This is a genomic window from Mucilaginibacter sp. (genome assembly GCF_028288225.1).
Taxonomy (GTDB): domain Bacteria; phylum Bacteroidota; class Bacteroidia; order Sphingobacteriales; family Sphingobacteriaceae; genus Mucilaginibacter.
Genome location: NZ_JAQBOC010000017.1, coordinates 57,672 through 115,342 on the forward strand (window position 1 = coordinate 57,672; position 57,671 = coordinate 115,342).

A 57,671-nucleotide genomic window follows, 5' to 3' on the forward strand; every position below is an offset into this window, starting at 1 on the left:
CCTAATGCGTGTAGGACTGTCTGCCGGTACGTTTTGGGGTTACAAAGTATTAGGGACATGGGGAACCGCAGAAGCTACTGAAGCTGCTAAATATGGGCTTTTACCCGGAGATTTGAAGATATGGGATAAAAACGGCGATGGTAAAGTTACCGCCGATGATAAGACCGTGTTAGGTAAATCGATACCTAATGGCTATGGTACATTTTTAAACACATTCCGTTATAAAGCCTTTGATTTTGCTGTTGAGCTCCAGTTTAATTATGGTAACCAGGTAATGAACTTAACAAGACACTCAGGGCAGGACAGGACCGGGCAGGCTAACAGTTACGCTACCGTACTTAATGCATGGACACCCACTAATCAAAACACAGATATAGCTGAAGACAGGCCTGCTTTTGTGCGCTACCAAACTGAGATCTATTCAACAAAGGTTGAAAATGGCTCATTTATCCGTGGTAAAACAGTAACCCTTGGTTATAATTTCCCAACTTCAATTGTTTCAAAAATAAAGATGAGCCGTTTGAGGGTCTATGCACAGGCGCAAAATTTATTCCTGATAACCAAATATACCGGTTATGATCCTGAAACATCAACTTACAATACCTCAAGTAACTTTACACAGGGAATACTGTTTTATGATTATCCAAAACCAAGAACATTTCTGCTTGGGTTAAATGCTAGTTTTTAATTAAATATTAAAGTAGAAACATCATGAAATTTAATATAAAAAAATACAGGATCTGGTTTATGTTACTGGTCCTTACGTTTACAATAAGCAGTTGTAAAAAATACCTGGACGAAAAGGATAATAGCAACTTTGTAAAAACCAGCTATTTTAAAACTGCATCGCAGGCGCAAACCTTTGTTAATGGTATTTATACACAGCTTCACCTTTTTCAAAACGGCGATGCTTATGGTGAAGCTCCGTTTATAACTATTGAATTATTTGCCGGCCATGCAACATCATTAGGTCAAAGTGTTAACAATGGCAATGTAATACACCAGCGTACAGATCCTGTTAACCCCGGTTTTGAGGATGTTTGGCAAAATAGCTATAACGCTATTGCCAATGCAAACCTGGCGCTTGAACAAATTCCTCCAATTGGCATGGATGACGCCACTAAAAAGAAGTTATTAGGCGAAGTTTACTTTTTAAGAGCCTTTTTTTATTATCATTTGGTTAGGTTATACGGCAATGTTCCGCTGCTTGTGCATTCCATAACACTTGATAGTCCCGATCTTTATCCGGAGCGTACAGATTACAAAAAGGTGTATGATCAGATCATAAGCGATCTGCAAGCCGCAGAAGCGTCGGGCATGCCGGAAACAGATCAAACAGGTCGTGTATCACTTGGTGCAGTTAGAACTTTACTGGCAAGCGTTTATCTCACAACTGCAGGTTATCCTATGCAAAACAAAGCCAATTATGCGCTGGCTGCTGCCGAAGCCAAAAAGGTACTTTCTACTCCTGCTTATACCCTATTTGATAATTATGCATATCTGCACGATAATGCTCATAAAAACCAGGGAGAACTTATTTTCCAGGGGCAATACCTGGTTGGTGTCGCTACAAATGCTATTACGCAGCTAACTGTTCCATTTAACTTACCTGTAGGCGCTTATGGAGACCATTTAGGCGCAATGATACCTACTAACCAGTTTTTTGCCAGCTATGAAACAGGTGATCTGCGTACCCAGGAGCGCCAGTTTTATTTTTCAAGCTATCCGCAATTTGGCGATGCGAGTAAAACGGTAGTTTTTGGCGAGCACTGTCTTTATAAATTCTTCCATGTGGAAAGCGCTTTAGGCAACGGGATCTGTGATGAAAACTGGACCTTTTTACGTTTACCTGAAGCTATGCTTATATATGCAGAAGCCACTAATGAAGTAAGTGGCCCAACTGCTGATGCGCTTGCCCAGGTAAATGCGATTAGAGCCCGTGCTAAACTTGCTCCGTTGGGAGCATTATCAAAAGATGCGTTTCGCCAGGCTATCTGGAAAGAACGGTATCATGAACTGGCTTATGAGAATAAAGCTTACTTTGATATCCAGCGCACCCATATGGTATATGACGTAATTCATAATACATTTGCCGATGCATTAAGCACCCCGAACGAGCAGGGAGTTACAATGAAAGAACAATACCTTTTATGGCCGGTTCCGCAGCGGGAAATGGACACCAATAAAAAGCTCACTCAAAACACAGGTTGGTAAAAATTTTAATATAAAAGGCCGGTTATCCAACCGGTCTTTTATATTTACGGCATATATTATTTATTAAACACTTTAATGAAAAAACTATTTGTTGTTTTAGCGCTTCTCTTCCCACTATTAACATTAGCACAACCAGGTAACAAAACCTCACTTGTAGATTATATTAACCCATTAATGGGTACAGACTCTAAATATGATCTTTCTAACGGAAATACCTACCCTGCTATAGCCTTACCCTGGGGTATGAACTTTTGGACACCACAAACCGGTAAAATGGGCGATGGCTGGCAATACACCTACGACGCTCATAAAATAAATGGCTTTAAGCAAACCCACCAGCCATCACCCTGGATGAATGATTATGGGCAATTTGCAATAATGCCGGTAACCGGGCACTTAAAAGTATCGCAAAATGGTCGTGCCAGTTGGTTTTCGCACAAGGCAGAAACGTCTAAACCCTACTATTACAGTGTTTACCTTGCTGATCATGATGTATTTGCAGAAGTTACACCTACAGAACGCACAGCACAATTTCAATTTACTTATCCAAAAAATGATAGCTCATATGTAGTGATCGATGCTTTCGACAAGGGTTCATACATTAAAGTTATTCCTGGCGAAAATAAGATTATTGGATACTCAACCAAATATGCACGCGGTCCGTTAAAAAATTTTAAAAACTATTTTGTTATTTATGTAGACAAGCCGATTACCATTGCCCAAACTTATAGCGACAGTACTTTAACTGATTCATTATCGCTGCATGCAAAACATGTTATGGCAGTTATCGGCTTTAAAACAAAGCATGGTGAAAAAGTACACTTAAGGGTATCATCTTCATTTGTAAGCATTGAGCAGGCCGAGATCAGCCTAAAAAGAGAACAGGGCAGCGACAGTTTTAACGTTACCGAGCAAAAAGCAAAAGATGTTTGGAACAAAACATTAAACCGGTTAACTGTTGAAGGCGGCACTGTGGATCAAACCCGTACTTTTTATTCATGCCTTTACCGCATGCTGTTTTTCCCCAATAAATTATATGAGCTTGATGCCAATAACCAGGTAATACACTACAGCCCTTACACCGGCAAAACAATGCCGGGCTATATGTTTGCAGGTACAGGCTTTTGGGACACCTTCAGGGCGCTGTACCCGTTCCTGAATCTTGTTTATCCTTCTATAAATAAAGAGATGCAGCAGGGGCTTGTTAATGATTATAAAGAAGGTGGCTGGCTGCCTGAGTGGTCAAGTCCCGGCTATTCAAACGTTATGATCGGCAATAACTCAGCTTCTGTTGTGGCTGATGCTTATTTAAAAGGAGGCAAAGGTTATGATATCAATACTTTGTATGACGCTTTGGTGCATGGCGCCAATAACGCAGGCCCTGCCGGAACAGGTCGTACAGGTGTTGAATATTATAATAAATTGGGTTATGTTCCTTACGATGTTAAAATAGATGAGAACGCTGCCCGTACACTTGAATATGCTTATGACGATTTCTCTATTTATCAACTGGGTAAAGCGTTAAACAAGCCTGCTTCTGAAATTGAGATCTTTAAAAAACGCAGCATGAACTATAAGAACCTGTTTGATCCTTCTACCGGTTTAATGCGCGGTAAAAACAAAGATGGATCATTTGAAACCCCTTTTAGTCCTTTTAAATGGGGCGATGCATTTACAGAAGGCAATAGCTGGCATTACAGCTGGAGTGTTTTTCATGATATACAGGGTTTAATAAACCTGATGGGTGGCAAAAAGCAATTTATTGCCAAGCTTGATTCCGTATTTATACTCCCTCCTATTTTTGATGATAGCTATTATGGCGAGGTGATCCATGAGATCCGCGAGATGCAGATTGTAAACATGGGGCAATATGCACATGGCAACCAACCCATACAGCACATGCTTTATTTATACAATTATGCCGGTGAACCATGGAAAACCCAATACCATGTGCGCGACGTAATGAATAAGCTTTACAAGGCAACTCCTGACGGTTATTGTGGTGATGAAGATAACGGACAAACATCGGCATGGTATGTATTTTCGGCTATGGGTTTTTATCCCGTATGCCCTGCTGTTGATCAGTATGTGCTAGGCGCCCCGCTGTTTAAAAAACTAACCTTAAACCTTGAAAACGGTAAAAAAGTAATAATAAACGCGCCAAACAACAGCGATGATAATTTATACATCAATAGCATGAATTTGAATGGCAAGCCTTATGACCTGACCTGGTTAAGCCATACAACGTTAAACCAGGGGGCCGTAATAAATTATAACATGTCATCAAAGCCAAATAAGCTGCGTGGTACTAAAGCGAGTGATGTTCCTTATTCTTTATCCAATCAAAAATAATCTGTGTATGAAAAGTCTGAAAAATTATAGTCTGAAAATAATTGTGCTGATTGCTGTACTGTTTGTTTGTATAACCAATGCAAATGCACAAAGTAAATTCAGGGTTGGCGTAGCTGGTTTAAATCACGATCATATTTACAATATTTTGAATGATTACAGGAAAGGCAGGGTAAATATTGTCGGCATAGCCGAACCCAATAAACATTTGTGGGAGAAATACGGCAAACAGTTCCATATCCCCGATACTTTATTTTTTACTGACCTTAAAACTATGATAGCCAAATGCAAACCAGCTATTGTATTAGGTTATAATGCCGTTGGCAACCATGTTGATGTGGTTGAGGTATGTGCTCCATTGGGCATCCCGGTAATGGTAGAAAAGCCTTTGGCTGCTACTTTGATACAGGCTAAACGGATTGAAACACTTGCAAATAAATATCATATAACCGTGCTGACTAATTACGAAACTACATGGTATCCGTCTTTCCAGGGCATTTATGATATTGTAAATAAAGACAGCATTGGTGCCATTCGTAAAATGGTAGCGCACGATGGGCACCAGGGCCCGCGTGAGATTGGCTGCAGTGAGGAGTTTTTAGCCTGGCTTACCGATCCTGTTTTAAACGGAGCAGGCGCCCTTAACGATTTTGGCTGTTATGGCGCTGATTTAATGACGTGGCTGATGCATGGCCAAAGGCCAATTGCAGTATATGCAGTTGCAAAACATTACAAGCCAAATGTTTATCCTAAAGTTGAAGATGATGCCACCATAACAGTTGAATATCCTACAGCTACCGGATTAATCGAAGGATCATGGGCGTGGCCGTTTAGCATCAAAGATCTTGAAGTTTTTGGCGAAAAAGGCTATTTGCATGCAACAGATATGAAAAACCTGAGCATGCGGATGCGTGAAAATAAAAAAAGCGTAATAGACTTAAAACCGTTAACTGAACCAAATGATGATCCGGTTACGTATTTTAACGCCTTTTTGCAAAAGAAGATTAAAGGTGATGATGACCGTACCTCATTAAAATACAATATGATAGTGATGGAGATTCTGGATGCCGCCAAAAGATCAATTAAGGAGGGGAAGCGGATAGTGTTATAACTTGAATAGGGTGATTGGGGTGACTAAGTTGGATTGAGTTGATTTGGTTTGTTACCATTGTTTTTTTTAACCAAATCAACTCAATCAACTCAATCTAACCAATCCAACTTAATCCAACATAAACAATTAACCAGAAGAAAAAAATATTACTTTTGCCGCAGTTATTGATATTTTAATACCTCGAGAATCTATATATGATAAAACAACTTCTAACTGCGGCGAGCCTGTGCTTTTTAAGCTTGGCGGCTTCTGCGCAAGGTAATAATGCAGCCATAATGGCCCGTAAACAAGTTCCGGTTATTTGCTACCACCAAATTCGGGACTGGCGACCAAAAGATTCAAAAAATGCAAAGGATTATATTATTCCTGTTCAATCTTTTAAGGATCATATTAAAATGCTGGCAGATAGCGGATACCATTCCATATTGCCCGATCAGTTGTATGATTACCTTACCAAAGGTACTGCACTTCCAAGCAAACCGGTTATGTTAACATTTGACGATACCGACCTTGACCAGTTTGAAGTGGCGCGCCCGACATTGAAAAAATACGGGTTTAAAGCTGTTTATTTTATCATGACGGTTTCACTAGGAAGGCCTCATTACATGAGCAAGGAGCAAGTTAAACAATTATCTGACGAAGGAAATATAATAGGCAGCCATACCTGGGACCACCACCGCGTAGATAAATATAAACACGATGCCAATCCTAAAAAAGATGATTGGATAGTACAAATTGACAAGCCAACCAAAAAACTGGAAGAAATTACCGGCAAAAAAATAAATTATTTCGCTTTTCCTTTCGGCGTATGGAAAAAACCTGTTTTACCTGAATTAAAAAAGTATCATTTTAAACTGGCCTTCCAGTTGGCTGATAAACGTGATGAGAATGATCCGTTATTGACCGTTCGCCGGATATTAGACAGTGGCTATTGGACAACAAAAACATTCAGCAGCAGCGTAAGGCATAGCTTTTAAGCCCCCTACCCCCTAAAAGGGGAATTAAAAAAGTTTAAGTCCCTGTTTGCCTTGCAAACGGGGACTCTGTTTTACAGGTTCTCGCCCGAAGGGCCTTGCCCTTTGTTTGATGAGTTCTCCGTGGCAGGTTCAAGCTCATCATTATCTGTAGGTACAGCAGTTGTTTTTTTTGAATGATCTTTGTCATCCCCATCTTTTTCACTTACCCATTTAATTGCAGCATCCAATTCGGCCAATGGATAACCTCTTGATTTACCGGGAATAAACAGACGGAACGCATCGCTAAACCATTCTACAGCTTTCTGGTCAGTTACAACGGCAATTTTATTCCATTGTGTAAAATGTTTTAAGCCCAGTTTAAAATCATCCCACCAGGCCCCTGCCGTAAAATTCCCGATATCAGTTTCAAGTATTAGTAAATAATTGATTTCACCCTGGCGCTCAACAAGCTCATCCAAATGGGGAATGAATACTTTTTCATAATCATCTTTACTAACTTCGCCAACCGCATGGATTCCTATTACATGAGATGGCAGATCTTTGATATATCGTAACATAACTTTAGTTTTTTTATAACAACACAGACCTAAACGGTGTGTTTTTATTGTTTAAAAATCAAGCTTATTTTACAATCACCCACCTTATTGCTTTGTCAAGCTGATCTAATGGAAAGAACCGGAACTTACCGGGGATTATATATTTAAAAAGATCGCTATAGCCCATTGCACCTTTTTGATCTGTTACGAGAGCTACCCTTCCCCATTTAAAAAAATATTTGAACCCGATTTTTATATTGCCGCACCATGCTCCGCTTGCAAAATTCTTTATATCTGTTTCAAGCACCAACACAAAATTGATCTTACTGTTCCTTTTAAGCAGATCATCAATTATCGGGATAAGCGCGTTTTCATATTCTGTTTCAGTAACCGCAGCAAACGCATGTAAACCTGCTATATGAGAGGGCATATTATTGATCAACTGAAGCATATATTAACATTGGTGTTGTAAAACTTCTCTATAAACTCACAATAATTAAGCCACACTATAAAAACATTGCCATTATAAACTATCTATCACAATAGTTAATGTGTACTATATCAAACCGGATGGTTAAATTTCATTTTATACTATCTTTGCAATTAATGAAGCAAAGCCGGGCAGCATACAGTCATCTTATTAAAACTGAGGCCAAAAACCTGGGCTTTTTGTTTTGCGGTATTTCCAAAGCTGATTTTTTGGAGGAAGAAGCACCAAGACTCGAAACATGGTTAAGAAAAGACATGCATGGCGAAATGCAATACATGGAAAACCATTTTGATAAGCGTCTTGATCCGCGTTTACTGGTTGACGGGGCCAGGTCTGTAATCTCATTAGGTTTAAATTACTATACAGATCAGGTGCATTCCGATCCTTTAAGTCCTAAGATATCAAAGTATGCTTACGGCTCTGATTATCATAATGTTATAAAGGAAAAATTAAAGCAGCTACTTGAATTTATAAATGATAAAATAGGGAAAGTTGGCGGTCGGGCTTTTGTCGACTCTGCACCGGTACTTGATAAAGCCTGGGCGAAAAAAGCTGGGTTGGGCTGGATAGGAAAAAACACAAATCTCATCAATCAAAAAACCGGCTCGTTCTTTTTTTTGGCAGAGTTAATTGTGGATATTGACCTTGAATATGATATTACCCCCACTGCCGACCATTGCGGAACCTGCACCCGTTGTATTGATGCCTGCCCTACTGAAGCTATTGTTGCCCCCTATGTTGTTGATGGAAGCCGCTGTATCTCCTATTTAACCATTGAGCTTAAAAACGAGATCCCGCAGGAGTTTAAAAATAAAATGGATAATTGGATGTTCGGCTGCGACGTTTGCCAGGATGTGTGCCCATGGAACAAATTTTCTGTACTTAATACTGAACCCGCTTTTATCCCGCATGCTGATCTGCTTAATTTAAACAAGCAGGATTGGGATGAAATAACCGAAGATGTGTTTCAAAAAGTATTTAAAAACTCCGCAGTAAAAAGAACAAAGTTTAGCGGGCTTAAAAGAAATATATCGTTTTTGGGGAATAGTTAATTAGAGACCGGTTAATCAGAGATTAGGGGGAATTTACGTAAAATACAAAGTCCGGAAATCCCTCTTTCGGACTTCCGGACTTTACTGACTTTCGGACTGACCTGCTCTCTAACCTCACCCCTTCTTAAACTTATCAGCAAGCAGCTTCAGCATATCATCATTTACAGGTAGTGCCGGGCCGTCATCCTTCTTTTTAAAAGGTTTATTTTCAGGCCGTGGATAGTTGCTCGTTTTTAAGTGATCAGGTTTATGGAACTCCCTTTTCACCTGATTTTCCACAGGCTGAGCTTCTGCCGGAGCTTCTTGTGATTTTTGGTTTACCTGCTGCTGCAGTTGTTGTTTAGCATAACGTTCAGCAGATTTTTTTGCATTCCAGCGGGTATAGATCTCTTCTAACTTACGTTTTGTATATAATGGAAAATCCCCCTGCATCATCCATGAATAGTAGCTGGGCTCAATTTTCAGTACGTCTTCAACTGTTTTGCCTTTATGTTTTCCAAAATTAAAGGTCTCTTCGCCATTTTCGTTGTAAACCATGCGTCCGGCAAAATCAACAGGTTTATTAAGGTTAGTAAAATGATGCAATGCTTCAATATCATTTACAACAGGTATTGACCGGTTCCCTTTTTTATCTTCCCATTCTATATTTTCATATTTGGCTATCTGAGCAAGTAAAACTTCCATGGTAGCGCGTGTGTCAGCTTCGGCCGAGTGAGCATTTATTATCTGTTTATCACAATAAAACTGGTATGCCGCCTTTAATGTACGCTGCTCCATCTGGTGAAATATATTCTGCACATCTACAAAATGGCGGTTATCCAGATCAAATAAAACATTGGCCCTTAAAAATTCCTCCATCAGCATTGGAATATCAAACTTGTTGGAGTTATAGCCGGCAAGATCACTTATACCAATAAACTCGGCTATCATCAGAGCTATTTCTTTAAAAAGAGGTTCATCTTTTATATGCTCATCATAAATACCATGTACCAGCGATGATTCCAACGGAATTGGCATGCCGGGATTTACCCGCCAGGTTTTCACCTCTTCGCTGCCATCAGGATGTAGTTTGATAACAGATAATTCAACAATACGATCAACACCCAGATTTGTTCCTGTTGATTCAATGTCGAAAAAAGCCAGGGGCCGTTTTAAGTTTAATTTCATTTTAAAGCTATATTTTTATTCTACTCGAAATGTACGTAATAGTCCTTACCTTTTATAGGAGAACTTTTATTTCAGTTTGCAAGCCTGTTAGCAAAGGTCGCAAAAGTCCTAAAAAGAATCAGAACTATAAATTTTTTAATTTAATTAATTTTAAAGATAAAAGGTTTATTTTGTAGCCGCCTAATTAAACTAAACTAAAGCGCATGAAAAAACCTTTACTTATCCTCTTTTTCTCATTTTTTATTGCGATGCAGGTATCAGCTCAGGATTTCTCTTATGGAACTGTTACCACCGAAGAAATGAACATGAAAAGTTATGCCAAAGACACATCAGTACACGCTGTTGTGTTACAGGAATTTGGCAAATCGAGCATTAATATCGGCAGCGATGATAACATTAAACAGATCTATGAGTACCACGTTAAAATAAAAATATTCGATGCCAAAGCCTTTGAAAAAGGAACGGTAAAAATACTTTTATACAGAAACGATAAAACCGATGCTTACGAAGACGTGTCAAATATAAAGGGAGTTACCTATTATAAAGATGATAACGGCTTTACCCAAAAAATTGATCTCGAAGATAAAAAGGTTTATCCTGTAAAAGAAAACCAGTATTGGGCAAATTATAAATTTGCAATGCCTGGCTTGCGTAATGGGTGTATAATTGAATATAAATATCGCGTCGAATCGTTCCGCTGGTACAAACTCCGTTCGTGGGAGTTCCAGGATGATATCCCCAAAGTTTATTCAGAATATGAAGTACATATCCCTGGTTTCTTCAATTTTAATGCATCAATAAAAGGTTTTTTAAAACTAACTAAAAACACTTCATCTGTTGAGTCGCAATGCTTTGAAACACACGGAGCAAAAGCTGATTGTTCATTAATTAATTATGGAATGGCCGATATTCCTGCATTTAAGGAAGATGACTATATGACTTCGCCAAAAAACTTTTTATCAATTATAAATTTTGAGCTGGTCGATTTCCAAAGCCCTTATGATGGCCTAAAACACAAAGAAACAAAGGAGTGGAAAGATATTGATTATGCGCTTAAAACCAATGCATCATTTGGCGGACAGTTAAAAAGAAAAAGTTTATTAAAAGATAAAATTACGCCAATAATAGCCGGTAAAGCTGATGATTTGGCAAAGGCAAAGGCAATTTACCAGTACTGGCAAAAATGGTTTAAATGGGATGGTTTTTGGTCAATTTACAGCGACAATATCAGCAAATCAATAGATAAACATAGCGGCGATGTAGCTGATATCAACCTCTCGTTGGTTACGGCTTTAAGTTCAGCCGGTTTAAATGCGGAAACAGTTCTGCTGTCTACCCGTGATAACGGCGCGCTGAATACCTTATACCCTGTAATAAACGATTTTAATTATTTGGTCGCAAAAGTTAATATCGGCGACCAGGTTTATTTGCTCGATGCAACCGACCCACTACTTCCTTTCGGCGTGCTACCTTTTAAATGCTTAAACGACAAGGGCCGGGTTTTCAGCCTTGATAAACCATCCTACTTTATGGATATGAGCCTGCCGCAACGCGAAAAAAGCAGCTACCTGCTTGATGTTACGTTACAGAATGATGGTAAATTAAAGGGCACCTTAACAAATTATTCAACAGGCTACGAGGCCTATAAAAGAAGGGCAGCCATTAAAAAGTTCAACAGCATTGATGAATATGTTGAGAACCTCAACAGTAAGCTGCCAAAATGGAAAATACTAAAATCGGAAATAAGGTACCTCGACAGCCTGGATATGCCTGTTGCCGAAATATATGATGTTGAAATTAAAGTTTATGATAAGCTTGGTGAAAGTAACCGGGTAACGTTCAGTCCGTATTACATAAATAAGATAACAACTAACCCATTTAAATTAAACGAGCGTTCGTATCCAATTGATATGGGGATGGCATCAGAAGACCGTTATGTAATAACCGTGCATTTGCCTGCAGATTATATGGTTGACACTCCCCCACCGGCTATGGCTGTAGCAATGCCTAATAGTGGCGGCAAATATATAAGCAGCTACGAGCCTGGTGATAACTCCTTTAGTTTTACTTACTTCACCCAATTTACTAAATCGGTGTACGGGGCCGAAGAATATCCCTATATCAAAGAGTTTTATAATAAAATTATACAGTCGCAAAAAACCGAAATGGTTTTTAAAAAGAAATAATGAGAGGATTTATAATTGTTTGCTGCTTAGCTGTATTATCGGTTGGGGCAAAGGCCCAGCAAAATTACGATGCCAGCCTTATCTCGAAAGACCTTTTACCCTATGCCAGTTCAGTGATTCGGAATGAAGAGGTGACCATTGAAGTTAAGGATTTGGATAATGTTGTGTACCACGTAAAAAAAGCCATTACTGTGTTAAATAAAAATGGTGACGATGATGCGCATATTGTCATCTATCATGATAAAAATGATGTAATTAAAAGTGTAAAAGGCGTTGTATATAATGGATTTGGAAAACAGATAGACAAGTTTGGCGAAAACAAGTTTGAAGATGTAAACATTGGCAGCAGCAGTAGTTTATTCGAGGGCATGCGAGCCGAGCACTATCTTCCTTCAGTCACTGAATACCCTTATACGATAGCTTATGAATATGAAGAAAAATCAAAGCAAACCTTAAATTTTGCCCCATGGATCCCAAACGGAGATATAGGCATTGCAGTTGAAAAAAGCTCCTTTAATTTTATATGCAGTCCTGATTTTAACATAAAGTTTAAAGAAAGCAATTTACAGACCAGGGCAACCATTGGCAGGAACGCGCAGGGGTTAAAAACGTATTCGTGGCAGATAAGTAATTTAAAGGCAATTAAATATGAACCTTTTAGCCCTTATGTTAAAAACTACGCCAGCGGTGTACAAATAGCGCCCGAAAAATTTGAGTATTATGGCTTAAAAGGTTCTTATAACAACTGGAAAGAATTGGGAAAATGGATAAGCGACAAATTAATGGTTAACCGGCAGGACTTGCCCTATCAAACCATTGAACATGTTAAGGAAATTACCAAAGACATTAACGACCCTAAGTTAAAGGCAAAAAAAATATATGAGTATATGCAGGCCAAAACGCATTATATAAGTGTACAGGTTGGAATAGGCGGCTTTCAGCCCTTTTTAGCATCAGAAGTTGATCAGCAAAATTATGGGGATTGCAAGGCGCTTGTCAATTATACACAGGCATTACTCAAAGCAGTTAATATAGAATCCTACTATTGTATTGTTAAATCGGGCCGCAACCATAATGTGAGCCTGCTCAGTGATTTTGCCAGCATGAGCCAGGCAGATCATATTATTTTATGTGTACCTTTTAAAAATGATACTACCTGGGCCGACTGCACCAGCCAGACCATACCTTTTGGTTATCTTGGCGATTTCACGGATAACCGCACTGTACTTGCGCTAACACCCGAAGGCGGCAAGCTGATGCATACGCCTAAATATCCGGCACCTGTCAATTTGGAGAGCCGCAAAGCTAATTTTACAATTACTAACACCGGCGAATTATCAGGAACAATGACAACAACTTTTAAGGGGGTTGAATACGAAAACCGGGATGATTTATTAAAAGAGTCACGTACTGAACAATATAAAATGATTCAAAAAAAATATCCGATAAACAATATGGATATTGATAACCTTGATATTAAACAGGACAAGAGCTTTGATCCGGTTACCACGGAAACCATAAAGCTGAACGCAAGAGATTACGCTACGTTTGATAACGGCAAGTTTTATTTTTTGCTTAACCCTGCCAACCGGGAAACTTATGTACCAAAACAGGTGCGTAACCGGTTAAACAGCATTTATATAACCCGCGGTTATACCGAGGAGGACGATGTTATCTATACCATACCTGCCGGCTATCGTTTGGAAAAAAAAGTTTTAAACGAAAAGCTTGATAAGCCTTTTGGAAATTTTTCTGCGAATATGGAACTAAAGGGCGATAAACTAATTTACAAACGCAAGTTTCAATTAGTTGAGGGCACGTATGATAAGGATGTGTACCAGGACGTACTTGATTTTTTCCAGGCGGTAGTTGATGCTGATGAGTATAATGTAGTACTGATAAAAACTAACTGAAAATTATAATTCCGAGTACAATTCCCACAATCATAATAATATACAGTAAAAGCTCATTACCTGCGTAGCGTTTGTATTTTGTCCAGAAAGAATAGTTTTCTTTGGGTGCTGACATAATGGTGCAAAATTATCAATTATGTTTTAATTTATGTGCAATGAATAAAAATGATGAAAAGGAGATAAAAAAAGGAGTTTCAGCTCAATGATCCCGCTGGCTATATATGGCTTTACCACGGCAATGCTTAACAAAAAATACTATCCAGAAGAACATAACAGCCCGGCAATTTTCAGGCTTTTTTGATGCCATCAAGAAAAGAAGATCAAACAAAAAAGGCCGCAAAGAACTGGCTGCAAATGATTAATATTTATTTACTGCCGCCCTGGTTAGGTTGCAAATAGGCAGTATCAGTTATTATTGAGCCGCACCTTGAGAAATATTTATAGGTATAAGGATCATGTAATTTTGTGATAATCACCCCCTTTGATGAGCTTGCATGTACATAGTAGCCGTTTTGGAGATATACAGCAACATGACTGAATTTTTTGCCATCATAATCGAAAAACAACAGATCTCCCTCAATAAGCTCTTCTTCGTATTTACGTTTAATAATATTTATTTGCTGACTGGTTGAGCGTGGGATATTGATACCATAAACCTGCTGTTCCAATAACTGAGATAGTCCTGAACAATCCACACCATCCTTGTCTTCGCCGCCAAACTTATAAGGCGTTCCCATCCAATTTTCAATAAAGGCATACAAACGGCCGTTTTGAATATCGCTTCTGTTAACGCCCAAAATGGCAGAATATTTATCAGCAATATCAGCCTGCGGTTTTACAACCTCCCCCGGCTGGCCTTTCATTGCAGCGCGCCGACTGTGGCATGAAGACAATATAATTGTAAAAGCCAGTAAACAATACAGGTAATGTATTTTGTTCATGCCCGCAAAGATAAGAGCAATGGCAACCTAACTATTTACGGATGTTTTTAACATATTAACATCTGGAATAGTCCGAAAGTCGGAAAAGTCAGTAAAGTCCGAAAGACGGACCGGGATTAACAGATTTAAACGATTACTGTAGGATATCCATCACCTAATCCTTAAAATCTTTTAATCCCGGTCAAAATCCGAAATCGAACGTCCGAACGGCGAAGCCCCTCTTGAAGGCCTTTAAAAAATCAAACAAAAACTGAAAAATTCCGAAAGCCTCTAGCCCTTTATCACCCTTTGGATCTCATCGAGCTTCATAAGTGCTTCAACCGGGGTAAGCGTATTTACATCAAGGTTATTAAGGGTATCACGGATCTTTACCAGCACAGGGTCATCTATGCTGAACATCTGCATTTGTACTGCCTGTTTTTGCACTTTGCGGATACTTTCTTTTATGTGCTCCCCTCCTGTCCGTTCGTTTTCCAGCTTCTTTAGTATCTCGTTGGCACGGGAAAGTACTTTTTGCGGCATTCCAGCAAGTTTAGCCACATGGATCCCGAAGCTATGCTCGCTGCCGCCAGGAACCAGCTTACGTAAAAATATGATTTGGTGCCCAACCTCTTTTACCGATACATTAAAGTTTTTAATGCGGTTAAAAGTGTTGCTCAGCTCGTTCAACTCATGGTAATGGGTAGCAAACAATGTTTTAGCCCTTGCAAGCGGCTGATTATGTAAAAACTCGGCGATTGACCAGGCAATGGAGATCCCGTCGTAGGTTGAAGTACCACGGCCTATCTCATCTAATAATATCAGGCTTCTGTCCGAAAGATTATTGAGGATGCTTGCAGTTTCGTTCATCTCCACCATAAAGGTTGATTCGCCCGATGAAAGATTATCTGATGCGCCAACCCTGGTAAAAATCTTATCCACCAAACCTATTGAGGCAGCCTTAGCCGGCACAAAACAGCCCATCTGCGCCATTAGCACTATCAACCCAGTTTGCCTTAACAGGGCCGATTTACCTGCCATGTTCGGCCCGGTAATAATTATGATCTGTTGTGTTTCTGAATCAAGAAAAACATCATTGGTGATATACTCTTCACCCAAAGGAAGGTTTTTCTCTATCACCGGATGGCGGCCACCTTTAATATCAATAACCCGGCTGTCGTTTATCTCGGGCTTTACATAGTAATTTTTTATAGATATAGTAGCAAAGTTCAGCAGCACATCCAAACGGGCTACCAGCTGTGCATTTAACTGGATAGGTTTAATATATTCAGCAAGTGAATACAGCAAATCGTTATATAATCGCGTTTCAAGTGCCAGGATCTTTTCTTCGGCACCCAAGATCTGCTCTTCATATTCTTTTAGTTCAGGGGTGATGTAACGCTCTGCATTTACCAATGTTTGCTTACGGATCCACTCGGCAGGTACTTTATCCCGGTGACTATGGGTAACCTCCAGGTAATAACCAAATACATTGTTAAACGATACTTTAAGCGACGGAATTCCCGTTAGCTCAGCCTCGCGTTTTTGGATCTCCAGTAAATAGCCTTTACCGCCGAATGCTATTTTACGCAAGTGGTCAAGCTCTTCGTTAATACCATCATTCATTACGCTGCCTTTAACAAGCATTACAGGCGGCTCGGCACTTAACTCTTTTTCTATCTTTTCGCAGATAAGCGTACATGGATTCAACTGTGCAGCTATGGCCTGTAATGGCAGGCTTACAGATGTTTCTCCAATTTTCTTTATCGTATTAATGGCAATAAGAGCCTTTTTTAACTGGCAAACCTCGCGCGGGTTAGCCTTTTGCAGGCCTATTTTTGATATTAACCTTTCCAGGTCACCTATCAGGCGGATGTTTTGTTTAAGGTTTTCCCGCAGTTCTTCCTGCTCAATCAGGTATTCCACAACGCCCAGGCGGTCATTAATTGGCTTAAGCTCTTTTAACGGCATTACTATCCAGCGCCGTAACAGACGTGCCCCCATTGGCGAGCAAGTATGATCGAGCACATCAACAAGCGTCAATGCATTTTCATTGGCCGAGCCCACCAGTTCAAGGTTGCGCACACTGTAACGATCAAGCCACAGGTAGCGGTCTTCTTCTATTCTGCTGATAGCCGAAATATGCTGCAGGTTACGATGTTCGGTTTCGTTAAGATAGTGCAGCGCTACGCCTGCGGCAACTATTCCCAAGTTCAGTTTATCAACCCCAAAACCCTTTAATGACTTTACGCCAAAATGTTTCAGCAATACCTCGTTTGCATAATCGCCGCTGTAAGGCCATTCATCAAGCGTGTAAGTATAAAAGCGGTCGCCATAATTATCTTTAAAATCCTTCTGGCGGCTTTTGGGGTATATGATCTCTGATGGAGAAAAACTTTGCAGCAGTTTATCAATATACTCGCTGCTGCCTTGTGCTGTTAAAAACTCGCCGGTTGAAATATCAATTAGGGCTATACCAATGCTATTCTTTTCAAAATACAGTGATGCCAGGTAATTATTACTTTTTTGATGCAGGATGTTATCATTAATAGCCACACCGGGTGTAACTAATTCGGTAACTCCGCGCTTTACAATAGTTTTAGTGGTCTTTGGGTCTTCCAGCTGATCGCAAATGGCCACCCGCTGACCAGCGCGCACCAATTTTGGCAGATAAGTATCCAGCGAATGATGAGGAAAGCCTGCCAACTCGATATGCGTGGCAGCTCCATTTGCACGCCTTGTAAGCACAATGCCTAAAATTCCTGCTGCCTTAATCGCATCTTCACCAAATGTTTCATAAAAATCGCCAACACGAAAAAGCAGCAAGGCACCAGGGTACTTGATCTTTATCTGGTTGTACTGCTGCATTAGCGGCGTTTCCTTCGTAGCGTCTTTTGCCAAATGGTTTACTCCTTTTATAATTTGGCAAAGTTAACTGACTGCTTTGCTTTTAAGCCTTTTGTGGAAAAAAGTTTGTTTGTGGAATAATGCAAAATGTAGTACAGCTTGCATTCGCCTTCTTAGCATAACTTTTACCTATATTTACTTTTAGTGTAAATTGATTAATGATAATAGATTTGGTAATAAATTAGGCAGAGTTGACCAATTTGTTTATAGACACACTAAATTTTTAGTCATTTAAAAAACAGTATTTCATGTCTGAAAGAATTGATGTAAAAATCTTTATAGCCTCATCTAGTGAATTGAATTCCGAAAGAACAAAAAGTTCGAATGTTATTGTAGAGATTAATAAAACCTTTCCACATTTACATTTAGAACCAATACTTTTTGAATTAGATACAGCGTCTGGTAGTAACCCCGGATACAACAGAATTCAAGATAAAATAAATCCGTTGATTGATAAATGTGATGTCATCGTAGTATTATTTTATTCAAGGATTGGAGAATTTACAAAAGAAGAATTTGATAGAGCAAAAAAACAAGACAAGAAAATTTTCCTTTATTTAAAAGAAGGGTATCAGCCAAAAAATGTTGAAGAGTCAAATAAACACAATAAAGTACTGTTACTCAAGGAAGATGTTGAAAAAGAAAGTAGAATAAGATACCAGGCATTTAAAGAAGCTGAGTATCATGGACTTTTTTATATAGATCTAAATAAATATTTAACTGAAACGTATCCTTCTCTTCAAAGTGTCAACATTGAAGAGATTTCAATTTCGTTTAAAGATTCCGAAAACAAATTAAAACAATACCCTTTACCAAAGCCTTATTTTATCGGGAGAGAAAAGGAAATTGAAGAATTCCAAAAAGCGATTATTGCAGGGAATAATTTTATTGCGATTGACGGTCCTGGAGGAATCGGCAAAACACAATTTGTAAGTAAATGTATCGAGAAGCATATTCCTAAGGATAAGATAATATTGTATAAATGTAATACAGCCTCACAATTAGATACTCTTATAAGTGAAGCCGGTTATCCTGAACTACTAAAAGGCAGTAGTAAAACTGATAAAGAGAAGTTTAGTGCATTTAAAGACAAAATCCAAGAAGGTAGTCTTTATCTTTTTCTTGATAATTTCCAAGAAACCAATAACAATCCAGCATTTAAAGAATTTGTGAGTTTTTCTCAAGAGTATTTACAAAAAGGTAGCATAATAGTAATTGATCGCGATAATATTCAAAGTTTAAGTCTTACTCCTAAACGAATTCATATTCTAGGTTTAAAAGAAAGAAAATTAGATTATGCCAAAGCTCTAATTCAACATAGTTATAAAGATATTTTATTGATTGATGATGTTGAACTCGAAAGGCTATGTGATGAACTTAAAGGTTATCCTTTAGCGATTGATTTTGCAATTCTTTTACTAAGTGATGGTGTTAGTTCGTCTGACATTATTAAAAAGATGGTTGAAGATGATAGTGCTGAACTTATAAGTGAACGATTGCTTAATGAAATTTTCAGTCGCCCCGATGCTACAGATGATGAAAAGAATTTCATTAAACAATTTTCTGTTTTTACAGAAAGTGTTTCATTCGAAACCGTTAAGGGAATAATTTCGGATAAATTATTTCAAACTGCACCCAAATTATTGCAAAAGAAAAATCTCCTTTCTTATGTAAATGGATTTTATGAAATACATCCGTTGGTTAGAGAATTTTGTTACAAAGCTTTAGTAGAAAAAGAAGTTGTTCACGCAAAAGCAGCTGAATATTATACAAGCCAACGAAAAACAGAATTAAGTCCAGTTTTGGAAGAGCAAATCTTTTATCATTTAGCACAAAGTAAACAATGGGGCCGAATTGAAGTCGAAATTGAAGAAAAAGGCAGACATTTAATTTGGTTTGGTCAATTAGGCCTAGTAATAACCTTATTGGACAAACTTAAAGACATTGATTTCAACAGACCAATATTTAATATTTTTTATGGTGATATAGCAGAAATACAGGGGAGATGGGACGATGCTTTGATATATTTTGACAATGCCCAATGGAATAATCAGGATAAAAAAGTACAGACAGAAGGAATAATAAAATATGGTGAAATGATGTATAGGAAAGGAAATATCAAAGAAGCTCTTCCCTATTACGAAAAAGCCTTTCAATTATCTAGGGAAAATCAATTTCTAAAAGAAGAAGCGAGAGCTTTAAATGACATAGGACTAGTCTATCTCTGGTTAGGAGAGATGGAAAGTTCACTTAAGAATTTTAATGAGGCCTACCAAATCAGACTAAAAATCAATGATAAAGAAGGAATTGCTTCTTCCTTGCTAAATATTGCTTCAATATATGCGAAACAAGGTAAATTGAATGATGCTTTAATAACTCATCGAGAAAGTTTAAAAAAATATGAGGAAATCAGTGACAAATCTGGAATTGCAAATTCATTAAGTCACATAGGAAGCATTTTTAAACACAAGGAAGAATTAAACGAGGCTTTATTATGCTATAAAAAAAGTCTTTCAGTTGCACGAATTATTGGTAATAAGGCTATTATTTCAGGTACTTTAAATCTCATCGGAAATATTTATAGTAAAAAAAACAGATTGACCGAGGCGTTAAAAATGCATAATGATAGTTTAAATATTTCACAAATCTTGGGATATAAATCGGCTATGGCAAGTGCAGCGGGAAGTATGGGTACCATTTTACAAACTATGAATAATTTGACGGAAGCCGAAAAAATGAGTAAGAAAGGGTTAGAGTTATTTTTGGAAATAGGAGATAAAAAGGAAACCGCTACGTCACTTAATAATATAGGAAATATTTGAATTAGTCTTGGGAGGTTAGATGAGGCTTTAGAAAAAATCAACCAAAGTTTAACTATTTATGAAGAGATTGGAAGTGAATTAGAATGTGCCATTCCGTATCATAATTTAGGGGCTATTTATATGAAAAAGCCTAAAGAGAATTATCCACTTGCACTAGGATACTTATTTAAATCGTATTCTTTGAAAAGTCAAATAGGCGACAGCCATGACTTAGCTATGACATTAGTACACATATTAAATATCAGGGATAAAGTCTTAGGCTTAGCAGAGTTTAAAGGAGTTGCAAGTTTAGTTTATTCCCAATTGCCTCCAAAAACTCAAAATCAAATTCCATTTAAAGAATTCCTTAAGGAACCAACTTATAGAGTCGAACCAAAAACGGGAAGAAATGCCTCTTGCGTTTGTGGGAGTGGCAAAAAATTTAAAAACTGTCATGGTATGGAATGAATGTTTATTAACGTTTCAAATACACCATCAATCTCATCTGCCAGTAACCTGTCTTTGTCCGTAACAGTGTCACCAGCATCATGGGTTGACAGCCAGATCTCTACCTTGTTATAGGTATTTGTCCAGGTTGGATGATGGTTGTTTTTCTCGGCAAGCAAGGCTACCCTTGTCATAAATGAAAATGCAGCCGAAAAATCTTTAAACTTAAAAGCTTTATAAAGCTTATTATTGGTTTCGTTCCACATGGTGTTTTAATTAGTTTTATAATAAACAACCATTAAACACTAAAGTTTGAATAGTCATGCACTCCCCCTTTAATTATGGCTGCACAGGCGTAGCCGGGCGAACGGACATGATACTATCAACAACAAACACACTAACACCCCGCCATGGTAGTGTATGCAGGTATTCTTTATAATGCAGTTCAAGATAAGCCCCTGCACTTTTATTTAGCTGGTCAGCAACATGTTGATTGGTTACCGAAAACATAAATTCGTTAGATTGTATATTACCTTGTGTTTGTGTGCGGATGCCCGATTGGATGAGCCTGCCTTCATAGGTCTTAAACAAGTACCCTTTGTGCACAAAATAGTTCATGGCGCCAGCCTTGGTTCCATCACCAAAAACAAAATAGTAGCGATAATAAAATATCCCTGCCAATATTAAAAGAACTATTAAACCTATTATTAATCCTATACGCTTCATGAATGTAATGTTTTGCTTAAAATTAATAACAATAAAGGGAAATTGTAAGGGTAGCTGGATATTTATATATATAGCCGGTTAATTAAGCTTAGACATTCAGATCCTGTTGTATTTAATGTTGACAGGACAATGGTTTTCAAAGCAGGTCTTTCCCCAAAAGCTATCGATTATTATGGCTATTATTCATCCTGTTTCGAAGATAAGCTACTGGTGCACAAGTGATCCTAAAATTCCACTTTTTCCATCAATGGTAAAACAGCTTCTCATATAAACCAATGAGTTTTTCATATTTATTTTAGTTGAATGAAGATTTAAGCGGCGCCAAATCATAAGCATTTATGATTGTGGCTTGTTTTATAGTCAAATACTTTTATGCCAACCATTTAATCTATAAAACATGAAAAAACTAGTTTACTTATGTATTTGTCATTGAACAAAGCAGTCCGGTTCGGTCCCGCTGGTTAACAGTTAAATCCCATTCACTACTGCGTATAAAACATCTGGCCATCAACATATTATTGTTAATCGTCAATGAGTAAAAATACTTAACACCCCTGGTAATAATACGCAAATAAATTCGGGTGTTATTACTTGGAATATCAGGTAATTACCCTTCTCATTCACAATGTTATCTTATTCAATTTTGGGGTGCATGACAGCATCTATTTATTAAGCTAGCGCTATACAAAATCATAACAAACAAAATTAACCAACACTTAAACATATGAAAAAAATCAACAATTTATTTTTGCTACTGGCAGTCGTTGCAATATTTGCCTCATCATGCGGCAAAAACGGCGCTGTAGGTCCCCAGGGTTCAGCGGGTAGCACCGGCGCCACCGGCCCTCAAGGTGCGGTAGGTCCTGCCGGGCCATCTGGTTCCAATGGTAAGAATGGGAGTATTATTTATAGTGGGACTACTGCTCCGCTGGCCTCAACCGGTGTAAACGGCGATTTTTACCTGAACAAAAGCAATGGCTTGCTATACGGCCCAAAAACAACAACCGGCTGGGGAACCGGTTTTTCACTTATGGGAGCAACAGGAGCAGCCGGAACCCCTGGAAATAAGATCCTGAACGGGATTGGTATCCCAGCAATCTCATCGGGTAACATTGGCGATTATTATCTTGATAAAAGCAATTATTTATTGTACGGTCCCAAAACCACAACAGGATGGGGTGCAGCGGTATCGTTCAAAGGGGCTACTGGTGCTACGGGAGCTACAGGATCTGTTGGCGCTACGGGAGCTGTTGGCGCTACTGGAGCTACTGGTGCTGTTGGCGCTACTGGAGCTACTGGTGCTACTGGATCTGTTGGTGCTACGGGAGCTACTGGTGCCACGGGAGCAGATGGAAATGCCAATGTTATGTATACAGATTGGATTACCCCCGCCACCTATCTAAATGATATTGTTTTTGGGTCAACCCACTTTTATCACGATATAGCTGTACCAGCTGTCACACAAGCCATCCTTGACAAAGGGACTGTAATTACTTTTGCAAAACTAAATGGTTATAATCCTGCCATCTGGCCCACTGACCAGGTAGCCCAATTACCTATAGCTATTACCTATATACAAGGAACAGCTAATACAGATACATGGTCTGCTTTAGTATCTCCGGGCAATGTCAGAATCCAGTTGATAAGCAGTTTAAACCTTTATAGCTCTATTTCTAATGCACACCAGTTTCGTTTTGTGATTATCCCGGCCAATGTTAATATACCGGCTATAGGCTATGCAGGATTAAAGCGCTATTTAAGAATAACCGATAAGCCTTAATGCAAACCTATGATTTACAATACCAGTATATTATAATTCCGGGCGGAGTTAACGTGGCAGCAATAAAAAACAATCATTTAAATCTTAATGATTATGATGCAGTTAAAAAATACTTCAGGATCCAGGATTAAAACTCAATGATCACTTAATCCATAATCGAGGGTGCAGCTATAGGCTGCATCCTTTTTATATTAATTTACTTTAAATACAAATGTTTGAACAAATTTTCCCACCGGGTGTTAGCTTTATAAATACCAGGATATGAAAACGAACAAGATCCTATTAGCTTTCTTGTTGATATCAGCATTATTGATGGCTTGCGGAAATAATAATGCAGCAAAAAGCAATTCAACAGATTCAGCGAGGAAAGGCACAAAAGCGGATACAGCTATTACCCCGGGAAATCAAAAAAAAATTAAAAATGATTCGGTCTCCGGAGACCCAAGTGCTAAAGGCTCTGCTGACCCAAATGCTAATCTGCCGAAAAAATAATTAAAAATGCAGATGGACGTGTGGTTTACATCGTATTTATAGGGACTTTGCGACGGAAGCAATATCTATTCCTTCAATAAACATTAGCCCATGTAAACTGGCAAGAGCAGCAGTATTTGCAGACGTTACAGTTGGCTGCAACCAACCTGCTTTTGCTTTTAATGGCAAAACATGGCGGGATATAATTTCTGAATGCTCCTCCTCCGGTCGAAAGATGTTTACAATATCAATTTCTCCTTGTAACTCATCGAGGTTTTTGAAAACAAACTTTTCTTTACCCTCATAGTTAGTTTCAAATGATGCCATTGAATAACTGTCCGGAGCATAGCTGACTATTGTAAAACCTGCTTTTAATAGTGACAACGGAACATCGGCGCCGGGCCAGTCAACCAAAAGTATGGTGCGTGCATTTTTAAGGATCTGTGTATAATTCTCAGTCATCCGTTTTTAATTATTTAGATGCTAGTATCTTACTTAGTTTTTCCCTGGTTTTGGGATCATCCTTTAGCTTTAAAGCCTTATTATAAAGCTCAACAGCTTTTTCTTTATCCTTTTTTACCGTATAATAATCACCCATGGCAACATACACCCCGGCATTACCCGGATAGTATTTGGTATTAAGCGTAAATAAAGCAAGTGCCCTGTCATTTAAATTCACCTCCAGATAATCGTGTCCCATGGCATCAAGAATGGTTTCGGGAGGTAATAACTTATAACCCATATGTTTGGATACATCTGCATAATGCACCTCAATAACCGCCGCTACGTCCAATTTAGCGGAGGCATCATACAATGCTGCATCAGTTTCCTTAGGTAATTTATAGTAGCTGAACAAAAACCGGAAGGCATCATATTCAGCTATTAATGGCGATGAATTATGGTTATCATCGTTATAATATTTATAGCTAAAGGTTAAGCCATTATTGGGGTTATGTTTAAATTCGTCAGCAAGATTTAGGATGGAGCGGATATGATTGGTTTTTGCAGAAGTATCGCGGTGTGCATGTGCAGTATCTTCACTTGCAGGCATAGTATTGGCAATTCCCATAAACACATATTTGCCGGCAAAGCTTTTTTGACTTAAAACATCGTGAGCTTGTTTTAATAATTTATTATTATCCCACCACATACTGGGGTCAATAATAGTATAGGCATTGAAAAGATTGGTATGATTTATTAAAATATTAACCGCAGTAAGTCCGCCGAATGAATGCCCTATGAGCATCCGGAAAGGCGCTGCCGGATATTTTGATTCGATATAAGGCACTAACTCCCTTTCAATAAATGCTGTAAATTTTTGGCCGCCACCAGATGTTTTGAACGAATTGGTTGGCTTATTTTCATAGTCCAGGTGACTGTTTGTTGGGGTTAGATCATGTGTTCTGTCAGTATTATTTATACCAACCACTATCATATCCGGGCAAATCATGTTGCCATTAGCTTCGCTCAGATACTGGATAATTCCTGATACAGAAGCAAAATGCTCGGAGCCGTCCAATACATAAACTACCGGATAGCGTAAACCAGCGTTGTTTGGATTATTGGCTCCGGCAGGCAAATGCACCCATATCGTTCTTTTTTCATTCAGTATTTTTGATTGGATACTGTCTGTATGGCCCAAAACAATGGCATTGCCAGTAATATCCTGGGCATTAGCTACACTATTTATTAAACAAAATAAAAAAAGGAAAAACCGTTTCATGTACATGAGTTAAAAACACTAATCTACATAATTACACAGGTAGTTCTATTATTCAGATTTTTTATAATTATCGGGAGGTGTTGAAACTATTTCGCCAAACTCATTAACATAAGCCATCATATCATCAAGATTTCCGCTGGTAGGGTTTTGCTGACGATCAAGCTTACGTTGCTCTTTATCTTCTTTCTTCTTCTGCCTGTTTTTTTCGAGTTGCTTCTTCATGAAGGTCGCCTGTGATTTCGCCATAATATTTAAAAATTTAGAATAGAAATTGCCCGATGCTTCACCATATAGTAATGGTCAGTAGCCGAAAGTGTATATCAAAACGGGCTGGGATTTCTGCAAAGATAGCAAAAAAGACATCATTTTTCCGGAAAAAATGGTTTGATAGATCTGTCGCTGCAATTAAAATCACCCCTTCGCTATTGTAAATCTAAATAAAATTCATTTACTTTGTAATTCAAAGTACTTTATAAAACATCAATGTTTGGCTTTAATAAATCTTATTTCATATTTACCTTATTCCTCCTTATCATTGAATTTATAATAGGCGCCGACATACATGATGCTGTTATCCGTCCATACGGGGGCGATTTGCTGGTGGTTATCCTGATATATTGTTTAATAAAAAGTTTTATAAATGCCCCGGCTTTTAAAACAGCTTGTCGCGTTTTGTTATTTTCTTATATAATTGAAGTTTCACAATACTTCCATTTAGTGAAACTATTGGGTTTGCAACATTCCAAAATCGCAAAGATTTTATTAGGCACATCTTTTTATTTTACAGACCTGTTGGCGTACACACTCGGCATAGTATTGGTGATAATTGTTGAAAATGTGAAACATAGCATGAAAAACTTTTAATTAAATGGAAAGCTTGTTTGTTAATAAAAATTCGATAGTAAGAGCGATATGGGGTAAGGCCGATACCGTATTATTCATATTTGCAGGCGCTGCTGCTGAATTTGCTCTGAATAAGGCAGTTGATTGGCTGTATTATACCGGCCGGCTACCCAAAGATCCGCTCGGACGATTATTTTCAACGGTTGAGTATTCACACCAGATCATTTTTTCTGAAAAGGAGGCCGCACTGCAAGCGATAGATAAGATCACGGCCATACATAAGGGGGTTGAAAAAAAACGTGGTGCAGAAATACCCGATTGGGCTTATCTCGATGTATTATTTTTGCTCATAGATTATTCCATCCGCTCCTTTGAACTATTAGAGCGCAAACTTACCGAGACAGAAAAGGTTGAAATATTCCATGTTTTCAACAGGGTTGGTAAACGAATGCAGCTGGCAGGATTACCTTCATCCTACCAGGAATATTGTGCAACGCGCAAAGAACACTTGCGGCAAAATCTTATCAGCAGCGAATTTACGATTGATCTTTACCGGCAGTATAAACATCATTTAGGAACAACAAGATATATTATTTTAAAACAAGTGCAATTGATATTGGTACCGCACTATGTAAAAAAGCTGCTCCCGGTTGGAAATATGGCGTGGATAAAACCATTTCTGCAATTGTATAAAATGCTGCGCCTATTTAAAATAGAAGGTTTTTTTAAAAATGCTTTATTGCCCGATACCTATAAAGAACAAATAAGAGGGCTGGAGGCTAAAAGGTGAGCGCAAAAATGAGTATAAAAAATAATACCTGGCATAAGTAACTATGTACAAAACACGGATAAACTTAAGCCAGGTATGATTGTGTCATTAACCTCTATAAGGCAATGAATTAATAGACTACCAGCCAGAACCTTTTTTAGCGTTACCGTTTTTTATGTGTTCTTCGGCAGTGGCTTTGCCCATAATAGCGGCCATTTTGTTGCCGGCACTGTCTTTTCCTGTCGCTATGTACCTTCCTGATTTAATGTCAATAACCGGATCAATCATTGGTACATTTTTAGTCTTTGTTTTTACTGAATACGCAGTAATGCCATTTGTTGTTGCCATGATAAGTTTTGTTTTTTTTTTAGATTAAACCCTTGTTAGGGCATTTTGTTTTTAAATAGGTTTTATAAGCGATATTAAGTATATCAGGATGCCAAGTTATATAATTATGCTTAACAAACAAATTTAACTTAGGTTGAGTTGATCAATAGTTATTAACAATATATAAACCCATTATTAAAGATGGTTATATTTAATCAGCTAAATTTGTATAACAAATGCCAGAAAGTATCCTGAATTTCTTAATATTGAACAGATTTTTTAGAAAACCTTAGTCGAGATTATGAAAAATAGAGATTCAAGCATCCTGTATTTAGTATTGGGTGTGTATGCATTAATGGTAAACTGGTACTATAATCACAACCTTATATTACTGCTAATCAGCTACATATTCTGGCCGTTGTACTTAATTTATGAATTACTTACAGGTAACCTGTCACATGGTATGTGGAAAGAGATCCCACTATCCTATTTCAAGTAAAAAACCTGCTCGTTTACAGGTAAAAATAAAACCCGGGAATGTTAATAAACATAGCTTAAAATGCGCCAATTGTTAAAAAATGTAAAAAACGAAATACTTTATATTAAATTTAGCTAAAAATCGTTCCTTTGCTAAATAATCATATATGAAGAAAATTTCACTTATTGCTATTTTGTTATCGGGCATTTTATTTTTGGAAAACTGTAAAAAAGACACAGTTGTAGCTACTTCCGTTTCAACCTCCTTAATGATCGCTAATATAAAAGACAGTACCTGGTATTCCGATACTGTTAGTTCATCGTTAACGTTTAACTCAGCAGCCAAAACCAAAACTTTCATCTGCGAAGGGACAGCCTTCAACAAAAAAGTTACCATATCACTTACCAAAAGCACACCTGTCAATTCAAGCGGGTTCCCTTTGGGCACTTATACTGTTGATGCCACACCCAACCTAAAGCTCGCATTTTTAACGCCTCAAAAAAATTCTCAGGGCAATGTTGTATATACCCCAAATGGAATAGTTGCACCCGGCTCGGGCACGGTGATAGTTACGGCTGTTGACTCTGTAAAGAACCAGATAACCGGAACATTTAACTTTACAACACTTGTAAATAATTATGATAATAACGGCAACGTTATCTCAGTTACAGTGGCAGTTGTTTCGGGCGGCGGATTTAACAGTGTACCTTATACCTTTACCAGTAACTAATAATTAGCGATAAAACCTTTTACTCAAATTAAAATATATAAGGGCATGATAGTTTTGACTATTATGCCTTTTTTGTTTTCATAGACCTTTATGGCATCTCAAAAAGCACTTGTTTTAAGAATTATTACATTTGCAAAAATTTAATTGAATGCCTCAAAAAAATAAAGCTGTTTTTTTAGATCGTGACGGTGTGCTGAACCGCGAAATGGGCGACTATGTGCGCCGGCTTGAAGATTTCCATATTCTTGATAATTTCGATGCCTTAAAAACGCTGCAGGATAAGGGTTATTTATTACTGGTGGCTACCAATCAGGGCGGCCTGGCAAAAGGATGGTATAACGAAGATGAACTGGCTAAAATGCATAACAGCTTAAAAGAAACTTATCATAAGCATGGTGTTGAGCTAACCGACTTCTTTTACTGCCCGCATCATCCTGATTTTACAGGCGATTGTGATTGCCGTAAACCAAAACCGGGATTATTGTTACAAGGTATAGAAAAATATGATCTTGACCCGGCAAAATCATACTTCATTGGCGACAGGGAACGTGACGTAATTGCAGGAACCGCCGCAGGTGTAAAAGGCATTTTAATTAATAGCGACCAGCCTATTAGCGAAATACTTGATTTGATCGATTGAGGTTGTAGTGAGTTGGGGTTGTTGTAAGGGTTTAAAATCAATCATACAATAAAGTTTAAAATATTTACAACTTTGCTACATTTAACCTTTACAACACTTATAACCCTTACAACATTTACAACTTTACTCCATGTCCCCCAAACGCTATTTAAATAACCTTGATTCATTAATAGCTGCCATTATTGGTTTTTATGTTATTTACCTGTTTACGGCATATAGCGGTGTAGGTATCTCGCCCGATTCCATAATGTATGCCAGTACGGCAACCAATATACAGGCGCATGGATCACTACTAACGTTCAACAAAGGCCCGCTGGTATTTTTCCCGTTGTTTTATCCTTGTTTCCTGGCTGTAATCCAGTTTATATCGCGGGTTGATCCTATTGAAGGCGGAGCAATGATCAATGCTTCTTTATTCGCTGCGGTAATTTTTACCAGCGGCTGGATAATGGAAAAATTTATTTCGCATTCCCGAATTTATAAATGGCTCATACTTATTGCAATTATTTTAAGTCCTGGATTATTAGAGATCTACACGTATTTGTGGTCTGAAACCTTATTTATTTTTGAGATCCTGCTTTTCATTATTGCTTACTGGAAATACCTGCAAACACATGGCACTAAAGCTTTAATATGGGTTGCGGTTATTACCGCGGTTAGCTGCATTACCCGTTATGCTGGCGTAACCGTTGTAGGTGCGGGCGGGTTGATGTTATTGCTGGATAATAAACTGACCCTTAAAAAGAAGATAAGCCATATTTTAATATTTGGTTCTGTTTCCGTTTCACTTCTTGTTGGCAATTTGATTTTAAACAGGATAAATTCGGGCTTAAGTACCGGTACGCGGTATCCTTCAGTCACTCCTTTTATTGATAATTTATACTATTTTGGTACCGTAATTTGCGACTGGGCCAGCTTAAGCAAAACAGCATATCCCTTTGCATCTGTTATTACGTCGGTAGTTTTGTTGGCTTTAGTTGGTATTTTGCTTTGGAAGGCTTTTAAAGGGCGCATAAATAGTTATGAAAATATTGTAATTGCATTTGCTGTAGTTTACGGACTTTTTATAGTGATCTCGGCAAGTATTTCCCGCTATGAGCGCATCAATAGCCGCCTGCTCTCGCCGATGTTTATTCCATTGCTTATATCGTGTACCAGTTGGGTTCCTGACGTTTTAATACTGATAAAATCAAAAGCTAAATATGTGTTGGCTGGGGTTGCCATTATTTTAATGCTGGCCTTTGAATATTCAACCGTTTTAACTGATTACCAGCGATATGATGACGAATGTGACTACGGAGTGCCGGGCTATAGTGATGACGACTGGAATAAATCGGAATTTATAGTGTACTTAAGACATCATAAAAACATCTTTAAGGCCGGCATCCCGATATATACAGACGCCGATGAAGCTGTTTACTTATTTACCAGAATGTCATCTACCATAATCCCGCATAAGGATTCTAAAGCTGATGTTCAAAAATTTTATGCGCAAAAGCGGTTCTACCTTATCTGGTTTACTAACTTGTACAATACCGAACTGATTAGCCTGCCTGATATTATGAAGAATAAGAAACTGGTAAAAATTGGCGCGGCTAAAGAAGGTGATATTTATTATTGTGACGACAAGTAAACCAAACCCATGAAGAGAAGAAAGTTTTTGCAGAATGCCGGAGTACTTGGTGTAGCACCGCTGCTAACCTCCCCACTTTCTGTAAATTCTGAATCAATGGGCCTGCCGGCAATTAATACCCGGAAATTATGGTTTAAGTATCTAGAAAACCTGGCAGATCCGGTATTAACCGCACTGGCAGCAGATGGGCTTAAACAAAAAATGCCCGTTGAAGCAAAAGACCCGTCAATGGTTAATGACAGGGCAAAATACACTCACCTTGAAGCCTTTGGGCGCTTGCTGGCCGGTATTGCCCCCTGGCTGCAAGCGGAAGAATTAAACGCAACTGAAACACAGCTACAAAGCAAATATTTCGGGCTTGCCTTAAAAGGGATAGAAAATGCAACAAACCCCGATGCAAAGGATTACATGAATTGGGGCGATGAAGGCGGCCAGCCGCTAGTTGATGCTTCATTTTTTGCTTATGCCCTTATCCGCTGCCCCAAATTATGGAAGAGTTTAGATAGCAGGGTAAAGAAAAACGTAATTACGTGTCTGCTAAAAACCCATAAAATCAAACCACCTGAAAGTAATTGGTTATTATTTTCAGCTATGATTGAAGTGTTTTTTATTACTATAAATGAACCCTTTGATTTAACAAAGATAGATTACGCTATAAAACAGCATCAGGAATGGTATAAGGGCGATGGTATGTATGGCGATGGCGCCGAATTTCATTGGGACTATTATAACAGCTATGTGATCCATCCCTATTTGTATGATATTTTAAAGATAGTATCTATTAAAAATACTGCATTTGAACCCATAAGGCAACTGGTGTTAAAACGTAATTTGCGGTATACCATAATCCTGGAACGCCTAATTGCTGCCGATGGCAGTTATCCGCCAATTGGCCGGTCAATAACTTATCGTACCGGTGCTTTTCATCATTTGGCAAACATGGCCTATCAGCAGCAATTGCCAGAACAGCTTAACCCGGCCCAGGTAAGGTGTGCACTAACTGCTGTAATTAAAAAGGCAACTGATGCTAAAAATTTGTTTGATGATAATGGCTGGCTGCAGATTGGCTTGCATGGCCATCAGCCGTCTTTAGCTGAAAGATATATCTCAACAGGCAGTTTATACTTATGCTCCGCCATATTATTGCCTTTAGGATTACCCGAATCAAATCCCTTCTGGAGTGCTCCGGATGAAGACTGGACAGCAAAAAAAATGTGGGACGGGGTTAATTTGCCGGCTGATCACAGTTTATGATTCTAAGGCTGATAAGCCGGAATTAAATTCTGCATGGATAACTAATCAATAAGCAAATCGAAATTTAATTTTGATTTAACAAATCGTTCCCTATATTTGCACCGCTCATCTATAGTCTTACTATACAAAAAATGAACGGTTATACATTATATCATTTGCATCTGCACCATCACCACCATGTGGTGATTAGATAAATGTATGTTTCTACGCGAAATAACAACCCTCCGTTTATGTTTTTATTATAGTTCCTTAAAATCATTCAGTGAAAACACTTAAAATAGCGATCCAAAAATCGGGTCGGCTCAACGAAAAATCCGTTGAATTATTAAAAAATTGCGGCCTTAGTTTCGAAAATTATAAAAGCTCGCTTATCTCTCCTGTTTCAAACTTTCCGCTCGAAATCCTTTTTCTTCGCGATGACGATATTCCAGAATATGTACAGGACGGCATAGCCGATCTGGGCATAGTTGGCGAAAATGTGATCCAGGAAACCGAAGTTAAGGTAAGCTACCTTCAACGTCTTGGCTTTGGCAAATGTTCGCTTAAAATTGCCGTCCCAAACACTGACGACATTCAAAGCCTTGCGGAACTAAACGGTAAATCCATAGCTACCACCTACCCTGTTATATTGGGTAAATTTTTAAAGGAAAAGGGAATAACATCAGATATCCGCACCATATCCGGCTCGGTTGAGATCTCGCCGGGTTTAGGATTAAGTGATGCCATTTGCGACCTGGTATCCACCGGCGGCACACTTAAAAGTAACGGGCTAAAACCATTTGCAGATGTGATGTCGTCAGAAGCTATGCTTATAGGAAGAGCAGGAAGTGAAAACGAAGACCTGGTGCAGGAATTAATTCAACGTATTCAGTCAGTATTAAGAGCAAAGGAAACCAAATACGTGGTTTTGAACGTTCATAAAGATAGTTTACCAGCTATTATTGCTTTATTACCAGGTGTTAAAAGCCCTTCGGTGATTTCATTGGCCGAAGAAAACTGGGTGGCTGTGCATACTGTTATTCCTGAACGTGATTTTTGGGACAGGATAAGTCAACTAAAACAAGCCGGCGCACAAGGGATTGTGGTAATGCCGATTGAGAAGATTATTTTATAGTTGGCAGTTAGCAGTACGCAGTTGGCAGTATTAGCCAGCGGCAGAAACTACAAACTGTCCACCACAAACTGGAAACTGAAATGAAGCAATATAATTACTCAGATCTGACTAAGGGGCAAATCCAAAAGCTGGTTCAACGCAATGTTGATCCGGCTAATGAGATCCGGGCGATAGTTGAAGATGTTATTGCCCATGTTCAGCAAAATGGTGATAGTGCTTTGTTTGATTATGCTTTAAAGTTTGATAAAGTTGAACTTGATAAACTGGATCTGGACAAAGACGAATTAATAGAAATTGCTTCGGCTGTTACAACTGAACAGAAAGCCGCGCTTGAAGTTGCATATAATAACATTTATAAATTTCACCAAACACAGCTTAAAACAGAAGATAGGGTTGAAACCATGCCGGGTGTAACCTGCTGGCGCGAATTAAGACCTATTGAAAAAGTTGGCCTGTATATTCCTGGCGGATCGGCAGTTTTGCCGAGCACTTTTTTAATGCTGGGAATTCCTGCTCAAATAGCTGGATGCAATGAAATTGTGGTTTGCTCGCCTCCGCAAAAAAATGGAAAAGTAAATGCATTTATAGCCTATGTTGCATTATTGCTGGGAATTGATAAGATCTATCTTGCGGGTGGTTCGCAGGCGATAGCGGCAATGGCTTACGGAACGCAAACTATTACTAAGGTTGATAAGATTTTCGGGCCGGGAAACCAGTTTGTTACCAAGGCTAAAACCATCATCCAGTCAACAACTACAACAGCAATTGATATGCCTGCGGGCCCTTCTGAAGTGTTAGTAATTGCAGACGAAACTGCTAACCCTCTTTATGTAGCCGCCGACTTGCTTGCACAGGCGGAACATGGAATGGATAGCCAGTCGATACTGGTTTGTACATCAAACAAAATTGCAGAAGATGTTTTGGCCGAGCTCGACAAGCAATTGTGTGTACTGCCGCGCGCCGAAATAGCAAAAGTAGCATTGGAAAACTCCTATATCGTGGTAACAAATAACCTGGATGAGGCAATGGATTTTAGTAACGTTTACGCACCCGAACACCTGATATTAGCTACCACAAACTGGCAACAGCAAACAAAAAACATAATTAATGCAGGCTCCGTTTTCCTTGGCAACTTAACACCTGAAAGCGCTGGTGACTATGCATCCGGAACAAATCATACTTTGCCAACGAGTTCTTATGCAAGAGCTTATTCGGGCGTTTCTGTTGATTCATTTGTGAAGAAGATCACTTTTCAGCACATAACACCCGAAGGAATCCAGAATATAGGCCCCTCTGTTGAGATACTGGCTGAACTGGAAGGATTGCATGCGCATAAGAATGCGGTAGCGGTGAGAAGAGGCCCCCAAACCCCCTAAAGGGGAGTTACATTATAAAGAATATTAAAATGAGTGAAGATATAAATAAACAATACTATAGCGGCGCTGACGGTAATTCCCCCTTTAGGGGGTTAGGGGGCCTGCTTAGAGAAAACATAAAAAACCTCACCCCCTACTCCTCTGCCCGGGATGAGTACCAGGGAGAGGCGAGCGTATTTTTAGATGCCAATGAGAATGCTTTTGGCTCACCATTGGAACAACAGTATAACCGCTACCCCGATCCACTGCAATTCGAGGTTAAAAAGCGGTTAAGCGGGATTAAAGGCGTCCCACCCCGTAATATATTTTTGGGCAACGGAAGCGATGAGGCTATTGATATTCTTTTTCGCAGCTTTTGTAACCCCGGAGTGGATAATGTGATACTGGTGCCACCTACTTATGGCATGTACCAGGTGTCGGCCAATATAAATGATATTGCCGTAAAGAATGTACCACTTACCGGGGAATTTCAACTTAATTTGGATGGAATTGCAGAAGCTATAGATAACCATACCAAGCTGATATTTATTTGTTCACCCAATAACCCAACAGGCAATTCGATCAATCGTTCAGATGTTGAAACTTTGCTGGCCAATTTTAGCGGTATTGTGGTTGTTGATGAGGCGTATATTAATTTTAGTCGTCAAAAAACTTTTATCCAGGAGCTAACTGAATATGCTAACCTCGTAGTTTTGCAAACACTCTCAAAAGCTTGGGGCCTTGCTGGCTTACGCGTAGGAATGGCTTTTGCAAGCGAAGAAATTATTGAGGTGATGAATAAAGTAAAGCCGCCTTATAATGTTAACGAAGCTTCGCAACAACTGGCTTTGCAGGCATTGAATAATATCGACCAGGTGAACAACTGGATAAAGGAAACATTAGTGCAAAGAGACAAACTGGTTTTAGGCTTAAAGGATTTTGATTTTGTGATAGATATCTATCCTTCTGATGCTAATTTTATCCTTGTTAAAACCACTAATGCAAACGGGATCTATGATTATTTAGTTCAACAGGGCATTATCGTAAGGAATAGGTCAAAAGTTGAATTGTGCGAAGGTTGCCTTCGTATTACAGTTGGCACACCTGATGAAAACAATATATTACTCCAAACTTTACAAAATTTTAAATGAACAAGCTGCAAAAAATACTATTTATTGACCGCGACGGTACGATCATAAAAGAAACACCAGATGAACAGATAGACTCATTTGCCAAACTGGAATTTTATCCGGGAGCTTTGCAATATTTGCCTAAAATTGCAAAAGAGCTGGATTATGAACTTGTAATGGTTACCAATCAGGATGGTTTGGGTACTGCTTCATATCCTGAGGATACTTTTTGGCCGGTTCAAAATTTTGTACTAAAAACCTTGGAGAACGAGGGTGTTGTATTTTCAGACATCTGTGTTGACCGTACCTTTCCTGCAGAAAACGCCCCTACCCGTAAACCGGGAGTCGGGATGCTGCTCCAATACTTTGATGCTGAAAAATATGACCTGAAAGGTTCATTTACCATTGGCGACCGTAAAAATGATGTGCTGCTCGGCTACAATTTAGGCACAAAAGCCATCTGGCTTAATGATAATTCAAATTTGGGAAGTCATGAATTTAGTGGTAAGGCTGAAGAAGATGCGGTAAAAAGCACTGTTGCTCTTGAAACAACCGACTGGCAAAAGATCTATGAGTTTTTAAAACTGGGCGAACGTGTTATTGAACATCGCCGCAGCACCAAAGAAACCGATATCTATATAAAAATAAACATTGATGGTACGGGTGAGTCAAAAGTATCTACAGGTGTTCATTTTTTTGATCACATGCTCGACCAGATTGCGCGACATGGGAGTATTGATTTAGAGGTTGTTGCTAATGGCGATCTGCACATTGATGAGCACCATACCATCGAAGATACGGGCATTGCCCTTGGCGAAGTTTTTGCTTTAGCCTTAGGAAATAAAAAAGGAATTGAACGTTATGGCTTTTGCCTGCCGATGGATGATTGCCTGGCACAGGCAGCCATTGATTTTGGCGGCCGGAACTGGATTGTTTGGGATGCTGAATTTAAGAGGGAGAAGATTGGAGAAATGCCTACTGAAATGTTCTTTCACTTCTTCAAGTCATTTTCTGATGCAGCAAAATGCAACTTAAATATAAAAGCCGAAGGCGAAAACGAGCATCATAAAATTGAAGCAATATTTAAAGCTTTTGCAAAAGCCATAAAAATGGCTGTGAAAAGGGATGTGAATAATATGGTTTTACCGTCGACTAAAGGCCTTCTATAGTAGCAGACGGTAGTAGCAGTAGCAGTTGAACTTATTAACTGAATATTTACTGCTACTACTTACTGCTACTGCTACTTAAAACTATGATAGGAATAATTACATATGGCGCCGGGAACATTTTCTCATTAACTGCCGCTTTGGAGCGACTGGGTATTCCTTATGGAATGATAAATAAAGAGCAAGATTTTGAACAGTTCGATCGTTATATTATTCCCGGTGTAGGGCATGCGGGCACAGCTATGAATAAGTTAGAGCAAACGGGGCTTGTTCCTAAAATAAAGTCGCTTACCAAACCTATTCTGGGCATTTGTGTGGGGATGCAGTTGCTTACATCTTATTCAGAAGAAGGCGATTCACAACTCCTTGATTTATTCCCAATTAAGACTCTTAAATTTGCGAATAATGAGGATCGTAAAGTGCCGCATACTGGCTGGAACCAGGTCTTCCCTGAAAAGGAAAATGCACTTTTTGAAAATATTCCTAACGGTTCGCATTTTTACTTTGTACATTCATACTTTATTGAGTATAATATTGAATATACTTTATCATCCACAACTTACGGCAACAAGTTTTCGGCATCAATTATGCGGGATAATTTCTATGGAGTACAGTTCCATCCCGAAAAATCTGGTGCATATGGTGAAACCTTACTAAAAAACTTCTCAAAAATTTAAAACCATGTACATTATTCCTGCAATTGATATTTTGAACAAAAAGGTGGTGCGGTTACGTGAAGGCGACTACCAACAGGTTACAGAATATGATGTTTCCTTAGAGGAAATGATAGAAAAATATCAATCGAACGGCACTAACTTCATTCACATTATTGATCTAAACGGCGCAAAAAACGATTTCTCTAACCAGGAATATCTTTTTAATGTGATCCATAAAACAGACATGAAAGTTCAATATGGCGGCGGGATCCGCAGTATTGAAAAAGTTAAAGAGCTAATAGATTCGGGTGTTCATCGTGTTATTGTAGGCACACAGGCCCTTACCAATCCGTCATTTTTACCTGAACTTAGCAGGGAAGTTTGCGGCCGGGATAAGTGCTCAGACCAGGTGGTTATTGCCATTGATGTGCTGGATGAGGTAATTAAATACTCTGGCTGGATGGAAAGTTCACCTATTAAACTAAAGGATTATGTTGATAAATGCCTTCAGCTGGGTTTCTTTAGATTTTTATGTACCGATATTAATAAAGATGGCAAACTTGGCGGTGCAGGTATTGATCTGTATAGAAAACTACTGGATCATTCTCCCTTTATAAAATTAATCGCATCAGGCGGAGTTAGCTCAATGGCTGATGTTGAGCAATTAAGCCATATAAAAGTTGAATCGTGCGTAGTGGGTAAAGCCATTTATGAAGGACATATTACTGTTGAAGAAGTGAAGGAATGGAACCTTTCTTCTTTAATATCAATTTAAGAGGCCCCTTACCCCCTAAAGGGGGAAGATAATCCGATATAAAAAATAATTACCGAAGACAATTGAATACAATTGAACAAACGCTTAGCTCCCCCTTTAGGGGGTCGGGGGGCCTAACAAAGCGAATAATCCCTTGTCTGGATGTAAAGGACGGGCGTACCGTGAAAGGCGTAAACTTCGTCGATTTGCGTGATGCCGGCGACCCGGTTGAGCTTGCGTGGAACTATTCACAGCAGGGGGCCGATGAGTTGGTGTTCCTTGATATTACAGCTACTGTTGAGCGCCGTAAAACAATGGTTGAGCTTGTTAAGGCGGTAGCAAGGCAAATAAATATCCCTTTCACAATTGGTGGCGGTATCAATGAAATTGCAGATGCTGATGCGCTTTTAAATGCCGGAGCTGACAAGATCTCCATTAATTCGGCTGCCGTACGGAACCCTGCTTTAATTGATGAACTGGCTAAGGCATTTGGTGTTCAGTTTGTGGTAATTGCGGTTGACACAAGAGTTATTGCTGGTAAAAATATTGTACACTTAAATGGAGGTAGACTGCCAACTGAAAAAGAAACATTGAATTGGATCCTTGAGGCTGAAAGCCGGGGTGCCGGGGAGATCCTCTTAACTTCTATGGATCATGACGGCACAAAGGCAGGCTTTGACAATCGTTTTTTAAAACAGGTAAATAGTGCGGTAAATATCCCTGTAATTGCTTCGGGCGGCGCAGGCTCAGTACAGCATTTTGTTGATGTATTTGAGCAAAGCAAGGTTGATGCGGCATTGGCCGCATCAGTATTTCATTATGGTGAAATCTTGATACCAGATTTGAAAAAGATATTAAAACAGAATAATATTGAGGTAAGGGAAATATAGTTCCATCTCGCATTCCCGTTGGCTGTGTCTTCACAGCCAACTTTCAAATAACATTATACATGCTGCCCGTGGAGACACAGGCAGGGGTGAAAAAAAAATATGAACATCGATTTCAACAAAACGGGCGGACTGATACCTGTTATTATACAGGATGAGCAAACGCTGGAAGTGCTGATGCTTGGCTATATGAACCAGGAAGCATATGATAAAACTTTACAGGAGAATATAGTAACCTTCTTTTCCCGTTCAAAAAACAGGCTTTGGACAAAAGGCGAAACAAGCAACAACTTTCTGCATGTAAAAAGCATAGATCTTGATTGCGATAATGACACCCTGCTCATTAAAGTTAAAGCAGATGGCCCAACTTGCCATACAGGTTCGCGCAGTTGCTTTAAAACAAAATATAATCAGAATTTTATATTGCAATTAGAAGCCATAGTTGCCGACAGATACCAAAACCCGCAGGAAGGATCGTACATAAATAAACTCCGCACGAAAGGCTTAAATAAAATTGCACAAAAGGTTGGTGAAGAGGGTGTTGAAACTGTTATTGCCGCACTTGCCGAAACTGAAACCGATTTAATTAATGAATCATCTGACCTAATTTTTCACTTGCTTGTTTTGCTTCGCGAAAAGGGTTTAAGCCTGGAGCAGATAGCTAAGAATTTAGAGGAAAGACATAAATAAGTTAATAGTCGATAGTCCATAGCAAGTTATGGGTGGCTATGGACTATCGACCATGTACCATCGACTAAAAATATGACCGTAGAAAAAACAGCTGAACTAACCGGCCACGGCAATCCCATATTTACGCTTGAGCTTTCGCAAAAGCCCGGGATCTTGTTTACCGGAGGCAATGACAAGGGTCTGGTGGAATGGAGTTTGAAGGATAATGCTTTTATAAAAGTGATGTTTCCGGTTGCTACTTCTATATATGCAATTCACGGATCCGCTAATTTCCCACTTTTGTTCACGGGTTTACGCAATGGTGATGTTTTAGTGTTTGATTTTTTAAAGCAGCAATTACTTCCTCCGCTTAAACATCATCAAAAACCAATATTTGATGTTAAATCTGTTAGTCATAAGCAGGAGTTATTAGTTGCGTCAGAAGACGGGACTGTATCCATCTGGAGCCTCGATACATTGGCGATGCTGCACGTTGTTAAAATTTCGGACGATACAGTAAGATGCATCAGTATATCTCCTGATGAAAAGCAGGTGGCATTTGGCTGTCGCAATAATCAGATCCATATTTATAATTTGGAAGATTATGCCCTGCTTAAAACCTTACATGGGCATACCATGTCTGTTTTCTCACTGCAATATGCTCCTGATGGCCGGTTCCTGGTATCAGGCGGGCGCGATGCCCAGGTAAAAATATGGGATACAGCTTCTTATAACCTCGTATATAACATCCCAGCTCACTTATTTGCTGTAAACAGCATAGTTTTTCATGCTTCCCTTCCCTACTTTGCTACAGGAAGCATGGATAAAAGTATAAAAATATGGGGGGCAGATGATTTTAAATTGTACAAAATTATCAGCCGTGAAAAAGGGTACGCGGGTCACCAGTTATCCATAAATAAGCTTGCATGGAACAGCAATCAGCTGATATCTGTTAGCGATGATAAAAAAGTAATTGTATGGGATATTGATTTTGACAGTTAAAATATTCTTTTAACCGTTGTTAATTTATGGGTATACCGCTTTTGATCTTCTGAATAAATACCCTTTTCATCAATTGTATCTATTTTAACCTTACCAGAAGCATGAATAATCCGCTCATTATTCAGCATTATACCAACATGTATAATTTTTTCTTCAGGGTTTTCAAAAAAAGCCAAATCGCCTAGCTGAGCATCATGCAAAGGATTTATATCGTAGCCTTGATCCACCTGCATACAGGCATCACGCAATAAATTAATACCTTGCGACCTAAACACTGCCTGTGTAAAACCAGAACAATCAATACCAAAATGTGTGCGCCCACCCCATAAATAAGGTGTATTTAAAAAGGAGGTAGCGGTAACAGCCATATTTTCCGTTTCACCGATTTCTCCTATTATTTCAAACTTTTCATCGCCTATACGGCAGGTTGTGCCTTCTAAAAAGGAAAGGCAACTACCCATGGGAAGATATAATATGCTGTTGTTGGTTATTTTCCAGGCCTGTGTTACAGCCCGATGGGTTATTGGAGGCGGCGTTTGTTTAATCCGTTTGTGCGCCAGGTGGCCAAGCATATTAAACTGCAATCGCCCTATCCAACCCGGGTAATCATCAAGTGAGGTTACAATTTTAACCCAGTTATCTTTCCATTCAGCAATTTCAAATGTTTCGCCAAATAAAATCTGCGAAACCTGCTCACTCCTATCGTTAGCTTCGGCCCGTAGTGGGATGACAGAAAGATTGCAAATACCGTATTCCATATAAATCAGGCTGTGTACGAAACAGCAGGTTTAATGTTTCGCCGTACAAAAAAAGGGGAAAGTATTATTATACTGTCCCCTTTTTTTAATTGTAACAGACTTGTTACTCACCCATGTGAAGCCATTCTTTTTTGGCCAATAACTCATCTTTTGTTTCGCGTATATCTTCATCATCCACACAGCAATCTACCGGGCACACAGCGGCACATTGAGGTTCATCATGAAAGCCTACACATTCAGTACATTTATCGGGAACTATATAATAGATATCATCAGATAACGCAGCCTGTGTTTCTTCGGCGCTCAATGTATTACCATCGCCAAAATCAATAATGCCCTTTAATCCTGTGCCGTCAGAAAAACGCCATGCGGCGCCGGCATCATAAATAGCATTATTAGGGCATTCCGGTTCACAAGCTCCGCAATTTATACATTCATCGGTGATTTTAATCGCCATAGTTCTTTATATCTTATAATCTCAATTAACTTTGCCTGCAATTAACAAACATGCAAATATAACAAAAAAAGATTTTAAGGGTTTCAATCCTTACCATATATATGTCAAAATTTCATAAAACAAGGCTAATAGAACTATTTACTGAACTGGGAATACAATTATCTGATCCAAACAAAGAGCTTTCAGCTATAATAAGCAGCGAAAAACAATACAACGCATGGTTTACACCCGAAAGTGTAAGTGAAGCTGTAACAGCTATCGGAAAAATGTTAAACAAAGCTGATTTAACACAATGGCTTAACAGCTATAACTTTAGCGAAAACAAGCCTATTAAAAAGATTGGCCTGATATTAGCCGGAAATATCCCTTTAGTTGGATTTCATGACGTGTTATGTGTGCTTGTAACCGGGAATTTTGCCCTGATAAAATCATCATCACAAGATTCACGACTCATAAAACACATCCTGCAAATGTTGGTTAATATTGAGCCGTCTTTTAGCGGTCAATATAGTTTTGTTGAAAGGCTTGAAAGTTTCGATGCCGTCATTGCCACCGGCAGTAATAATACTTCGCGTTATTTTGATTATTACTTTGGCAAGGTGCCCAACATTATCCGAAAAAACCGTAACAGCGTGGCCTTGCTAACCGGTAATGAAACGGCAGAGCAACTATATAAGTTAGGGCATGATATTTTTGATTATTTCGGCCTTGGCTGTCGGAATGTATCAAAGTTGATTGTACCCAAAGGTTATAATTTTAATTTCTTTTTTGAGTCGATAGAAGTTTACCAGCCTATCATCCATCATAATAAATACAACAATAATTACGGTTATAACAGGTCAATTTACCTGGTGGGAAATGAACAGCACCTTGATAATGGGTTCCTGCTGTTAAAAGAATACCCCGCGTTAGCTTCTCCTCTGGCTGTACTATTTTATGAATATTATGATGACCTTGAATCGGCACAAAACCTGTTACAACAACAAAGTGATAATATACAATGTATAGTCAGCACTGCGCCATTAACGATAACTAACCAGGTAGTTGATTTCGGCATGAGCCAGCAGCCTGCGCTGTGGGATTACGCTGATAATGTCGATACGATGGAGTTCCTTGTGACGTTGTAAGGTTGTAAGGGTTGTAAATTTATTGCCTTTTTAACATCTACAACTTTTACAACATTTACAACCTTTACAACAACTCAATTCTCCTTCCCTGATAATGTCAAAGCTATTCCATTAGGATATGCCTGATATAAAACATAGGTACCTTTATTATCCATAGCAGCGTCAGCCCTTTGCATGCGCTTTCCCTGCCAAATCCATACTTTTTTCCAGTCAGGAGATACATAGGTTTTTAAGGTTAAAGGCAAGTCATACATTGTTTTATCAAGCGGATTAAAAAGAGATACGGTTATTTTACTATCCTTTTGGTCACTTTTAACTTCGGCATGTTCCCGCTCGCGCATATATTTGGTTACATCGCCAAAAGTTGCTATCCATAAATATTCCTGCTGATTTTTTATATATTGAAAATATTCGTCAAGCAATGTATGGGACAAAGCCTCGTATCCTAAATTATCAACCCCATGAAATACCAAAACCAGCCATGTATTATTTTTTGCAACAGCGGTATCAACCCACGACTGCATCAAAGAAAGTGGTGTTTTGGTAGTAGCGCCGCGCTGCCATTGAATGTAATCTTTATCAGTAGTTCCAGGGGTTTGTTTGCTTGCGCGATCAATTTCTTTAAGCCATGGCTCGGGCATGCGGTTACGCAGCGCCGGGTAAATTTTGTAGGCAATTTTCATTACCCTTTCATTTTCATAACCATAGGGTACTTCCGATGAAAAAGTATACTTACCCCCCATCTTGTCCCTTACTTCTTCTTTACTTTTTTCAAGTTCATACTGAATGTTTACCGAATCTAACCCCGGCATGCTTGCATGTGTAATGGAATGACTGGCAATCTCGTACCCACGGGCGCCATAGTTTCTTAAATCGTCCCAGGTTAAGCCATTTTCCTGCAATACTTCATCACAAGGCTGGTAGCCGGGTTGAAAATCACCCTTGCGCACTTTTTCATAAAGCTCATCCATTACCTTAAAAGCCTCCTCTTGCTTTTTAACATTATCATAAAGGCTTGCGGCTTTGGTAACATAGGTGATGGTTCCTTTGTAACCTAAGTATCCACCTGCAGAGCAACGCTCCAAAAAATTTTTATCATTTGTAGGGATAGTTGCGGATTCTTTAATAATAGTTTTTACCGGGCGTCCAATAAACTTACCATGATATTTTGAACCCGGAATGCCGCCTGTTATCACAAAAAAAGTAGCAGGTAGCTTAAGGCGTTCCATTATGGGCAAAGCATAATTAAACTGGTTTATGGATCCATCATCATAAGTAAGGGAAACCGCTCCTTTTTTTCCGTATTGCCACTTTGTTATATCTGTTTTACCAACCGGAGCCTGCTGACCTTTTGAAATAATTACCTGCAAACATAAGCATGTTATAAGAACCAGGCTTTTAAAGGAGATTTTGATTACTGAATTCATAATTCAAATTTAACCGAATTACTGAATTTTGCTAACAATAACATGAATATTACATACTAATACTATGGAAATAATCAAAGCTTAACCAATAGATTGATCGTCACTTCCCCATGCAGTAACTATTATATTTCTTGGCCTTGCATTATCGCGGTGCTCACACAGGTAAATACCCTGCCATATGCCCAGGGCAAGACGTCCGTTACGTACCGGAATAGTTACCGAGCTACCCAATATGGCAGCTTTAAGATGTGCAGGCATATCATCAGGCCCTTCATCATCATGCTGATAATCCGGATCATTTTCCTTTACAGCTTTATTAAAGTAGGTTTCAAAATCCTTACGTACAGTTGGATCGGCATTTTCATTGATAGTTAAAGATGCCGATGTATGCTGAATAAATACCTGGCACACACCTACGGTTAGTTCACTGATCTGTGGCAGTGCCAAAGTAACTTCAGAAGTTATTAAATGAAATCCCCGCTTTCTCTCCTTAAGCTGCAGTGCCTGCTGATATATTTTCATGATAAAATCTAAGTATGTGAATATACAACTAAGTACAATATTTATACCACACGAGGTATTTTGGGGAGTAACAATTACAATATAATCAGGATCCGTTCTAACAGTCATTATAAACGTTCTTTATACTACCAAACAATCTGTATTCTTTATCTTTACGCTCCATTTACACATTATTAATACCAGCTTATGAAAAAATGCTTTTTACTTGTTTTAATGAGTTGTTTATTTTGTGGTGCATTTGCACAAAGTGAGCAAAACTTACCCGCCTCAATCGCTAACAGTGGCAAAGTATGGGCTTCACTTTACCAGCAGCGAGCCGCTGAATACAAGGCGCTCTGTTTCCAGGCCTATAACATTGCCAGGCTACGATTGGATGCCGCTTTAAAGAAACATCATAAAAAACCATTTGCCGTAGTTACTGATATTGATGAGACCTTGCTTGACAATAGCCCTTATGATGCGCAAAGAGCATTAAACAACGGCGAATTTGATGCTAAAGCATGGAAGGAATGGACAAGCAAAGGCATTTGCGATACAGTCCCCGGGGCACCATCGTTTTTTAAATATGCGGCTTCAAAAGGAGTAGCTGTTTATTATGTCACAAACCGCGAGGAAGACGAAAGACCGGGAACAATAAAGAACCTTAAATTATACCACTTACCTTATGCCGATGATACACATGTAATACTAAAGACAACGTCATCAAGCAAAGAGACACGCCGTTTGAATATTTTAAAAACACACGAGATTGTATTATTGTGCGGCGATAATCTGCCTGATTTTGATGCTTTATATGATGATCATCCTATAGAAAAAAACAGGCAAGCTCTAACAGAAAAGCTAAAAAGGAAATTTGGCGATAAATATATTATAATCCCTAACTTATCATATGGAGATTGGGAAAGCTCAATGTTCAATTATAATTACAAGCTTAGTAACGCACAAAAGGACTCTATAATTAAAGCCAAAATCAAGATCAATGATTAATCAAATGTGCAGTTCTGCCATTCCGGTACTTTAAATTCATAATTTAAAACTTCTTGTAAGAATACACTATTTATTAGTTTCCAGTTGGTTAACTCATTTATAAATTCGGGGGGCATTAATCCGGCTTGTAATGTTGCCTGCAAGTAAAAATCAGATTTTTGTGGATGATCCGGCGAGGTGGCGTTCACCAAATACCCAAAAGCGTCTTGTTCAATTACGGTGAGGGTTATACCTACACAATCTTCCAAATGGATCAGGTTAACAGGTGCGTTGCCGTTCGGTATATTTGTTTTACCTGCAAAGAAACGGCCGGGATGCCTCCCGGGGCCAACTAAGCCGGCAAAGCGGATTATTGTAGTTTTAAATACAGTTTGATGCCGGAAAATATTTTCTGCCGCAAGCAATATTTTACCTGATTCAGTATCAGGTTCCGGATCATTAAGTTCATTTACTTCGTTATTGCTATCTCCATAAACAGCAGTTGAGCTGATATAAATAACCTTCTTAATTTGATATTTAAGAACTGCACCAATAATTTTTTCAATTTTTGGCAGATAATCGCCTGCTTCTCCTTGTCTTGTTTTTGGAGGGATGCTGATTATTAATATATCACATTTGAAAAACTCAGGATCATAATCTTCACTATCGGCTTTAAAATTAATCAGATATGGAGTTATGTCAGCTTTAGAAAGGTGTTCAAGCTTTTCAGGAGATGTGGCCGAGCCTTTAACGGTAATGTTAATTTTTAATAATGTTTTTGCAAGGGCTTTGCCGTACCATCCGCAGCCTAAAATACTAACTACCATACTTTGTAAAAAAGCAAAGTTAGTTTAATATTTAGAAAGGCTCAGTGGCCTTTGTGTGCTCTTCGCGTTCTAGCCCTGGTAGGCCATTGATTTCGAGAGCTCCTCATTGAGTTTAAACTCTTTTTCAAGCACTCCGAGTTTAGTCATTGCCCTTCCGTATGCATCCTCCCCCAGCAGCAAATGAACGGGCGGGTTATCATCATCTGCGATATTTATCATAGCAGTTGCTGCTTTTTCAGGGTCGCCTATTTGGTTGCCATCCATTTGAAGGTAGCGGGCATGGGAATTTCGCACGCCCTGGTAATCGCTGATCGGATTTTTAGTCATCACCAATGAATCAGGCGTTAAGAAACTGGTTCTGAAGGCTCCCGGAGCTACCACTGTAACCTTTATACCCATTGATTTTACATCATCAGCCAAAACTTCAGAAAGCCCAATCACCGCAAATTTTGTTGCCGCATACAAAGCCCAGCCGGTTCCGGGGGCTATACCTGCAATAGACGAGATGTTTATAATATGCCCTGCTTGCTGTGCCCGCATAAAAGGCATTACAGCACGAATGACATTCAAAGTGCCAAATACATTAATGTCGAAGCTCTCACGGGCTTCCTCATCAGTTAGCTCCTCTATGGTGCCTCCAATACCATAACCGGCATTGTTTATTACTACGTCAATACTTTTAAATGTATTTTGAGTTATTTCAATAGCTTCAGCAGCACTTTTTTCATCAGAAAGATTAACGTATAAGGGTAAAAAGTTGTCAGATACTTCGCCTACTGCTTTAACAAGGCTACTTACATACCTGGATGTTGCTACTACTTTTTGTCCGGCAGCTAATAATTGCTTAACAAGGCTTAGTCCAAACCCTTTGGAAGCTCCTGTTATAAACCATACTTTGTTGTTTTCCATAATCTTGTTGTTTTGATAAAACAAAATTACGGCGCAAAGAAGGCTTACCGCTTGCGTCATTCAAACCAATACTTACAAAATTCAAACAATTCTATAAACTGATGGTGTTGTTGTAGTTTGTTTTTTGAAAAAGTTGTTAAAATGTGCAGGCTCTTCAAAGCCCAGGCTATAGCTTATTTCGGAGATATTCCAGTTGGTATGTTTTAATAATGCAATTGCTTCACGGGTTAGCCGTTCAAAAATATGATCGGTTGTAGTTTTGCCCGTAGTTTGGCGTATAGCCCGGTTAAGATGATTTACATGCACCGCCAATTGTTCTGCATAATCCTTTGCCGACCGTAAGGTAAATCGCTGAGAAGGTGACTCGATGGGAAACTGGCGTTCCAGCAGTTCGGTAAAAACCGAGGTGATCCTGGAGTTCGCGTCGGGGTGCTGGTAAAGTGTTTCTGTAGGTGCTACTTTAAGTGCATAATGAATAAGTTCGGTTACGTAGTTCCGCAACAGATCATATTTAAATTTATAGTCTGATTTTATTTCATTCATCATTTTCTCAAATAACTGACTTATATATTCATCCTGCTCTATGTTTAACGCATAGGAAGGCTTACCACCAGTAGTAAACATAGGCAGCTCATGGATGTTATTGCGCAGCATTTCGGTAAAAAACGATTCTTTAAAAATGCAAAAATAACCAGTTCGGTCACCTGATATTGATTCAATTGTGTACGGTACCTGCGGATTAAAAAAGATGAGTGTTGTACCATCAACCTCAATACTTTTATCAGCATAATGATAAATGGTTTTCCCTCTAAACAGGCTGATCTTATAAAAATCGCGGCGGCTGTATTTTACTGGTGTAGCATTCGGCAGGTGATAATCTTCTATCCTGAAAACGTTAAAGTGACCCATGTCCTGGCTCAGGTTATCCGGTAACCACTTAAACTTGTTCTTGTAGAACTCCTCAATTGTTTCTGTTTGCGCCATGATACAAAGTTACATAATTCAAACCAAGCAATCCAAATATTAAAGTCATTGATTTATCCAGACCGCAATGTTTGCAGATTTTTGTCCGGCTTCTGAAAAAGGCACCATTATTACTTTTTGAGGTTTATCATTAACTTTCATTTCCATACTGTATGCTTCTTTCCAATCCCAATCGGCAGGCAGAGTCTTTTTTGCATCAGATAAACCGGCTGCAACGCTGCCATAAACTACTTTGTTCAATGTGTCTATTCCGGGATTAATCCCCTGGTCGATAGCTAAGATCTGCGGGCCTCTTTTAAAAGCTACTGAATTTGGATAAGATATACCACCGGGTATTACCTGTAAAGGCATGTCAAAAGAGATATTTATGTGATCTTCTGCATTCCATTTTCTGTTGATGCTTAGTAAATGGCCTTTTGTACCATAATATTTTTGATCTCCGACTTTAGCCGTAAAGTTTTCAGACCATTCCGGCACCCGGAAATTCAAAGTAAAGGTTGCTTCTTTTGATGGGTTAATTACAAAATCAATCTTGCCATCTAATGGAAATTTGGTTATAGTCTTTATATAAAGTTTGATCTTCGAGTTGTCTTTAGCCACGATATCTTCTGTTGCCTCTCCATTTTCATACAACAGCACCGTAAATACATTGTTTATTTTGCCTCCCATCATTTCGGGGATCAGGGAAATCCCCCTTGGGATGCTCGAAAGACAGCAGGAGAAGCCCTGGTCGCAACGATAAGGCTTGACGCCCTGCAAAGCAGTATAATAGCTTACACAACCTGTTTGCGGGTTTTCCGCAGCCAGTAAATGATTATATACAGATCTTTCCAGTTCTTCGGCATATTTAGGGTTGCCAGTAATTTGCAGCAATTGCAGATTAAACTGGATCCAGGTTACAGTAACACAGCCCTCGCCCATGTTATTCTCGTTTCCGGCCTTTAAAATGCCCGGGGCCATAAAAATTTCATGATCGCTTGAAGTACCGGTAATATATAAGCGATGATTAGTAATATCCGTCCATGCGGTTTGTAAAAGTTTCAAATATTTTTCTTCGCCGGTTAGCTTATAATATTTTAAGATCCCTAAAAAGCAGGATAGCATTTCATAAGCCTTGGCATCTCCTATCTTAGTCACATCGCCATACTTTTCAAGCTGACTGATTATTTTAGGCCCGCCTGGCTGCTCATAAGCTCTGAAAATATATCTGCAAAAATCAAGGTATCGCTGATCACCGGTGTAACGGTACAGATCAACCATTGGCTCAAGAATGCTGCCGGGCGCCAGGCCATTGTGTTCGCCGGCAGTCATCAAATTTCTTTTCCCTTGTTCATCGCCAAATGTGCGGCAAATTAAGTCTGCTGCTTTTTCTGCGGTTTCAAGCGCTGGCTTATATCCTGTAACAGAATAATAGTTTAATAAACCTATAATAGCATATTTATGCGCCCATACATCCCATTCCGTCCAGCGGTCTTTTAGCAAGTAAGTGCCCAGGTAGCCATCCGGCATCTGGCAGGCAATATACTTTTGCACCATATCATCCATCAGGTGTTTTATTCTTGGGTCGTGTGTATACGCATAAGTTTTTGAGGCTGAGAACAGGAACTTTCGCACATGCTCACCTATCCAGGTTTGTGAACCCGGCCTTTTTTTAAATCCGGATAGCAGCGTAGCCGAATCAATTTGTAACAATCTTTTCTCCAGATTTATATTCATCCTGTATCCTAAAAGCCCGCCGATTTTTTGATAATAAGCAGGTATATATTGGTCAGAAATTTTATTGGGAATAAGCGGCCCGTAAAATTTATAATTGTCAGCACTGATAGCTTGAAATGACGATAGTAAAAAAGGCAAAAACAGCCAGAGTATTTTTTTCATGCCGATTTATGTTTAGATAAATATACGGGCAATTTTGTTTAATAAAAAAACAGGCAGGATAACGTATACCCCTGCCTGTTTTTTAACTGTTTACACTTAAATATTATTTATTTTAAAAACTTTTTAAGCTCAGCCGCAGCGTGTATAAAAAGTGATTTTGTTTGCGGGATTTCGGCTAATCCATTTAGCAAGCCGAAATCGTGAATTACGCCATTATAACGTACTGTTGTTACTGGTACACCTGCTTCATCAAGCTTACGGCCATAAGCCTCACCTTCATCGCGCAATATATCGTTTTCAGCTACCTGGATAAGCGCGGGAGGTAAACCTTTAAGTTGGTCGACAGAGGCCCTCAGTGGTGAAGCATAGATCTCCTTACGCTGATTAAGGTCTGTTGTGTATTGGTCATACATCCATTTCATCAATGATGTAGTTAAAAATCTTTGTTCGCCAAATAACCTGTATGATTCTGTATCAAAGCCAGAATCAACAATTGGCCACATCATTATTTGCAATTTTATTTTAGGGCCGTTATTTTCTTTTGCCTTTAAAGCAGTTACCGCAGTCATGTTGCCGCCTACGCTGTTACCTACAACAGCAAGGTTTGTACCATCAACGTTTATTTCATCGCCATGTTCAGCTACCCATTTGGTTGCTGCGTAGATCTCCTTTATTGCCTGCGGGTAATGGGCTTCGGGTGATGGGGTGTAGTTTACAAACACCCCTGCAAAGCCTGATAGTACTGATAAATCGCGTACCATTCTTTTGTGGGTTGGATAATCGCCCAGGATCCAGCCGCCGCCATGAATAAATATAAATACGGGAAGCTTTTCCTTTACACCTTCAGGCCTTACTATATTAAGCTTTACTGTGTAACCATCGGCAGTTATTATTTTTTCAGATTCTTCAATTCCTGAATAATCAACATTTACTGAAGCCTGTGCCCCGATCAGCACATTACGTGCATCTTGCTTTGACATGCTTTCAACAGGATCGCCGCCTGAATTAAGTACCTTTAAAAAAGCTTTTACTTGTGTTGAAAGATGTTCGTCAGTTAAATAATTCTGTACCTGTGCAGAAAAATTAGTTTGTGGTTGATTTTCCATTTTGGTTATTGTTTAATGTTTATCATTTATTGATACAACAAAATTACAACAGCAATGAAGTACTTTCAATGCACAGATTTAGACACATATAGCACATTTTTCCCCCAACACTATTTTTTTCAAAAAATCAATGAACCGGCCGATGTTATACCTGGCAAATAAAAAATATATCAATCCTTATTTTTTTAAAGGATGTCCCAGCCAGATCATTACTAATGGAAGCAATAGAAACGGGACTTCAATAACAGCGGCTTTTAGGTTGCCATCTTTTAAATGCAACGCCATAATTAATAATATAAGTGTGGCGTTGATCACATTGCCCGCAAAAAATGTTGGGAAAAACAAAACCATTAGCCCTACGGCGAGTGTTAACAAACCAACAATAATTTGGACTGCCCTGCTAATATTCCACTGGGTAAACATATTTGTTTCACCGGGTTTTATGGTTAAAATAGCCCAACCATGCCTAAGGCTAAAATATACTGTAATTAATATAAGTATGCCGCTAACTATTTTCACTGGTTTTAATTTAAAGCTGGGCAGGGTAATATGGTAATACCACCCGCCGAGTAATTTATAAATGAATTATAAGTTCATACCACCTGAAACCTCAATACGCTGTCCGTTTATCCATTTAGCATCTTCCGTACATAAAAAGGCTACAACCCCTCCTATATCATCAGGTAAGCCAACACGGCCCAGGGCAGTAAGTCCTGAAATAGTTTTATTAATTTCCGGATTATCCCTTACCATGCCGCCGCTAAAATCTGTTTCAATTGCACCAGGCGCCACAACATTCACGGCAATACCCCGAGAGCCAAGCTCCTTCGCAAGGTAACGGCTAAGTACTTCAACAGCTCCTTTCATTGATCCGTAGGCTGAAGAACCAGGGTAGCTAAACCGGGCCAGCCCGCTTGAGATATTAATGATCCGGCCGCCATCATTAATAATTGGAAGCGCTTTTTGGGTAAGAAAAAATACACCTTTATAATGAATGTTTAATACCTGGTCAAATTCCTCCTCTGTTGTATCAGCAAACGCAGCATGCAACCCGGTACCTGCATTGTTAATTAAAAAGTCAAAATGATCTGTATCAAAGGCATTTTTAAGCGTAGCTTTTACTTCAGTAAAAAAAGTATCGAAGCTTTTAATATCGCCTGCGTTTAGCTGCAAAGCAACAGATTTTTGGCCAGACTGCTCAATTTCGGCAACTACTGCTTGTGCTTCTTCTTTTTTGCTGTGATAGGTAAGTATCACGTTGATCCCTTTTTTTGCAAGGTTTAAGGCCATGTTTTTGCCCAGTCCGCGGCTGCCGCCGGTTACCAGGGCTATTTTGTTACTGTTTTTCATCTTTGCTTATTATTTATTTTGATGATGTAAAGGTAGTACCGTGGTATAGCGGGTAGTTTGCAAACATCAATCCAATGTTTGCAAAATTCAAATCCTGAAACCTATGAACGAAACGCTACAGGTGCCAGTGTTGTTTGCTTTCTAAAAAAATTAGAAAAATGAGCTACTTCTTCAAAACCGAGGCTATATGCAATTTCCGAAATATTCCAGTCGGTTTGCTTTAACAGGATCTTTGCTTCCTGGATAATTCTGCTGCTTATAATAGCAGTGGTGGTTTTGCCTGTGTTTTCTTTTAATACTTTATTTAAATGATTTACATGTACAGCAAGACGTTCAGCATAATCTTTAGCCGTACGCAAACTAAGTTTTTGATGCGGCGATTCAATGGGAAACTGCCGTTCCAGTAACTCAATAAACAAAGATGAAACCCTGGCAGATGCAGTATGTAGTGGATATAAAGAGGTGGCAGGCTGTAGTTTTTGCCCATAATGGATCAGTTCAAGCACATAATTACGCAGCAAGTCGTATTTATATGCATAATCTGATGAGATCTCTTTATACATCTTTTTGAAGATCAATGTAATCTCTTCCGATTCCTCATCTGTAAGTTGAAATATGGGATACCCTCCCGGCTGAAAAATAGGAAGTTCATCCAATACAACGCCGCTTTTATTCTGGATTAAAAAATCGTGTGTAAAAATACAGAAGTAACCAAATTGGTTATCGTCTTGTGGCACCCAGTTATACGGAATTTTGGGTGTTGCAAATAAAAGCGCGTTCTTTTCAATATTTATTTCCTTATCGGCATACTCGGCTTTATTTCGGCCGCTAATAACGCTGATCTTGTAATAAGCACGCCTGTTATAAGGCATAGCCGGTTTCTTCTTATATTTCGCGATAATATCATCCACCTTAAACACATTAAAATGGCCGATTTCCTTGTTAATACCATCAGGGATCAGCGTTGATGTTTGCTGGTAAAATTCTTCAAGGGATATGATTTCCATAATTCAGCATATTGTTGCAAAATACAAATATAGGCCATTAAAATAGGATCTTGCAAATCTTGGTAGATGACAAGGAATGCCTGCAAATAAGTCTTGTGTAAAGAGATCCGATTTATCCAAAACTAATTTATTACAAAATCACTTATCTTTAACTCCTGTCTAACTAAATCATAGAACAATGTTCCTGTTAAAACCCAAAAGCTTTTATTTACCACTTATTGTGCTGCTGTTTTTATTTTTCTATGCTGATAGCTCTGCTCAGCAACAGGATCCTATATTAAAACAGAAAGCTATATTAAACATAATGCACAAAGTGGCCGAATGGCAGCTTAATGAGTGGAATACCAAAGGGTTCAATCACCCTGCGGTTGACTGGACGAATGCAGCTTGTTATACAGGTATTTATGCATTGGGCGCTATAAAAGGTAACGACAAATATTTAAACGCACTGGTTAAAATAGGGAACGATCTAAAATGGAATACCGGCCCCGGCCGCTTTACTGCGGATGATTATTGCGTAGGGCAAACATACTCGTTACTTTACACTAAGTACCATGATAAAAAGATGATTGCTCCGTTCATTTTACTGGCAGATAGTATCGTTAATAAACCACATGACGAATCACTTGAATGGAAAAATAATATAGCAACCAGGGAATGGGCATGGTGCGATGCTTTGTTTATGGGCCCTACTGCTTTAAGCTACCTAAGCACAGCAACAAAAAACCCGGAATATTTAAATACGGCTATTAAGCTTTGGTGGAAAACAACTGATTATTTGTATGACCCTGCCGAGCATTTATATTTTAGAGATGGCAGCTATTTTAATAAAAAGGAAAAGAACGGTAAAAAGATCTTTTGGTCGCGGGGAAATGGTTGGGTGCTGGCCGGATTGGTTAGGGTGATGGAAAATATACCTGCTGGTAACCCAGAGAAAAATAAATTTGCGCAATTATATAAAGACCTGACTGCTAAAATAGCATCATTGCAACAACCGGATGGCAGCTGGCATGCATCCTTGCTTGATCCGGAAAGCTATCCTGCTAAAGAAACAAGCGGCACCGGCTTTTATTGTTACGCTTTAGCCTGGGGTTTAAACCATAACCTGCTCGATAAAAAAACATACTGGCCCGTGGTTAAAAAAGCCTGGGCAGCGCTTACATCATCTGTTCACCCGGATGGAATGCTTGGTTATGTGCAACGCATTGGCGCCAGCCCCGATATGGTTACTGCAAATAGTACAGAAGTTTATGGTGTTGGAGCGTTTCTGCTTACAGGTTCACAGCTTTACCAATATATAGGTACACATCCGGAAACGGAATAAGTTATTGGGCGATCTTTAAATTCTTCCAATCGCCGCCGGAGCCGTTGCCAACCCAGTAACCTATCATATCACCATCTATAGGTACTATTTGTTCAACCACAAGCGATGGCTTGGTTTCATTGTTAACAAATACACTGATCTCTTTCCCTTTTACTGCTATTCGTACATGGAACCAGTCGTTAGGGTCAGGGGGTGTATTTAATGGTTTTTCATATTTATTGGGGAACTCTGTTCGCAGTTTCGACCAATCATACTGCGGACTTGAAATATATTGTACAGCATGTGCTTTTCTTGCAGGATCAGCAGTTTTAAAATTAAAGGGACGAAAATATATAGCATCGTAAGTTGAATCATTTACCCCATGAAAAGCAATCCCGACAAAGCTTCGCTGTAAAACATCTTTTCCTTTTATATCAAATTCAATATTTCCGCTGGTGAACTTCGCTCCTTTTATCCAGGCTTTTCCATCATCATTAACTTCATCCAAATGAATCACCAAGCCATCATTAGTTATACTGAGTGTACGGTTAACTACTTTAAAGTCATCCGCCTTGTTTTGCTGGCCAAAACAATTGCAAAAAGCAAAGAATAGTACTGCTGTAAAAATAATCTTCATGATATAATTGGTATTAAATTCAACTTGGTATAAGTCGCAATAAATATACCACATAAATAACTAGTTAATAATCATCACTTTACTTAGCATTAGGTATAAACAATGTTCGTTTATGATATACAGGAGCGTTCGAATTTGAACGATAATATTGGGCTGTAAATAAATGCAACTGCATAATTTTGTTATTTTTATATCGATGAAAGAAACAGAGAAAAAGTTGGCTTTTGATAACCTGTTAAAACAATACATCCATTTCGGCCTGCCAATTGAGGGGATAGATGAAAAAACAGATTTCACCATTCATAACCTGAAAGATATTCATCTTGATCTCCCCTTTACATCACCTGTATATAGAGCTAATTTCTTTTCCTTTGTATTTGCAAAAAATGCCCACGGAAAATACACTACTGATGACTTGTGTTTTAATACCGTGCCGGGAACTATTTACTTTACTAATCCCGGTCATTATAAATCGCATGTTTGGCTTGAGATCCAGGACGCATACCTGGTAACTTTAAGCGAATCATTTTTAAAAGAGAATGTTCATCCCGATGTTTTCGTGGAATTTCCTTTTCTACTGGCTGAAACGGTACAACCAAGAGTTTTAGCACCCGCGGTATTTGCAGAATTTGAACAATTGTACCTGCAGATCCAAAACGCTTACATTTCAGATTCACCCTATCGCACAAGGGTTATGGGTAACCTTTTTGTTGTATTGCTATTGAAAATAAAGGAATATTTCTGGAAAGATTATAATCCGATATACGAAGGTAACCGAAGCTCACAAATCGTTAAAACATTTAAAATGAACCTTGAAAAGCATTACCGCGATTTAAGAAGTGGTAAAGTACACCAGGTTCTCAGGCTGCAGGATTATGCTGATGAGCAAAGCCTGCACCCTAATTATTTAAGCAATGTAATTAAAAGCAAAACAGGTAAAGCCATCAGCACCTGGATTGCTGAAAAAACTATTGCCGAGGCAAAATCGCTCCTTCAAAACTCAACCATCTCCATAAAGGAAATTGCTTACCTGTTGGGTTTTTCGGAGGCAACGCATTTTAGCAGTTACTTTAAAAAATACACCGACCTCTCCCCTGTTTTGTTCCGCAAACAGCATAGCACTGCAACATCTTAGATATTTGTATGTAATGCTTTAATATCCGTCCTTTTTGGGTTCCGCCACGACCGACCTTTGTTCTATCAAATTAAAACAAAGGAATTATGGAAACTTTAAAA

General features: G+C 38.8%; 59 protein-coding genes (2 of these 59 cut by a window edge). 35 read left to right on the plus strand and 24 right to left on the minus strand.

The window, feature by feature from the left end:
* The 5 genes from JWQ54_RS04635 to JWQ54_RS04655 form a co-directional block, all read left to right on the plus strand.
* A protein-coding gene (locus tag JWQ54_RS04635; RefSeq protein ID WP_299580936.1) for a TonB-dependent receptor crosses the window boundary here: on the plus strand, positions 1-688 show its 3' portion. Its footprint begins 2,714 nt before the window's first position; the window shows 688 of its 3,402 coding nt (coding positions 2,715-3,402); the start codon falls outside the window, past its left edge; its stop codon occupies positions 686-688.
* A 23-nt stretch (positions 689-711) separates the two neighbouring features.
* Entirely contained in the window at positions 712-2,214 is a 1,503-nt protein-coding gene (locus JWQ54_RS04640) for a RagB/SusD family nutrient uptake outer membrane protein (RefSeq protein WP_299580939.1), read from the plus strand.
* Between the two features lie 75 nt (positions 2,215-2,289).
* Positions 2,290-4,566, plus strand: a complete 2,277-nt coding sequence (locus JWQ54_RS04645; RefSeq protein WP_299580942.1) for a GH92 family glycosyl hydrolase — start codon at positions 2,290-2,292, stop codon at positions 4,564-4,566.
* 7 nt (positions 4,567-4,573) lie between these two features.
* Positions 4,574-5,674: a Gfo/Idh/MocA family oxidoreductase gene (locus tag JWQ54_RS04650; protein WP_299580945.1), complete on the plus strand. Its 1,101-nt coding sequence runs from the start codon at positions 4,574-4,576 to the stop codon at positions 5,672-5,674.
* 194 nt (positions 5,675-5,868) lie between these two features.
* Positions 5,869-6,651 (plus strand): polysaccharide deacetylase family protein, encoded by a 783-nt coding sequence (locus JWQ54_RS04655; RefSeq protein ID WP_299580948.1) that lies wholly within the window; start codon positions 5,869-5,871, stop codon positions 6,649-6,651.
* Between the two features lie 71 nt (positions 6,652-6,722).
* Here the strand turns inward: JWQ54_RS04655 and JWQ54_RS04660 are convergent, their stop codons facing one another.
* Both JWQ54_RS04660 and JWQ54_RS04665 read right to left on the minus strand, forming a co-directional pair.
* Positions 6,723-7,208: an STAS/SEC14 domain-containing protein gene (locus tag JWQ54_RS04660; RefSeq protein WP_299580951.1), complete on the minus strand. Its 486-nt coding sequence runs from the start codon at positions 7,206-7,208 to the stop codon at positions 6,723-6,725.
* A 64-nt stretch (positions 7,209-7,272) separates the two neighbouring features.
* Positions 7,273-7,617 carry an STAS/SEC14 domain-containing protein gene (locus JWQ54_RS04665; RefSeq protein WP_299580954.1) on the minus strand — a complete coding sequence of 115 codons (345 nt, stop codon included), beginning with the start codon at positions 7,615-7,617 and terminating at the stop codon, positions 7,273-7,275.
* Positions 7,618-7,793: 176 nt separating this feature from the next.
* Between JWQ54_RS04665 and queG the strand changes: the two genes are divergently transcribed.
* Positions 7,794-8,729 (plus strand): tRNA epoxyqueuosine(34) reductase QueG, encoded by a 936-nt coding sequence (gene queG, locus JWQ54_RS04670; RefSeq protein ID WP_299581397.1) that lies wholly within the window; start codon positions 7,794-7,796, stop codon positions 8,727-8,729.
* A 114-nt stretch (positions 8,730-8,843) separates the two neighbouring features.
* Here the strand turns inward: queG and JWQ54_RS04675 are convergent, their stop codons facing one another.
* Positions 8,844-9,896 carry a 3'-5' exonuclease gene (locus tag JWQ54_RS04675; protein ID WP_299580957.1) on the minus strand — a complete coding sequence of 351 codons (1,053 nt, stop codon included), beginning with the start codon at positions 9,894-9,896 and terminating at the stop codon, positions 8,844-8,846.
* Positions 9,897-10,099: 203 nt separating this feature from the next.
* Between JWQ54_RS04675 and JWQ54_RS04680 the strand changes: the two genes are divergently transcribed.
* From JWQ54_RS04680 to JWQ54_RS04690, 3 genes are all read left to right on the plus strand, one after another.
* Positions 10,100-12,082 carry a DUF3857 domain-containing protein gene (locus JWQ54_RS04680; protein ID WP_299580960.1) on the plus strand — a complete coding sequence of 661 codons (1,983 nt, stop codon included), beginning with the start codon at positions 10,100-10,102 and terminating at the stop codon, positions 12,080-12,082.
* A complete protein-coding gene (locus JWQ54_RS04685) occupies positions 12,082-13,995 on the plus strand; it encodes a DUF3857 domain-containing protein (RefSeq protein ID WP_299580963.1) in 1,914 nt (637 codons plus the stop codon). Before JWQ54_RS04680 ends, JWQ54_RS04685 begins: the two co-directional genes overlap by 1 nt.
* 221 nt (positions 13,996-14,216) lie before the next feature.
* A complete protein-coding gene (locus tag JWQ54_RS04690; RefSeq protein WP_299580966.1) occupies positions 14,217-14,357 on the plus strand; it encodes a hypothetical protein in 141 nt (46 codons plus the stop codon).
* A gap of 3 nt (positions 14,358-14,360) precedes the next feature.
* On the opposite strand, the gene JWQ54_RS04695 is transcribed toward JWQ54_RS04690, so the two are convergent.
* Both JWQ54_RS04695 and mutS read right to left on the minus strand, forming a co-directional pair.
* Positions 14,361-14,936 (minus strand): C40 family peptidase, encoded by a 576-nt coding sequence (locus tag JWQ54_RS04695; RefSeq protein ID WP_299580969.1) that lies wholly within the window; start codon positions 14,934-14,936, stop codon positions 14,361-14,363.
* Positions 14,937-15,206: 270 nt separating this feature from the next.
* Positions 15,207-17,816 carry a DNA mismatch repair protein MutS gene (gene mutS, locus JWQ54_RS04700; RefSeq protein WP_299580972.1) on the minus strand — a complete coding sequence of 870 codons (2,610 nt, stop codon included), beginning with the start codon at positions 17,814-17,816 and terminating at the stop codon, positions 15,207-15,209.
* Positions 17,817-18,070: 254 nt separating this feature from the next.
* Between mutS and JWQ54_RS04705 the strand changes: the two genes are divergently transcribed.
* Together JWQ54_RS04705 and JWQ54_RS04710 are read left to right on the plus strand one after the other, a co-directional pair.
* Complete coding sequence (locus JWQ54_RS04705) at positions 18,071-20,644, plus strand: tetratricopeptide repeat protein (protein WP_299580975.1); 2,574 nt, start codon at positions 18,071-18,073, stop codon at positions 20,642-20,644.
* 120 nt (positions 20,645-20,764) lie between these two features.
* Complete coding sequence (locus JWQ54_RS04710; protein WP_299580978.1) at positions 20,765-21,091, plus strand: SEC-C metal-binding domain-containing protein; 327 nt, start codon at positions 20,765-20,767, stop codon at positions 21,089-21,091.
* On the opposite strand, the gene JWQ54_RS04715 is transcribed toward JWQ54_RS04710, so the two are convergent.
* Complete coding sequence (locus JWQ54_RS04715; RefSeq protein ID WP_299580981.1) at positions 21,076-21,336, minus strand: 4a-hydroxytetrahydrobiopterin dehydratase; 261 nt, start codon at positions 21,334-21,336, stop codon at positions 21,076-21,078. The genes JWQ54_RS04710 and JWQ54_RS04715 overlap by 16 nt on opposite strands.
* Positions 21,337-21,409: 73 nt before the next feature.
* Positions 21,410-21,796: a hypothetical protein gene (locus JWQ54_RS04720; protein ID WP_299580984.1), complete on the minus strand. Its 387-nt coding sequence runs from the start codon at positions 21,794-21,796 to the stop codon at positions 21,410-21,412.
* 724 nt (positions 21,797-22,520) lie between these two features.
* Here JWQ54_RS04720 and JWQ54_RS04725 point away from each other — a divergent pair.
* From JWQ54_RS04725 to JWQ54_RS04735, 3 genes are all read left to right on the plus strand, one after another.
* On the plus strand, positions 22,521-23,576 hold the full coding sequence (locus JWQ54_RS04725) for a hypothetical protein (protein ID WP_299580987.1): 1,056 nt from the start codon (positions 22,521-22,523) through the stop codon (positions 23,574-23,576).
* Positions 23,576-23,707, plus strand: coding sequence for a hypothetical protein (locus tag JWQ54_RS04730; protein WP_299580990.1), 132 nt, complete (start codon positions 23,576-23,578; stop codon positions 23,705-23,707). Before JWQ54_RS04725 ends, JWQ54_RS04730 begins: the two co-directional genes overlap by 1 nt.
* 130 nt (positions 23,708-23,837) lie before the next feature.
* Entirely contained in the window at positions 23,838-24,068 is a 231-nt protein-coding gene (locus JWQ54_RS04735; RefSeq protein ID WP_299580993.1) for a hypothetical protein, read from the plus strand.
* Between the two features lie 36 nt (positions 24,069-24,104).
* Here JWQ54_RS04735 and JWQ54_RS04740 read toward each other — a convergent pair whose 3' ends face one another.
* Genes JWQ54_RS04740 through JWQ54_RS04750 form a run of 3 tightly spaced genes read right to left on the minus strand, consistent with a single transcriptional unit; the run spans position 24,105 to position 25,992 of the window.
* On the minus strand, positions 24,105-24,509 hold the full coding sequence (locus tag JWQ54_RS04740) for a CoA-binding protein (protein WP_299580996.1): 405 nt from the start codon (positions 24,507-24,509) through the stop codon (positions 24,105-24,107).
* Positions 24,510-24,519: 10 nt separating this feature from the next.
* Entirely contained in the window at positions 24,520-25,770 is a 1,251-nt protein-coding gene (locus JWQ54_RS04745) for an alpha/beta hydrolase-fold protein (protein WP_299580999.1), read from the minus strand.
* A gap of 48 nt (positions 25,771-25,818) precedes the next feature.
* Positions 25,819-25,992 carry a hypothetical protein gene (locus tag JWQ54_RS04750; RefSeq protein ID WP_299581001.1) on the minus strand — a complete coding sequence of 58 codons (174 nt, stop codon included), beginning with the start codon at positions 25,990-25,992 and terminating at the stop codon, positions 25,819-25,821.
* 261 nt (positions 25,993-26,253) lie between these two features.
* Between JWQ54_RS04750 and JWQ54_RS04755 the strand changes: the two genes are divergently transcribed.
* Positions 26,254-26,634 (plus strand): DUF2809 domain-containing protein, encoded by a 381-nt coding sequence (locus JWQ54_RS04755; protein WP_299581004.1) that lies wholly within the window; start codon positions 26,254-26,256, stop codon positions 26,632-26,634.
* 4 nt (positions 26,635-26,638) lie between these two features.
* Positions 26,639-27,403, plus strand: coding sequence for an oxygenase MpaB family protein (locus tag JWQ54_RS04760; RefSeq protein WP_299581007.1), 765 nt, complete (start codon positions 26,639-26,641; stop codon positions 27,401-27,403).
* A 117-nt stretch (positions 27,404-27,520) separates the two neighbouring features.
* On the opposite strand, the gene JWQ54_RS04765 is transcribed toward JWQ54_RS04760, so the two are convergent.
* Positions 27,521-27,730, minus strand: coding sequence for a hypothetical protein (locus tag JWQ54_RS04765; RefSeq protein WP_299581010.1), 210 nt, complete (start codon positions 27,728-27,730; stop codon positions 27,521-27,523).
* A gap of 280 nt (positions 27,731-28,010) precedes the next feature.
* Between JWQ54_RS04765 and JWQ54_RS04770 the strand changes: the two genes are divergently transcribed.
* The 14 genes from JWQ54_RS04770 (at position 28,011) to JWQ54_RS04835 (ending at position 41,177) form a co-directional block, all read left to right on the plus strand.
* Positions 28,011-28,208: a hypothetical protein gene (locus JWQ54_RS04770; RefSeq protein ID WP_299581013.1), complete on the plus strand. Its 198-nt coding sequence runs from the start codon at positions 28,011-28,013 to the stop codon at positions 28,206-28,208.
* Between the two features lie 145 nt (positions 28,209-28,353).
* A complete protein-coding gene (locus tag JWQ54_RS04775; protein ID WP_299581015.1) occupies positions 28,354-28,917 on the plus strand; it encodes a DUF6252 family protein in 564 nt (187 codons plus the stop codon).
* Between the two features lie 148 nt (positions 28,918-29,065).
* Complete coding sequence (locus JWQ54_RS04780; RefSeq protein WP_299581017.1) at positions 29,066-29,557, plus strand: HAD family hydrolase; 492 nt, start codon at positions 29,066-29,068, stop codon at positions 29,555-29,557.
* Between the two features lie 130 nt (positions 29,558-29,687).
* Positions 29,688-31,190 (plus strand): hypothetical protein, encoded by a 1,503-nt coding sequence (locus tag JWQ54_RS04785; RefSeq protein WP_299581019.1) that lies wholly within the window; start codon positions 29,688-29,690, stop codon positions 31,188-31,190.
* A 9-nt stretch (positions 31,191-31,199) separates the two neighbouring features.
* A complete protein-coding gene (locus tag JWQ54_RS04790; RefSeq protein WP_299581021.1) occupies positions 31,200-32,444 on the plus strand; it encodes a DUF2264 domain-containing protein in 1,245 nt (414 codons plus the stop codon).
* A 262-nt stretch (positions 32,445-32,706) separates the two neighbouring features.
* Positions 32,707-33,558: an ATP phosphoribosyltransferase gene (hisG, locus tag JWQ54_RS04795; RefSeq protein ID WP_299581023.1), complete on the plus strand. Its 852-nt coding sequence runs from the start codon at positions 32,707-32,709 to the stop codon at positions 33,556-33,558.
* A gap of 80 nt (positions 33,559-33,638) precedes the next feature.
* Entirely contained in the window at positions 33,639-34,934 is a 1,296-nt protein-coding gene (gene hisD, locus JWQ54_RS04800; protein WP_299581025.1) for a histidinol dehydrogenase, read from the plus strand.
* A gap of 29 nt (positions 34,935-34,963) precedes the next feature.
* Complete coding sequence (hisC, locus tag JWQ54_RS04805; RefSeq protein WP_299581027.1) at positions 34,964-36,064, plus strand: histidinol-phosphate transaminase; 1,101 nt, start codon at positions 34,964-34,966, stop codon at positions 36,062-36,064.
* Positions 36,061-37,212 carry a bifunctional histidinol-phosphatase/imidazoleglycerol-phosphate dehydratase HisB gene (gene hisB / locus JWQ54_RS04810; RefSeq protein WP_299581030.1) on the plus strand — a complete coding sequence of 384 codons (1,152 nt, stop codon included), beginning with the start codon at positions 36,061-36,063 and terminating at the stop codon, positions 37,210-37,212. The genes hisC and hisB overlap by 4 nt, the downstream gene beginning before the upstream one ends.
* Positions 37,213-37,295: 83 nt before the next feature.
* Entirely contained in the window at positions 37,296-37,886 is a 591-nt protein-coding gene (gene hisH / locus JWQ54_RS04815; protein ID WP_299581033.1) for an imidazole glycerol phosphate synthase subunit HisH, read from the plus strand.
* 4 nt (positions 37,887-37,890) lie between these two features.
* A complete protein-coding gene (locus JWQ54_RS04820) occupies positions 37,891-38,640 on the plus strand; it encodes a 1-(5-phosphoribosyl)-5-[(5-phosphoribosylamino)methylideneamino] imidazole-4-carboxamide isomerase (protein ID WP_299581036.1) in 750 nt (249 codons plus the stop codon).
* Between the two features lie 71 nt (positions 38,641-38,711).
* On the plus strand, positions 38,712-39,509 hold the full coding sequence (hisF, locus tag JWQ54_RS04825) for an imidazole glycerol phosphate synthase subunit HisF (protein WP_299581402.1): 798 nt from the start codon (positions 38,712-38,714) through the stop codon (positions 39,507-39,509).
* A 99-nt stretch (positions 39,510-39,608) separates the two neighbouring features.
* Complete coding sequence (gene hisIE, locus JWQ54_RS04830; RefSeq protein ID WP_299581039.1) at positions 39,609-40,196, plus strand: bifunctional phosphoribosyl-AMP cyclohydrolase/phosphoribosyl-ATP diphosphatase HisIE; 588 nt, start codon at positions 39,609-39,611, stop codon at positions 40,194-40,196.
* 72 nt (positions 40,197-40,268) lie between these two features.
* Positions 40,269-41,177 (plus strand): WD40 repeat domain-containing protein, encoded by a 909-nt coding sequence (locus JWQ54_RS04835; RefSeq protein WP_299581042.1) that lies wholly within the window; start codon positions 40,269-40,271, stop codon positions 41,175-41,177.
* On the opposite strand, the gene JWQ54_RS04840 is transcribed toward JWQ54_RS04835, so the two are convergent.
* A complete protein-coding gene (locus JWQ54_RS04840; protein WP_299581045.1) occupies positions 41,174-41,935 on the minus strand; it encodes a C40 family peptidase in 762 nt (253 codons plus the stop codon). The genes JWQ54_RS04835 and JWQ54_RS04840 overlap by 4 nt on opposite strands.
* A gap of 103 nt (positions 41,936-42,038) precedes the next feature.
* Entirely contained in the window at positions 42,039-42,392 is a 354-nt protein-coding gene (locus tag JWQ54_RS04845; protein WP_299581048.1) for a 4Fe-4S dicluster domain-containing protein, read from the minus strand.
* Positions 42,393-42,493: 101 nt separating this feature from the next.
* Between JWQ54_RS04845 and JWQ54_RS04850 the strand changes: the two genes are divergently transcribed.
* Positions 42,494-43,519, plus strand: coding sequence for an acyl-CoA reductase (locus JWQ54_RS04850; protein WP_299581051.1), 1,026 nt, complete (start codon positions 42,494-42,496; stop codon positions 43,517-43,519).
* 74 nt (positions 43,520-43,593) lie between these two features.
* Here JWQ54_RS04850 and JWQ54_RS04855 read toward each other — a convergent pair whose 3' ends face one another.
* Positions 43,594-44,946, minus strand: a complete 1,353-nt coding sequence (locus tag JWQ54_RS04855; protein WP_299581054.1) for a polysaccharide deacetylase family protein — start codon at positions 44,944-44,946, stop codon at positions 43,594-43,596.
* 81 nt (positions 44,947-45,027) lie between these two features.
* The gene (locus tag JWQ54_RS04860; protein ID WP_299581057.1) at positions 45,028-45,468 is read right to left on the minus strand and encodes a secondary thiamine-phosphate synthase enzyme YjbQ; all 441 of its coding nucleotides are present in this window, start codon (positions 45,466-45,468) and stop codon (positions 45,028-45,030) included.
* A 186-nt stretch (positions 45,469-45,654) separates the two neighbouring features.
* Between JWQ54_RS04860 and JWQ54_RS04865 the strand changes: the two genes are divergently transcribed.
* Positions 45,655-46,455, plus strand: a complete 801-nt coding sequence (locus JWQ54_RS04865; protein WP_299581060.1) for a 5'-nucleotidase, lipoprotein e(P4) family — start codon at positions 45,655-45,657, stop codon at positions 46,453-46,455.
* On the opposite strand, the gene JWQ54_RS04870 is transcribed toward JWQ54_RS04865, so the two are convergent.
* From JWQ54_RS04870 to JWQ54_RS04905, 8 genes are all read right to left on the minus strand, one after another.
* Entirely contained in the window at positions 46,452-47,261 is an 810-nt protein-coding gene (locus JWQ54_RS04870; RefSeq protein ID WP_299581063.1) for an SDR family oxidoreductase, read from the minus strand. The two genes, JWQ54_RS04865 and JWQ54_RS04870, sit on opposite strands and share 4 nt — an antisense overlap.
* Positions 47,262-47,330: 69 nt before the next feature.
* Positions 47,331-48,170, minus strand: coding sequence for an SDR family NAD(P)-dependent oxidoreductase (locus JWQ54_RS04875; protein WP_299581065.1), 840 nt, complete (start codon positions 48,168-48,170; stop codon positions 47,331-47,333).
* 81 nt (positions 48,171-48,251) lie between these two features.
* Complete coding sequence (locus JWQ54_RS04880; RefSeq protein ID WP_299581067.1) at positions 48,252-49,154, minus strand: AraC family transcriptional regulator; 903 nt, start codon at positions 49,152-49,154, stop codon at positions 48,252-48,254.
* Between the two features lie 45 nt (positions 49,155-49,199).
* Positions 49,200-51,032: a beta-L-arabinofuranosidase domain-containing protein gene (locus JWQ54_RS04885; RefSeq protein ID WP_299581070.1), complete on the minus strand. Its 1,833-nt coding sequence runs from the start codon at positions 51,030-51,032 to the stop codon at positions 49,200-49,202.
* Between the two features lie 107 nt (positions 51,033-51,139).
* On the minus strand, positions 51,140-52,138 hold the full coding sequence (locus tag JWQ54_RS04890; RefSeq protein ID WP_299581073.1) for an alpha/beta hydrolase: 999 nt from the start codon (positions 52,136-52,138) through the stop codon (positions 51,140-51,142).
* 177 nt (positions 52,139-52,315) lie between these two features.
* On the minus strand, positions 52,316-52,657 hold the full coding sequence (locus JWQ54_RS04895; protein ID WP_299581076.1) for a hypothetical protein: 342 nt from the start codon (positions 52,655-52,657) through the stop codon (positions 52,316-52,318).
* A 66-nt stretch (positions 52,658-52,723) separates the two neighbouring features.
* On the minus strand, positions 52,724-53,488 hold the full coding sequence (locus tag JWQ54_RS04900) for an SDR family oxidoreductase (RefSeq protein WP_299581078.1): 765 nt from the start codon (positions 53,486-53,488) through the stop codon (positions 52,724-52,726).
* Positions 53,489-53,589: 101 nt separating this feature from the next.
* Positions 53,590-54,495 carry an AraC family transcriptional regulator gene (locus JWQ54_RS04905; RefSeq protein ID WP_299581081.1) on the minus strand — a complete coding sequence of 302 codons (906 nt, stop codon included), beginning with the start codon at positions 54,493-54,495 and terminating at the stop codon, positions 53,590-53,592.
* Between the two features lie 178 nt (positions 54,496-54,673).
* Between JWQ54_RS04905 and JWQ54_RS04910 the strand changes: the two genes are divergently transcribed.
* The gene (locus JWQ54_RS04910) at positions 54,674-55,819 is read left to right on the plus strand and encodes a glycoside hydrolase family 88 protein (RefSeq protein WP_299581084.1); all 1,146 of its coding nucleotides are present in this window, start codon (positions 54,674-54,676) and stop codon (positions 55,817-55,819) included.
* Between the two features lies 1 nt (position 55,820).
* Here the strand turns inward: JWQ54_RS04910 and JWQ54_RS04915 are convergent, their stop codons facing one another.
* Complete coding sequence (locus tag JWQ54_RS04915) at positions 55,821-56,435, minus strand: hypothetical protein (protein WP_299581087.1); 615 nt, start codon at positions 56,433-56,435, stop codon at positions 55,821-55,823.
* A 196-nt stretch (positions 56,436-56,631) separates the two neighbouring features.
* On the opposite strand from JWQ54_RS04915, the gene JWQ54_RS04920 reads away from it, so the two are divergent.
* Together JWQ54_RS04920 and JWQ54_RS04925 are read left to right on the plus strand one after the other, a co-directional pair.
* Entirely contained in the window at positions 56,632-57,570 is a 939-nt protein-coding gene (locus tag JWQ54_RS04920; protein ID WP_299581090.1) for an AraC family transcriptional regulator, read from the plus strand.
* Between the two features lie 86 nt (positions 57,571-57,656).
* Positions 57,657-57,671 carry the beginning of an SDR family oxidoreductase gene (locus tag JWQ54_RS04925; RefSeq protein WP_299581093.1) on the plus strand. Its footprint extends 726 nt past the window's final position, so the window shows 15 of its 741 coding nt (coding positions 1-15); its start codon is at positions 57,657-57,659; its stop codon lies off the right edge, out of view.

Excerpts from the sequence above, each read along its gene's own strand:
- JWQ54_RS04640 (WP_299580939.1), top strand. The coding sequence starts at position 712 with ATGAAATTTAATATAAAAAAATACAGGATCTGGTTTATGTTACTGGTC.
- JWQ54_RS04645 (WP_299580942.1), top strand. The coding sequence starts at position 2,290 with ATGAAAAAACTATTTGTTGTTTTAGCGCTTCTCTTCCCACTATTAACA.
- JWQ54_RS04650 (WP_299580945.1), top strand. The coding sequence starts at position 4,574 with ATGAAAAGTCTGAAAAATTATAGTCTGAAAATAATTGTGCTGATTGCT.
- JWQ54_RS04655 (WP_299580948.1), top strand. The coding sequence starts at position 5,869 with ATGATAAAACAACTTCTAACTGCGGCGAGCCTGTGCTTTTTAAGCTTG.
- JWQ54_RS04660 (WP_299580951.1), bottom strand. The coding sequence starts at position 7,208 with ATGTTACGATATATCAAAGATCTGCCATCTCATGTAATAGGAATCCAT.
- JWQ54_RS04665 (WP_299580954.1), bottom strand. The coding sequence starts at position 7,617 with ATGCCCTCTCATATAGCAGGTTTACATGCGTTTGCTGCGGTTACTGAA.
- queG (WP_299581397.1), top strand. The coding sequence starts at position 7,794 with ATGAAGCAAAGCCGGGCAGCATACAGTCATCTTATTAAAACTGAGGCC.
- JWQ54_RS04675 (WP_299580957.1), bottom strand. The coding sequence starts at position 9,896 with ATGAAATTAAACTTAAAACGGCCCCTGGCTTTTTTCGACATTGAATCA.
- JWQ54_RS04680 (WP_299580960.1), top strand. The coding sequence starts at position 10,100 with ATGAAAAAACCTTTACTTATCCTCTTTTTCTCATTTTTTATTGCGATG.
- JWQ54_RS04685 (WP_299580963.1), top strand. The coding sequence starts at position 12,082 with ATGAGAGGATTTATAATTGTTTGCTGCTTAGCTGTATTATCGGTTGGG.
- JWQ54_RS04690 (WP_299580966.1), top strand. The coding sequence starts at position 14,217 with ATGGCTTTACCACGGCAATGCTTAACAAAAAATACTATCCAGAAGAAC.
- JWQ54_RS04695 (WP_299580969.1), bottom strand. The coding sequence starts at position 14,936 with ATGAACAAAATACATTACCTGTATTGTTTACTGGCTTTTACAATTATA.
- JWQ54_RS04705 (WP_299580975.1), top strand. The coding sequence starts at position 18,071 with ATGTCTGAAAGAATTGATGTAAAAATCTTTATAGCCTCATCTAGTGAA.
- JWQ54_RS04710 (WP_299580978.1), top strand. The coding sequence starts at position 20,765 with ATGAAAAAGCCTAAAGAGAATTATCCACTTGCACTAGGATACTTATTT.
- JWQ54_RS04715 (WP_299580981.1), bottom strand. The coding sequence starts at position 21,336 with ATGTGGAACGAAACCAATAATAAGCTTTATAAAGCTTTTAAGTTTAAA.
- JWQ54_RS04720 (WP_299580984.1), bottom strand. The coding sequence starts at position 21,796 with ATGAAGCGTATAGGATTAATAATAGGTTTAATAGTTCTTTTAATATTG.
- JWQ54_RS04725 (WP_299580987.1), top strand. The coding sequence starts at position 22,521 with ATGAAAAAAATCAACAATTTATTTTTGCTACTGGCAGTCGTTGCAATA.
- JWQ54_RS04730 (WP_299580990.1), top strand. The coding sequence starts at position 23,576 with ATGCAAACCTATGATTTACAATACCAGTATATTATAATTCCGGGCGGA.
- JWQ54_RS04735 (WP_299580993.1), top strand. The coding sequence starts at position 23,838 with ATGAAAACGAACAAGATCCTATTAGCTTTCTTGTTGATATCAGCATTA.
- JWQ54_RS04740 (WP_299580996.1), bottom strand. The coding sequence starts at position 24,509 with ATGACTGAGAATTATACACAGATCCTTAAAAATGCACGCACCATACTT.
- JWQ54_RS04745 (WP_299580999.1), bottom strand. The coding sequence starts at position 25,770 with ATGAAACGGTTTTTCCTTTTTTTATTTTGTTTAATAAATAGTGTAGCT.
- JWQ54_RS04750 (WP_299581001.1), bottom strand. The coding sequence starts at position 25,992 with ATGAAGAAGCAACTCGAAAAAAACAGGCAGAAGAAGAAAGAAGATAAA.
- JWQ54_RS04755 (WP_299581004.1), top strand. The coding sequence starts at position 26,254 with ATGTTTGGCTTTAATAAATCTTATTTCATATTTACCTTATTCCTCCTT.
- JWQ54_RS04760 (WP_299581007.1), top strand. The coding sequence starts at position 26,639 with ATGGAAAGCTTGTTTGTTAATAAAAATTCGATAGTAAGAGCGATATGG.
- JWQ54_RS04765 (WP_299581010.1), bottom strand. The coding sequence starts at position 27,730 with ATGGCAACAACAAATGGCATTACTGCGTATTCAGTAAAAACAAAGACT.
- JWQ54_RS04770 (WP_299581013.1), top strand. The coding sequence starts at position 28,011 with ATGAAAAATAGAGATTCAAGCATCCTGTATTTAGTATTGGGTGTGTAT.
- JWQ54_RS04775 (WP_299581015.1), top strand. The coding sequence starts at position 28,354 with ATGAAGAAAATTTCACTTATTGCTATTTTGTTATCGGGCATTTTATTT.
- JWQ54_RS04780 (WP_299581017.1), top strand. The coding sequence starts at position 29,066 with ATGCCTCAAAAAAATAAAGCTGTTTTTTTAGATCGTGACGGTGTGCTG.
- JWQ54_RS04785 (WP_299581019.1), top strand. The coding sequence starts at position 29,688 with ATGTCCCCCAAACGCTATTTAAATAACCTTGATTCATTAATAGCTGCC.
- JWQ54_RS04790 (WP_299581021.1), top strand. The coding sequence starts at position 31,200 with ATGAAGAGAAGAAAGTTTTTGCAGAATGCCGGAGTACTTGGTGTAGCA.
- hisD (WP_299581025.1), top strand. The coding sequence starts at position 33,639 with ATGAAGCAATATAATTACTCAGATCTGACTAAGGGGCAAATCCAAAAG.
- hisC (WP_299581027.1), top strand. The coding sequence starts at position 34,964 with ATGAGTGAAGATATAAATAAACAATACTATAGCGGCGCTGACGGTAAT.
- hisB (WP_299581030.1), top strand. The coding sequence starts at position 36,061 with ATGAACAAGCTGCAAAAAATACTATTTATTGACCGCGACGGTACGATC.
- hisH (WP_299581033.1), top strand. The coding sequence starts at position 37,296 with ATGATAGGAATAATTACATATGGCGCCGGGAACATTTTCTCATTAACT.
- JWQ54_RS04820 (WP_299581036.1), top strand. The coding sequence starts at position 37,891 with ATGTACATTATTCCTGCAATTGATATTTTGAACAAAAAGGTGGTGCGG.
- hisIE (WP_299581039.1), top strand. The coding sequence starts at position 39,609 with ATGAACATCGATTTCAACAAAACGGGCGGACTGATACCTGTTATTATA.
- JWQ54_RS04835 (WP_299581042.1), top strand. The coding sequence starts at position 40,269 with ATGACCGTAGAAAAAACAGCTGAACTAACCGGCCACGGCAATCCCATA.
- JWQ54_RS04840 (WP_299581045.1), bottom strand. The coding sequence starts at position 41,935 with ATGGAATACGGTATTTGCAATCTTTCTGTCATCCCACTACGGGCCGAA.
- JWQ54_RS04845 (WP_299581048.1), bottom strand. The coding sequence starts at position 42,392 with ATGGCGATTAAAATCACCGATGAATGTATAAATTGCGGAGCTTGTGAA.
- JWQ54_RS04850 (WP_299581051.1), top strand. The coding sequence starts at position 42,494 with ATGTCAAAATTTCATAAAACAAGGCTAATAGAACTATTTACTGAACTG.
- JWQ54_RS04855 (WP_299581054.1), bottom strand. The coding sequence starts at position 44,946 with ATGAATTCAGTAATCAAAATCTCCTTTAAAAGCCTGGTTCTTATAACA.
- JWQ54_RS04860 (WP_299581057.1), bottom strand. The coding sequence starts at position 45,468 with ATGAAAATATATCAGCAGGCACTGCAGCTTAAGGAGAGAAAGCGGGGA.
- JWQ54_RS04865 (WP_299581060.1), top strand. The coding sequence starts at position 45,655 with ATGAAAAAATGCTTTTTACTTGTTTTAATGAGTTGTTTATTTTGTGGT.
- JWQ54_RS04870 (WP_299581063.1), bottom strand. The coding sequence starts at position 47,261 with ATGGTAGTTAGTATTTTAGGCTGCGGATGGTACGGCAAAGCCCTTGCA.
- JWQ54_RS04875 (WP_299581065.1), bottom strand. The coding sequence starts at position 48,170 with ATGGAAAACAACAAAGTATGGTTTATAACAGGAGCTTCCAAAGGGTTT.
- JWQ54_RS04880 (WP_299581067.1), bottom strand. The coding sequence starts at position 49,154 with ATGGCGCAAACAGAAACAATTGAGGAGTTCTACAAGAACAAGTTTAAG.
- JWQ54_RS04885 (WP_299581070.1), bottom strand. The coding sequence starts at position 51,032 with ATGAAAAAAATACTCTGGCTGTTTTTGCCTTTTTTACTATCGTCATTT.
- JWQ54_RS04890 (WP_299581073.1), bottom strand. The coding sequence starts at position 52,138 with ATGGAAAATCAACCACAAACTAATTTTTCTGCACAGGTACAGAATTAT.
- JWQ54_RS04900 (WP_299581078.1), bottom strand. The coding sequence starts at position 53,488 with ATGAAAAACAGTAACAAAATAGCCCTGGTAACCGGCGGCAGCCGCGGA.
- JWQ54_RS04905 (WP_299581081.1), bottom strand. The coding sequence starts at position 54,495 with ATGGAAATCATATCCCTTGAAGAATTTTACCAGCAAACATCAACGCTG.
- JWQ54_RS04910 (WP_299581084.1), top strand. The coding sequence starts at position 54,674 with ATGTTCCTGTTAAAACCCAAAAGCTTTTATTTACCACTTATTGTGCTG.
- JWQ54_RS04915 (WP_299581087.1), bottom strand. The coding sequence starts at position 56,435 with ATGAAGATTATTTTTACAGCAGTACTATTCTTTGCTTTTTGCAATTGT.
- JWQ54_RS04920 (WP_299581090.1), top strand. The coding sequence starts at position 56,632 with ATGAAAGAAACAGAGAAAAAGTTGGCTTTTGATAACCTGTTAAAACAA.